The 52,848-nt window shown below is 71.3% G+C and carries 50 protein-coding genes and 3 pseudogenes (1 of these 53 cut by a window edge); 23 read left to right on the top strand and 30 right to left on the bottom strand.

The window, feature by feature from the left end; genetic code table 11:
- The 5 genes in view from BMZ82_RS16170 to BMZ82_RS16190 are tightly spaced (at most 53 nt apart) and all read left to right on the top strand, a layout consistent with a single transcriptional unit that may run on beyond the window.
- A protein-coding gene (locus BMZ82_RS16170; protein WP_093776217.1) for a sensor histidine kinase crosses the window boundary here: on the top strand, positions 1-580 show its 3' end. 2,027 nt of this gene lie to the left of the window's left edge; 580 of the gene's 2,607 nt are visible here — the last part of the coding sequence; its start codon lies off the left edge, out of view; its stop codon occupies positions 578-580.
- Positions 577-1,032, top strand: a complete 456-nt coding sequence (locus BMZ82_RS16175) for a roadblock/LC7 domain-containing protein (RefSeq protein WP_093776219.1) — start codon at positions 577-579, stop codon at positions 1,030-1,032. The genes BMZ82_RS16170 and BMZ82_RS16175 overlap by 4 nt, the downstream gene beginning before the upstream one ends.
- A 53-nt stretch (positions 1,033-1,085) precedes the next feature.
- Positions 1,086-1,418 (top strand): DUF742 domain-containing protein, encoded by a 333-nt coding sequence (locus BMZ82_RS16180; protein ID WP_093776309.1) that lies wholly within the window; start codon positions 1,086-1,088, stop codon positions 1,416-1,418.
- Positions 1,405-1,986, top strand: coding sequence for a GTP-binding protein (locus BMZ82_RS16185; RefSeq protein WP_256251938.1), 582 nt, complete (start codon positions 1,405-1,407; stop codon positions 1,984-1,986). Before BMZ82_RS16180 ends, BMZ82_RS16185 begins: the two co-directional genes overlap by 14 nt.
- Before the next feature lie 19 nt (positions 1,987-2,005).
- Entirely contained in the window at positions 2,006-2,401 is a 396-nt protein-coding gene (locus tag BMZ82_RS16190) for a TOBE domain-containing protein (RefSeq protein WP_093776221.1), read from the top strand.
- A gap of 47 nt (positions 2,402-2,448) precedes the next feature.
- Here the strand turns inward: BMZ82_RS16190 and BMZ82_RS16195 are convergent.
- Positions 2,449-2,766: pseudogene (locus BMZ82_RS16195) on the bottom strand (NAD(P)-dependent oxidoreductase); the annotation flags it as partial.
- 249 nt (positions 2,767-3,015) lie between these two features.
- Positions 3,016-3,498: a molybdopterin-dependent oxidoreductase gene (locus BMZ82_RS16200; protein WP_093776223.1), complete on the bottom strand. Its 483-nt coding sequence runs from the start codon at positions 3,496-3,498 to the stop codon at positions 3,016-3,018.
- 138 nt (positions 3,499-3,636) lie between these two features.
- Here BMZ82_RS16200 and BMZ82_RS16205 point away from each other — a divergent pair, with 138 nt between their 5' ends.
- The 4 genes from BMZ82_RS16205 to BMZ82_RS16220 are packed head-to-tail and all read left to right on the top strand — an operon-like array spanning position 3,637 to position 6,998.
- The gene (locus tag BMZ82_RS16205; protein WP_177244516.1) at positions 3,637-4,104 is read left to right on the top strand and encodes a TOBE domain-containing protein; all 468 of its coding nucleotides are present in this window, start codon (positions 3,637-3,639) and stop codon (positions 4,102-4,104) included.
- Positions 4,105-4,147: 43 nt separating this feature from the next.
- The gene (modA, locus tag BMZ82_RS16210) at positions 4,148-4,999 is read left to right on the top strand and encodes a molybdate ABC transporter substrate-binding protein (protein WP_093776225.1); all 852 of its coding nucleotides are present in this window, start codon (positions 4,148-4,150) and stop codon (positions 4,997-4,999) included.
- Positions 4,996-5,865: a molybdate ABC transporter permease subunit gene (gene modB, locus BMZ82_RS16215; RefSeq protein WP_093776226.1), complete on the top strand. Its 870-nt coding sequence runs from the start codon at positions 4,996-4,998 to the stop codon at positions 5,863-5,865. The genes modA and modB overlap by 4 nt, the downstream gene beginning before the upstream one ends.
- Positions 5,862-6,998, top strand: a complete 1,137-nt coding sequence (locus BMZ82_RS16220; protein ID WP_093776227.1) for an ABC transporter ATP-binding protein — start codon at positions 5,862-5,864, stop codon at positions 6,996-6,998. The genes modB and BMZ82_RS16220 overlap by 4 nt, the downstream gene beginning before the upstream one ends.
- Before the next feature lie 9 nt (positions 6,999-7,007).
- Here the strand turns inward: BMZ82_RS16220 and BMZ82_RS16225 are convergent, their stop codons facing one another.
- From BMZ82_RS16225 to BMZ82_RS16235, 3 genes and pseudogenes are all read right to left on the bottom strand, one after another.
- Positions 7,008-7,682 carry a potassium-transporting ATPase subunit C gene (locus tag BMZ82_RS16225; protein WP_177244517.1) on the bottom strand — a complete coding sequence of 225 codons (675 nt, stop codon included), beginning with the start codon at positions 7,680-7,682 and terminating at the stop codon, positions 7,008-7,010.
- A gap of 246 nt (positions 7,683-7,928) precedes the next feature.
- Positions 7,929-8,297: pseudogene (locus BMZ82_RS16230) on the bottom strand (potassium-transporting ATPase subunit KdpA); the annotation flags it as partial.
- A gap of 201 nt (positions 8,298-8,498) precedes the next feature.
- Positions 8,499-8,933, bottom strand: a complete 435-nt coding sequence (locus tag BMZ82_RS16235; RefSeq protein ID WP_093776313.1) for a DUF6299 family protein — start codon at positions 8,931-8,933, stop codon at positions 8,499-8,501.
- A gap of 188 nt (positions 8,934-9,121) precedes the next feature.
- Between BMZ82_RS16235 and BMZ82_RS16240 the strand changes: the two genes are divergently transcribed.
- Together BMZ82_RS16240 and BMZ82_RS16245 are read left to right on the top strand one after the other, a co-directional pair.
- On the top strand, positions 9,122-9,943 hold the full coding sequence (locus tag BMZ82_RS16240) for a PaaX family transcriptional regulator (RefSeq protein WP_093776230.1): 822 nt from the start codon (positions 9,122-9,124) through the stop codon (positions 9,941-9,943).
- 257 nt (positions 9,944-10,200) lie between these two features.
- Positions 10,201-10,662, top strand: coding sequence for an ATP-binding protein (locus tag BMZ82_RS16245; RefSeq protein ID WP_093776315.1), 462 nt, complete (start codon positions 10,201-10,203; stop codon positions 10,660-10,662).
- Between the two features lie 101 nt (positions 10,663-10,763).
- On the opposite strand, the gene argF is transcribed toward BMZ82_RS16245, so the two are convergent.
- Entirely contained in the window at positions 10,764-11,771 is a 1,008-nt protein-coding gene (gene argF, locus BMZ82_RS16250) for an ornithine carbamoyltransferase (RefSeq protein ID WP_093776231.1), read from the bottom strand.
- Positions 11,772-11,881: 110 nt separating this feature from the next.
- Positions 11,882-13,105, bottom strand: a complete 1,224-nt coding sequence (locus tag BMZ82_RS16255; protein ID WP_093776233.1) for an arginine deiminase — start codon at positions 13,103-13,105, stop codon at positions 11,882-11,884.
- 170 nt (positions 13,106-13,275) lie between these two features.
- On the opposite strand from BMZ82_RS16255, the gene BMZ82_RS16260 reads away from it, so the two are divergent.
- Complete coding sequence (locus BMZ82_RS16260) at positions 13,276-14,412, top strand: SPFH domain-containing protein (RefSeq protein WP_093776235.1); 1,137 nt, start codon at positions 13,276-13,278, stop codon at positions 14,410-14,412.
- Positions 14,409-15,317, top strand: coding sequence for a diacylglycerol kinase catalytic domain-containing protein (locus BMZ82_RS16265; RefSeq protein ID WP_093776237.1), 909 nt, complete (start codon positions 14,409-14,411; stop codon positions 15,315-15,317). Before BMZ82_RS16260 ends, BMZ82_RS16265 begins: the two co-directional genes overlap by 4 nt.
- A gap of 20 nt (positions 15,318-15,337) precedes the next feature.
- Here BMZ82_RS16265 and BMZ82_RS16270 read toward each other — a convergent pair whose 3' ends face one another.
- From BMZ82_RS16270 to BMZ82_RS16280, 3 genes are all read right to left on the bottom strand, one after another.
- Positions 15,338-17,902, bottom strand: a complete 2,565-nt coding sequence (locus tag BMZ82_RS16270) for a polynucleotide kinase-phosphatase (protein ID WP_093776239.1) — start codon at positions 17,900-17,902, stop codon at positions 15,338-15,340.
- Entirely contained in the window at positions 17,899-19,398 is a 1,500-nt protein-coding gene (locus BMZ82_RS16275; protein WP_093776241.1) for a 3' terminal RNA ribose 2'-O-methyltransferase Hen1, read from the bottom strand. Before BMZ82_RS16275 ends, BMZ82_RS16270 begins: the two co-directional genes overlap by 4 nt.
- Before the next feature lie 135 nt (positions 19,399-19,533).
- Positions 19,534-20,457 carry an LLM class F420-dependent oxidoreductase gene (locus BMZ82_RS16280; RefSeq protein ID WP_093776243.1) on the bottom strand — a complete coding sequence of 308 codons (924 nt, stop codon included), beginning with the start codon at positions 20,455-20,457 and terminating at the stop codon, positions 19,534-19,536.
- 246 nt (positions 20,458-20,703) lie between these two features.
- On the opposite strand from BMZ82_RS16280, the gene BMZ82_RS16285 reads away from it, so the two are divergent.
- Positions 20,704-20,925: a hypothetical protein gene (locus BMZ82_RS16285; protein ID WP_093776245.1), complete on the top strand. Its 222-nt coding sequence runs from the start codon at positions 20,704-20,706 to the stop codon at positions 20,923-20,925.
- 23 nt (positions 20,926-20,948) lie between these two features.
- On the opposite strand, the gene bglX is transcribed toward BMZ82_RS16285, so the two are convergent.
- From bglX to BMZ82_RS16310, 5 genes are all read right to left on the bottom strand, one after another.
- Positions 20,949-23,243, bottom strand: a complete 2,295-nt coding sequence (gene bglX, locus BMZ82_RS16290) for a beta-glucosidase BglX (protein WP_093776247.1) — start codon at positions 23,241-23,243, stop codon at positions 20,949-20,951.
- Positions 23,244-23,621: 378 nt separating this feature from the next.
- Positions 23,622-24,101 carry a DUF6099 family protein gene (locus tag BMZ82_RS16295; protein ID WP_093776249.1) on the bottom strand — a complete coding sequence of 160 codons (480 nt, stop codon included), beginning with the start codon at positions 24,099-24,101 and terminating at the stop codon, positions 23,622-23,624.
- Between the two features lie 195 nt (positions 24,102-24,296).
- On the bottom strand, positions 24,297-24,626 hold the full coding sequence (locus BMZ82_RS16300; protein WP_093776251.1) for a nucleotide pyrophosphohydrolase: 330 nt from the start codon (positions 24,624-24,626) through the stop codon (positions 24,297-24,299).
- The gene (locus BMZ82_RS16305; RefSeq protein WP_177244522.1) at positions 24,623-25,744 is read right to left on the bottom strand and encodes an AAA family ATPase; all 1,122 of its coding nucleotides are present in this window, start codon (positions 25,742-25,744) and stop codon (positions 24,623-24,625) included. Before BMZ82_RS16305 ends, BMZ82_RS16300 begins: the two co-directional genes overlap by 4 nt.
- A 652-nt stretch (positions 25,745-26,396) precedes the next feature.
- The gene (locus BMZ82_RS16310; protein ID WP_177244518.1) at positions 26,397-26,786 is read right to left on the bottom strand and encodes a cell division protein SepF; all 390 of its coding nucleotides are present in this window, start codon (positions 26,784-26,786) and stop codon (positions 26,397-26,399) included.
- Positions 26,787-27,095: 309 nt separating this feature from the next.
- Between BMZ82_RS16310 and BMZ82_RS16315 the strand changes: the two genes are divergently transcribed.
- The 3 genes and pseudogenes from BMZ82_RS16315 (at position 27,096) to BMZ82_RS40700 (ending at position 29,525) form a co-directional block, all read left to right on the top strand.
- Entirely contained in the window at positions 27,096-28,754 is a 1,659-nt protein-coding gene (locus BMZ82_RS16315; protein WP_093776319.1) for a hypothetical protein, read from the top strand.
- Positions 28,755-28,886: 132 nt separating this feature from the next.
- Positions 28,887-29,361 (top strand): annotated as a pseudogene (locus tag BMZ82_RS16320) (RNA polymerase sigma factor); the annotation flags it as partial.
- Positions 29,358-29,525: a hypothetical protein gene (locus BMZ82_RS40700; RefSeq protein ID WP_177244519.1), complete on the top strand. Its 168-nt coding sequence runs from the start codon at positions 29,358-29,360 to the stop codon at positions 29,523-29,525. The pseudogene BMZ82_RS16320 and the gene BMZ82_RS40700, both read left to right, overlap by 4 nt.
- Positions 29,526-29,610: 85 nt before the next feature.
- On the opposite strand, the gene BMZ82_RS16325 is transcribed toward BMZ82_RS40700, so the two are convergent.
- Complete coding sequence (locus BMZ82_RS16325) at positions 29,611-30,258, bottom strand: TetR/AcrR family transcriptional regulator (RefSeq protein ID WP_093776255.1); 648 nt, start codon at positions 30,256-30,258, stop codon at positions 29,611-29,613.
- Positions 30,259-30,797: 539 nt separating this feature from the next.
- Positions 30,798-32,237, bottom strand: a complete 1,440-nt coding sequence (locus BMZ82_RS16330; RefSeq protein WP_093776321.1) for an amino acid permease — start codon at positions 32,235-32,237, stop codon at positions 30,798-30,800.
- Between the two features lie 276 nt (positions 32,238-32,513).
- Here BMZ82_RS16330 and BMZ82_RS16335 point away from each other — a divergent pair, with 276 nt between their 5' ends.
- Together BMZ82_RS16335 and BMZ82_RS16340 are read left to right on the top strand one after the other, a co-directional pair.
- Positions 32,514-33,248, top strand: coding sequence for a FadR/GntR family transcriptional regulator (locus tag BMZ82_RS16335; RefSeq protein ID WP_093776257.1), 735 nt, complete (start codon positions 32,514-32,516; stop codon positions 33,246-33,248).
- Between the two features lie 82 nt (positions 33,249-33,330).
- On the top strand, positions 33,331-34,803 hold the full coding sequence (locus BMZ82_RS16340; RefSeq protein WP_093776259.1) for an APC family permease: 1,473 nt from the start codon (positions 33,331-33,333) through the stop codon (positions 34,801-34,803).
- A 136-nt stretch (positions 34,804-34,939) separates the two neighbouring features.
- On the opposite strand, the gene BMZ82_RS16345 is transcribed toward BMZ82_RS16340, so the two are convergent.
- Together BMZ82_RS16345 and BMZ82_RS16350 are read right to left on the bottom strand one after the other, a co-directional pair.
- Positions 34,940-36,307: a class I SAM-dependent RNA methyltransferase gene (locus BMZ82_RS16345; RefSeq protein WP_093776261.1), complete on the bottom strand. Its 1,368-nt coding sequence runs from the start codon at positions 36,305-36,307 to the stop codon at positions 34,940-34,942.
- Positions 36,308-36,459: 152 nt separating this feature from the next.
- A complete protein-coding gene (locus BMZ82_RS16350; RefSeq protein WP_256251939.1) occupies positions 36,460-38,724 on the bottom strand; it encodes an amino acid permease in 2,265 nt (754 codons plus the stop codon).
- Between the two features lie 547 nt (positions 38,725-39,271).
- Here BMZ82_RS16350 and BMZ82_RS16355 point away from each other — a divergent pair.
- Positions 39,272-39,940: a potassium channel family protein gene (locus BMZ82_RS16355; RefSeq protein WP_093776263.1), complete on the top strand. Its 669-nt coding sequence runs from the start codon at positions 39,272-39,274 to the stop codon at positions 39,938-39,940.
- Positions 39,940-40,617: a potassium channel family protein gene (locus BMZ82_RS16360; RefSeq protein ID WP_093776265.1), complete on the top strand. Its 678-nt coding sequence runs from the start codon at positions 39,940-39,942 to the stop codon at positions 40,615-40,617. The genes BMZ82_RS16355 and BMZ82_RS16360 overlap by 1 nt, the downstream gene beginning before the upstream one ends.
- A 270-nt stretch (positions 40,618-40,887) precedes the next feature.
- Here the strand turns inward: BMZ82_RS16360 and BMZ82_RS16365 are convergent, their stop codons facing one another.
- The 7 genes from BMZ82_RS16365 to BMZ82_RS16395 all read right to left on the bottom strand — a co-directional run bounded on the left by BMZ82_RS16365 (position 40,888) and on the right by BMZ82_RS16395 (position 47,772).
- The gene (locus tag BMZ82_RS16365) at positions 40,888-41,646 is read right to left on the bottom strand and encodes a DUF3159 domain-containing protein (RefSeq protein ID WP_093776267.1); all 759 of its coding nucleotides are present in this window, start codon (positions 41,644-41,646) and stop codon (positions 40,888-40,890) included.
- 3 nt (positions 41,647-41,649) lie between these two features.
- Positions 41,650-42,048 (bottom strand): OB-fold nucleic acid binding domain-containing protein, encoded by a 399-nt coding sequence (locus BMZ82_RS16370; protein ID WP_093776269.1) that lies wholly within the window; start codon positions 42,046-42,048, stop codon positions 41,650-41,652.
- 124 nt (positions 42,049-42,172) lie between these two features.
- The gene (locus BMZ82_RS16375) at positions 42,173-42,889 is read right to left on the bottom strand and encodes a response regulator (RefSeq protein ID WP_093776271.1); all 717 of its coding nucleotides are present in this window, start codon (positions 42,887-42,889) and stop codon (positions 42,173-42,175) included.
- Complete coding sequence (locus BMZ82_RS16380; RefSeq protein ID WP_093776273.1) at positions 42,883-45,492, bottom strand: sensor histidine kinase; 2,610 nt, start codon at positions 45,490-45,492, stop codon at positions 42,883-42,885. Before BMZ82_RS16380 ends, BMZ82_RS16375 begins: the two co-directional genes overlap by 7 nt.
- A 369-nt stretch (positions 45,493-45,861) precedes the next feature.
- On the bottom strand, positions 45,862-46,638 hold the full coding sequence (locus BMZ82_RS16385; RefSeq protein ID WP_093776275.1) for a DUF3710 domain-containing protein: 777 nt from the start codon (positions 46,636-46,638) through the stop codon (positions 45,862-45,864).
- A 1-nt stretch (position 46,639) separates the two neighbouring features.
- Positions 46,640-47,191 (bottom strand): dUTP diphosphatase, encoded by a 552-nt coding sequence (dut, locus tag BMZ82_RS16390; protein WP_093776277.1) that lies wholly within the window; start codon positions 47,189-47,191, stop codon positions 46,640-46,642.
- Positions 47,188-47,772 carry a PaaI family thioesterase gene (locus BMZ82_RS16395; RefSeq protein WP_093776279.1) on the bottom strand — a complete coding sequence of 195 codons (585 nt, stop codon included), beginning with the start codon at positions 47,770-47,772 and terminating at the stop codon, positions 47,188-47,190. Before BMZ82_RS16395 ends, dut begins: the two co-directional genes overlap by 4 nt.
- A 58-nt stretch (positions 47,773-47,830) precedes the next feature.
- Between BMZ82_RS16395 and BMZ82_RS16400 the strand changes: the two genes are divergently transcribed.
- The gene (locus tag BMZ82_RS16400) at positions 47,831-48,295 is read left to right on the top strand and encodes a DUF3093 domain-containing protein (RefSeq protein ID WP_093776281.1); all 465 of its coding nucleotides are present in this window, start codon (positions 47,831-47,833) and stop codon (positions 48,293-48,295) included.
- A 19-nt stretch (positions 48,296-48,314) separates the two neighbouring features.
- On the opposite strand, the gene BMZ82_RS16405 is transcribed toward BMZ82_RS16400, so the two are convergent.
- The 4 genes from BMZ82_RS16405 to BMZ82_RS16420 all read right to left on the bottom strand — a co-directional run bounded on the left by BMZ82_RS16405 (position 48,315) and on the right by BMZ82_RS16420 (position 51,947).
- A complete protein-coding gene (locus tag BMZ82_RS16405) occupies positions 48,315-49,325 on the bottom strand; it encodes a hypothetical protein (RefSeq protein WP_256251940.1) in 1,011 nt (336 codons plus the stop codon).
- A gap of 13 nt (positions 49,326-49,338) precedes the next feature.
- Positions 49,339-49,635: a DUF4193 domain-containing protein gene (locus BMZ82_RS16410; protein ID WP_003993510.1), complete on the bottom strand. Its 297-nt coding sequence runs from the start codon at positions 49,633-49,635 to the stop codon at positions 49,339-49,341.
- A 398-nt stretch (positions 49,636-50,033) separates the two neighbouring features.
- Complete coding sequence (locus BMZ82_RS16415) at positions 50,034-51,287, bottom strand: sensor histidine kinase (RefSeq protein ID WP_093776283.1); 1,254 nt, start codon at positions 51,285-51,287, stop codon at positions 50,034-50,036.
- A gap of 6 nt (positions 51,288-51,293) precedes the next feature.
- Positions 51,294-51,947: a response regulator transcription factor gene (locus BMZ82_RS16420; RefSeq protein WP_003993508.1), complete on the bottom strand. Its 654-nt coding sequence runs from the start codon at positions 51,945-51,947 to the stop codon at positions 51,294-51,296.
- Between the two features lie 415 nt (positions 51,948-52,362).
- Between BMZ82_RS16420 and BMZ82_RS40705 the strand changes: the two genes are divergently transcribed.
- Positions 52,363-52,536: a hypothetical protein gene (locus BMZ82_RS40705; protein ID WP_177244520.1), complete on the top strand. Its 174-nt coding sequence runs from the start codon at positions 52,363-52,365 to the stop codon at positions 52,534-52,536.
- The last annotated feature ends 312 nt before the right edge of the window (positions 52,537-52,848 follow it).

Genomic DNA, 52,848 nt, shown 5'->3' on the forward strand with positions numbered 1-52,848 from the left:
CCTCGTCGGAACGGCCGGGGAGCCGGACGCCCAGCCCGCTCCCCGCGCCGCTGCGTCCGTCGCTTCCCCGTACTCGCCGCAGGCCTCGCCGCAGGCCTCGCCGCAGGCCTCGCCGCAGGCCTCGCCGCAGGCCTCGCCGCAGGCCACGGTCCACTCCATGCCCCCGTTCGTTCCCCGGCAGGCTTCGGACGACGACGAGTGGTCGGTGGCGGAGCGCCCCTCCGTGTTCACGCCCCTGCGCCGCCCGGTCACCGCATCGGTCACGCCCCCGGCGGCCGTCTTGCCCGCGCAACCCGTGCAGCCAGGCCGGCCGGGAGGGCCCGGCCTGCCGCCCGTTCCGTCGCCGCACGGCGCTCCGCCCCTTCCGCAGCGCGTCCCGCAGACGAGCCTGGTCGAGGAGTTGCGCCAGGACCCGGCGTCCGGCGGCGCCGCCGCGGTGGAGCCGGACCCGGAACCGCTGCCGCAGGCGGAGCAGGTCGCCCGGACGATGTCCGCCTTCCAGCGCGGCACCGCGCACGCCCGTGACTTCGGGGTACGCCCCGCCCCCGACCACGATCCCTCGACGAAGGCCCCCCGATGACCGTTCACCCGCACCGCGCCCCCGCCACCGCCACCGCCAACAGCCTCGACTTCCTGCTGACCGGCCTCGTACAGCAGGTGACCGGTGTGCGGTTCGCCGTCGTGGTGTCCGAGGACGGGCTGGTCGTCAGCAAGTCCGCGGCCTTCCCGAGGCCCGAGGCCGAGCGGCTGGCCGCGACCGTGTCGGGGCTGATGAGCCTGGGCCGGGGCGTCTGCGCCGACTTCGACGGCGGGGGTGTCGTCCAGTCGCTGCTGGAGATGCGGCGGGGCTTCCTCATCCTCACGTCGGCCGGCGCGGGCGCGCACCTCGCCGTGCTGACCGAGTCGCAGGCGGACGTCGGCGTGGTGGCGTTCGAGATGAACATGCTGGTGAAGAAGGTCGGGGAGCATCTCAGCGCGGCTCCCCGCGCCGAGCTCTCGCCGCCGCCCGGCCTGCGCGGTTTCCAGCAGTGAGCGACGGCCCCCAGGAGTCGTGGGCGCAGCCCGAGGGGGCCGCGCACTGGCGCATGGTCCGGGCGTTCACCCTGACCGGCGGCCGTACCCAGCCCAGCCGGGACGTCTTCACGCTCATCACGCTGGTGAGCACGGTCGACCTGCCGCTGCCGCCCGTCGGCCGGCGCCTTCAGCCGGAGCACCTGCGGATCCTGCGGATGTGCGCGCAGCCGCTGGCCGTCGCCGAGATCTCCGCCTATCTGGACCTGCCGGTCTCCGTGACGACCATCCTGCTGTCGGACCTGCTGGAGCAGGGCAGGATCCTCGCCCGCCCGCCCATCCACGTGGCCGCAAGCCCGCAGATCGCCCTGTTGCAGAAAGTGAGGAACGGCCTTGCCCGGCTCTGACAACGCCCCCGAGGCTGTGAAGATCCTGATCTCCGGCGGTTTCGGGGTCGGCAAGACGACCATGGTCGCCGCCATCAGCGAGATCACTCCGCTGCGCACGGAGGAACGGCTGACCGCCGCGGGGGTCGGGGTGGACGACGTGATCGGCGTGGAGGCCAAGACGACCACGACGGTCGCCCTGGACTTCGGCCGCATCACGCTCACCCCCGACCTGGTGCTCTACCTGTTCGGCGCCCCCGGCCAGCAGCGCTTCTGGTTCATGTGGAACGACCTGGCGGTCGGCGCCCTCGGCGGGATCGTGCTGGTGGACACCTGGCGTCTGGAGTCGAGCTTCGCGGCCATCGACTTCTTCGAGAAACGCGGCATCCCCTTCGTCGTCGCCGTCAACCGCTTCGAGGGCCGGCCGGAGTACGGCATCGAGCAGATCCGCGGCGCTCTCGCGCTCCCCGCGACGTCGCCGCTGCACATGTTCGACGCCCGGGAGCGCGGCGCCTGCCGGGACGTGCTGCTGAGCCTGGTCGACCATGTCCTCGCCCAGGTGTCCGCCCCGCTGCAGATCGCCCCCTGAACCCCATATCTTGGCGGGCATGCAGTCTTACACGATCGGTCAGGCGGCCCGGTTGCTCGGGGTGAGTCCGGACACCGCGCGGCGTTGGGCGGACGCGGGGCGGGTGGTCACCCATCGCGACGAGGGCGGGCGGCGGGTCGTCGACGGGGCGGATCTCGCCGCGTTCTCCGTCGAGCTGGCCAAGGCCGGCAGCGGCGAGGAGGACGTCTCCTACACCTCGGTCCGCAACGCGTTCCCGGGGATCGTCACCGCGATCAAGCTCGGTGACGTGGCGGCGCAGGTGGAGATCCAGGCGGGTCCGCACCGGCTGGTGTCGCTGCTGACCCGGGAGGCCGTGGAGGAACTGGGCCTGGAGGTCGGGATGGAGGCCACCGCCCGGGTGAAGTCGACGAACGTGCACATCGACCGCGTCTGACCGGCCCGCACGGCGACCTCCCGCCCCCTCTACCTCACCTCACCGGGTCACTCGGTGACCGAGTAGGAGTGGGCGCCGGTTCCGGCCGGCGCTCCCCCGTCGACGATCAGGTACGCGTCGCGGATCGGGCGGCCCGCGAACCAGGACTCGAGGATCTCGCGGATGCCGGCCGCGTAGCGGGCCTGCGCGGACAGGGACGAGCCGGAGATGTGCGGGGTCATCCCGTGGTGCGGCATGGTGCGCCACGGGTGGTCGGCGGGGGCCGGCTGCGGATACCGGACGTCGCCCGCGTAGCCCGCCAACCGCCCACTGCGCAGGGCGCGTTCGACGGCGTCCCGGTCGGCGATCCTCGCCCGGGTCGTGTTGGTAGCGGTCGAGGAACCATCCGGCGGTGCGCAGCGCGGGTCGCCGCTCGCGGCCGGGGCGGCCTATACCTCCGCCCAGCCGAGCTGTGCTCCGTTGCCGAGGCGGGCCCGGCCGGCGCCGTGGGCCCGCCCGGCGTCACCAGCGCGGCGGCGTCGCCGAGGGAGCCCGGCCGCCGACAACGCCGTACCGATGGCGGGCGGGCCCTCCTGCGGTGCGGGGCGGGACTCACCGCGGTGGTGCGGGGCGGGTCATGTCCACGCGGGGTAGCCGCCGTCCACGCGGATCGTGTTGATTCCGCTGATGTGCCGGGCGCCGCAATGGTCCTGCGGCAGGACGAGTTGGGGGCCGGCGCGGTCGAGCGGGGTGTCGTCGATGGTGACGGCGAGGAGCACGGGAGCGTGGCCGAAGTCGGGGTCGACCTCCGCCCATGACAGCAGCGTGTGATGGCCGTCCGCACCGGTCACGGCGATGAGGAAGCGGAGGCGGTCCTTGCGGCGGGCGGGGTCGAAGCCGGGCTCGGCTGCCGACAGCACGTCGTGCAGGAGCGGTCCGGTGAAGCGGTGCCGCCTGACGCCGCTGGTGTCGCATCTGAAGCTGACCTCCGCCCGCTGCTGGGGCCAGGCCAGCAGGTCGGCCACGGTCAGCCGGGACGGCCGGGCCAGGTCTCCGGCGAGCACGACTTCCGCCATCGGGACGATGGCCGCAGCGGCGGTTGCGAGGGACTGACTCACGGGCTATCACCTCCCTCAGGGAGGTACCCGGACGGGCCGACTGCACAAACGCATATACCAGCCACCACTATCGATAGCCCGGCTCATGCGATGTTACAAGGTACTTACACCTTGCATTTGCGGCAGTATGCTCAGTACATGCACACCTACCGGATCGGTGAAGCGGCCGCCTTACTCGGCGTCAGCGCGGACACCGTGCGGCGACTGGTCGACGGCGGGAGACTGCCCGCCGACCGTGACGATTCGGGACGCCGGCTCATCCCCGGCGCAGCGCTGGCGGCCTACGCCCGGCAGACGCACCGTACGGAACGGGAGAACCCCGGTTCCTCGGCCCGCAACCGCTTCGCCGGCATCGTCACCGAGGTACGCCTCGGGGATGTCTCGGCGCAGGTGGAGATCCAGGCCGGGCCGTTCCGGGTGGTGTCCCTGGTGAGCCGGGAGTCGGCCGAGGAACTGGAGCTGGAGCCCGGTGTGCCGGCGATCGCGGTGATCAAGTCGACCAACGTCGTCGTCGAACGACCCGAACGACCCGTAAGACCCGAACGACCCGTAGGACCCGTAGGACCCGTAGGACCCGTAGGACCCGTAGGACCCGTAAGGCCCTAGAAGGGTCTCTCGGGAAGAGTCCCTGAGAAGGAGTAGATCCGTGATGACCCGTTCCGTGCGCCGGACCCGCCGCACCCGCAAGATGCTGCAGGTGACCGGTGTGAGCGCCGCCGCACTGCTGGCCCTGAGCGCCTGCTCCTCGTCGGCCACGTCGGCCACGTCGGCCACGTCGGACTCCTCGGCCTCCTCCGGCTCCTCCGCGTCCGCCTCCCCCAAGCTGTCCGGCACGGTCACCGTGTTCGCGGCGGCCTCGCTGAAGGAGAGCTTCACGGCGCTGGGCGAGGAGTTCGAGAAGGCGCACCCGGGCACGAAGGTCACCTTCAGCTTCGGCGGCAGCGACAGCCTCGCCGCGAGCATCACCGGCGGCGCTCCGGCGGACGTGTTCGCCTCCGCCAGCCCCAAGACGATGAAGATCGTCACGGACGCGGGGGACGCCACGGGGACGCCCGCCACCTTCGTCCGCAACCAGCTCGAGATCGCGACCCTGCCGGGCAACCCCGACAAGGTCGCCTCCCTGAAGGACCTGACGAAGTCCGGCCTCAAGGTGGTGCTGTGCGACAAGACGGTGCCGTGCGGCGCGGCCGCCCAGAAGGCGCTGGACGCCAGCAAGCTGAAGCTCACGCCGGTCTCGTACGAGCAGGACGTCAAGGCCGCCCTGACAAAGGTCGAGCTGAAGGAGGCCGACGCGGCCGTCGTCTACAAGACCGATGTGAAGGCCGCGGGTGACAAGGTGGAGGGCGTGGAGTTCCCCGAGTCGGCCAACGCCGTCAACGACTACCCGATCGTCCGGCTCAAGGACGCGAAGAACACCGCCGCCGCCGAGGCGTTCATCGCGCTGGTGCGGTCCGCCGAGGGCCAGAAGGTCCTGACCGAGGCCGGGTTCCTCCAGCCGTGACCCCGCTCGACGAGTCCGGCGCCGCGTCCGACACCCTGACGGGCGGACCGCGGCGCCGGCGCGGCCGGGCGGCGGCCCCGCGGCGGCGCAGTCCCGTTCCGCTGCCGTTGCTGCTGCCCGCGCTGGCCGGTCTGGCGTTCCTGATCCTGCCGCTCGTCGCGCTGCTCGTGCGCACCCCGTGGTCCACCCTGCCGGACCAGTTGACCAGCGCGGCGGTGTGGCAGGCGCTGCGGCTGTCCCTGCTGTGCGCGACGGCGGCCACCGCGGTGAGCCTGCTGCTCGGGGTGCCGCTGGCCTGGCTGCTGGCCCGGGTGGAGTTCCGCGGCCGTGGACTGCTGCGCGCGCTGGTCACCCTGCCGCTGGTGCTGCCGCCGGTGGTCGGCGGTGTGGCGCTGCTGATGGCGCTCGGCCGCAACGGCGTCGTCGGGAAGTGGCTGGACGCCTGGTTCGGGATCACCCTGCCCTTCACCACCGCCGGGGTCGTGGTCGCCGAGGCGTTCGTCGCCATGCCGTTCCTCGTGATCAGCGTCGAGGGCACGCTGCGGGCCGCCGACCCGCGCTACGAGGAGGCCGCCACGACGCTGGGCGCGTCCCGGTTCACCGCGTTCCGCCGGGTCACCCTGCCGCTGATCGCGCCCGGGGTCGCCGCGGGCGCGGTCCTCGCCTGGGCGCGGGCGCTGGGCGAGTTCGGCGCGACGATCACCTTCGCGGGCAACTTCCCCGGCCGCACCCAGACCATGCCACTCGCCGTGTACCTGGCCCTGCAGAGCGACCCGGAGGCGGCGATCGCCCTCAGCCTGGTCCTGCTGGCCGTCTCGATCGCGGTCCTCGCGGGCCTGCGCGACCGCTGGATGACCGCCTCATGACCGACAACGAGAAGACCGCCCGGACCGCACCCGACACCGGCAGTGGTGCCGGCGGTGGTGCCGGCGGTGGTGCCGGCAGTGGTACCGACGGTGATGAAGGGCTCGACGCCCGTCTCGTGGTCGACCGGGGCCGCTTCCGCCTCGACGTCACGCTGACGGCCGCGCCCGGTGACGTGGTCGCCCTGCTCGGCCCGAACGGCGCGGGCAAGACCACCGCCCTGCGCGCGCTGGCCGGTCTCGTCCCCCTCACGGAGGGGCACCTGCGGCTCGACGGCGACGCGCTGGAGCGTACGCCGCCCGAGTCCCGCCCGGTCGGTGTCGTCTTCCAGGACTATCTGCTCTTCCCCCACCTGAGCGCCCTGGACAACGTGGCCTTCGGCCCGCGCTGCCACGGCGCGGGGAAGGCGGCGGCCCGAGCGCAGGCCGCCGAGTGGCTGGCGCGGATGGGCCTCACCGAGCACGCGGCGGCGAAGCCGCGCCGTCTCTCCGGCGGCCAGGCCCAGCGCGTCGCGCTCGCCCGCGCCCTGGCCACCCACCCCCGGCTGCTGCTCCTCGACGAGCCCCTCGCCGCCCTCGACGCCCGCACCCGCCTCGACGTCCGCGCCCAACTCCGGCGTCATCTCGCCGACTTCGAGGCCGTCGCCGTACTCGTCACGCACGATCCGCTGGACGCCATGGTCCTGGCCGACCGGCTGGTCGTCGTCGAGGACGGGCACGTGGTGCAGGAGGGCACCCCGGGCGACATCGCGCGCCACCCGCGCACCGACTACATCGCCCACCTCGTCGGCCTCAACCTCTACCAGGGACGCGCCGACGGCCACACCGTACGACTCGACACCGGACCCGCGATCACCACCACCGAGATCCTCACCGGTCCGGTCTTCGTCACCTTCCCGCCGAGCGCGGTGACTCTGTACCGCGACCGGCCCACCGGCACCAGCGCCCGCAACCTCTGGCACTGCGAGGTGGCCGGCCTGGAGACCCACGGCGACCGCATCCGCGCCGACCTCACCGGTGAACTCCCCCTCGCCGCAGACCTCACGACGGTCGCCGCCGCCGAACTGGGCCTGCACCCGGGCGCCCCGGTCTGGGCCACGGTCAAGGCGGCCCAGACCCACGCCTACCCGGCCTGACGGGCCGGATCACGCCGCGCTCTTCGCCACAAGTCCCTTGAGCGCGATGTTGAGTTGGAGGACGTTGACGCGGGGTTCGCCGATGAAGCCGAGGGTGCGGCCGTCGGTGTGGGCGTCGACCAGTTCCCGCACCCGGGCGACGGACAGGCCGTTGCGCTGGGCGATCCGGTGGACCTGGAGGTCCGCGTACTGCGGGGAGATGTCCGGGTCCAGACCGGAACCGGAGGACGTCACCGCGTCGGCGGGCACGTCGGACGGCTTGACCGTGTAGCCGCCGACCGAGTTGTCCTTGATGACGGCCTTCTTGGCGGCGGTCACCCAGTCGATCAGGTCCTTGTTGTCACCGGACCGGTTCGTCGCGCCCGACAGGATCAACTTGTACTGCGTGTTCACGCCGTTGGTGCCCAGCCCGTTCTGCGGGCGTCCCTGGAACCACTTCAGGTCGGGCTCCGGAGTCTCCTGCCCCTTCTTCAACGGCAGGTTGTACGACTGCCCGATCAGGGAAGGGCCGACGACCCTGCCGTCCGCCCTGACCTCCGAGCCGTTCGCCTGGCCGGGGAAGACCGCTTGTGCGATGCCGGTGACGGCGAGCGGGTAGAGAATGCCCGTCACCACGGTCAGCACCAGCAGCGCGCGCAGGCCCGCCCCCAGCAACCGGGCCGTGTTCGTTACCGAGTTGTTCATGGGGATCAGCACGCTTTCGAAGAGTTACAGCCCGGGGATGAGGGAGATGAGCAGGTCGATGAGTTTGATGCCGATGAAGGGGGCGATCAGGCCGCCGATGCCGTAGATCCCGAGGTTGCGGCGCAGCATCCGGTCGGCGCTCATCGGCCGGTAGCGCACCCCCCGCAGGGCGAGCGGCACCAGCGCGATGATGATCAGCGCGTTTGAAGATGACGGCGGACAGGATCGCGGAGTCCGGCGAGGACAGCGCGCGAACCCCCGCACCACCGCGACGGCGATGCCGACGGCCGCCGACACGAAGTTCTGCACCGCGAACCCGGCCGTCTGCACGACATGGCCCACGGCCTGCTCGCCGTAGTAGGACTGCCAGTTGGTGTTCGTCACGAGCGACACGGCGGTGTTGAACGCCTGGTCCGGATCGATCGCGGAGAAGCCGAGCGAACCGGGCAGATGCCCTTGCAGCCGCTGGAGCAGATAGAGGAACAGGACGCTCACGGCCGAGAAGGCCAGCACCCCGCGCAGATACGCGGGCCAGCGCATCTCCGTGTTGGGGTCGGCTCCGATGCCCTTGTAGATCCACTTCTCGACACGCCAGTGCCTGTCGGAGGAGTAGAACCAGAAGAAGAGGTTCGAAATCGTTCGGACGGTCCGAGCAAAGCGCTTCTCCGGCGAGATCCGGCCACCGTTGACGGGTCCCATACGGCAGCCCGCACGCCCTTGACGCAACCCATACGTGAGGGGAGGGGAACGACTGCTTCCCCTCCCCTCACGCCCTCTTCTCACCCCTTCTTCACGAGCCCGGCCAGGGCCCGCCGCTCAGCCTTCCGTCAGGGTGATGTCCCGCTCCTGCGCCGCGTGGAAGTGGGGCAGGGGCAGGCCGCCCGCGGGGCGCAGCTCCATCAGCGTGGCCTCGACGTGGGCCGCGCCGGGGTCGAGGTCGTTCGGGGTGGCCTTGCCGGTGTTCACCCAGGCGTGCTCGGCCCCGTCGCACACGGCACGGGTGCCGCCGATGCCGTGCTTGACGTCGTGGGACTTCTGGCCGACGGAGGAGCTGACGAGGACGGGACCCGTGTTGCCGACGCAGCGGTAGGTGCCCGAGAGCGTCACGGTGCCGTCGTCGGCGATACGGCCCACCGGGTCGACGGTGACGGACTCCGACGGGACGGCGGCGGCGGTGGCGGTGACCGCGGGGGCGGCCAGCAGAAGCAGGGCGGCACCGGCGGCCATGGACAGAGCAGGGCGCAAAGACATGGTCGCGGTCGTGGACATGGACGTGGACATGGAAGAACCTCCTGTTGTGGGGGCTCCACTGGTACCGGGTGGGCGCGCCCGCGGCGGTGATCGTCACTCCTTCGGCGGCGAGTCCGCGCCCCGCGTCGACGAACCGTCCCGGAGTCCGTTGCACCGATGGTGACCAGCAGCGATACCGAAGAACTAAGATGATCAACGTGTCCGACCAGCCCGCACCCCGGTCTCTCATCGTCACGCTCTACGGCGCGTACGGCCGCTTCGCGCCGGGCCCGGTGCCCGTCGCCGAGCTGATCCGGCTGCTCGCCGCGGCCGGCGTCGACGCGCCCTCCGTACGCTCCTCGGTGTCCCGGCTGAAGCGGCGCGGACTGCTGCTGCCCGCCCGTACGGCGCAGGGCGCGGCCGGGTACGAACTCTCCGACGAGGCACGGCAGTTGCTCGACGACGGCGACCGGCGCATCTACGCCACGGCGCCCCCCGCGGACGAGGGCTGGGTGCTGGCGGTGTTCTCGGTCCCGGAGTCGGAGCGGCAGAAGCGGCACGTGCTGCGGTCGCGGCTCGCGGGTCTGGGCTTCGGTACGGCGACTCCGGGCGTGTGGATCGCCCCGGCGCGGCTGTACGACGAGACCCGGCACACTCTCCGGCGGCTGCACCTCGACCCGTACGTCGACCTCTTCCGCGGCGAGCACCTCGGCTTCGCGCCGACCGCCGAGGCCGTCGCCCGCTGGTGGGACCTGGCGGCGATCGCCAAGGAGCACGAGACGTTCCTCGACCGCCACGCGCACGTCCTGCACGCCTGGCAGCAGCGGCCGGACACCCCGCCGGAGGAGGCCTACCGCGACTACCTCCTGGCCCTGGACTCCTGGCGCCACCTGCCCTACACCGACCCCGGCCTGCCCGCCCGCCTGCTGCCGCAGGACTGGCCGGGAACCCGCTCGGCGGCGGTGTTCCACGAGCTGCACGAGCGGCTGCGCGACGCGGGGGCGGAGTTCGCCGGGGTCCGCGTTCCCTGAGGTCGGCGGGTCTACAGGTGGGCGGGTCGGCGGCAGGTCGGCGCACGACATGGTCCCGTCACACACGTCACCGGTCGTCAATAAGCCGGTAACAACGGGATCAGGTGCGCGAGGGGGACCGTTGGTCCGGGTAAGCGGCCGGTAGCGGGATCGAGAGTCCCGTACGGCGACCACCGGGCGTCTGTGCCGGAGGCCGCCGCTACCATTCATAAAGTTGAAAGCAGGACCGACCGATGCCGATCACGGGGACCTGCGCCATGAACGGACTCGCCTTGCACGAACGCCCCTCCGACGCCGCCTCCTCCTGGCGTATCGCACTGCCGCACTCCGCCGCGGCCGTGCCGGTGGCCCGCGCGCTGGTCCGTACGGCGCTGGCGGAGCTGGAGCACGCGGCGGACAGCGACACCGCGGAGCTGCTCACCGCCGAGCTGGTGGCGAACGCCGTGGAGCACACCACCGGGGACGACCCGATAGAGCTGGTGGTGGAGCTGCGGCCGACCGGCTGCCAGGTCGAGGTGCACGACCCCGACCCGGTGCCGCCCGGCGACCTCACCCGCCCGTGCGGCGAGACGCCCGACCCCTGGCAGGAGCACGGCCGCGGACTGCTGCTGATCCGCGCCCTCAGCTCGTCCTGCGGACACCGGCCCACGGACCGCGGCAAGGCGGTGTGGTTCAGGCTGGCCGCCGTCCCACCGCAGTGGCGCCCGCGTCACGTGTGACGTGTGACGTGTGACGTTCGGCACGCCACCGAACAGACGGGTCAGGGTCAGGGTCAGGGTCAGGGTCAGGGTCAGGGTCAGGGTCAGGGTCAGGGTCAGGGTCAGGCCAGGGTCGCCACGAGTACGGCCTTGATGGTGTGCAGGCGGTTCTCCGCCTCGTCGAAGACGACCGAGTACTCCGACTCGAAGACCTCGTCGGTGACTTCGAGGGAGTCGAGGCCGTGGCTGTCGTATATGTCCTGGCCGACCTTCGTGCCCAGGTCGTGGAAGGCCGGCAGGCAGTGCAGGAACCGGACGTCCGGGTTGCCGGTCGCGCGCAGGACGTCCATCGTGACGGCGTACGGGGCGAGGGCGGTGATCCGCTCGTCCCAGACCGCCTTCGGCTCGCCCATGGAGACCCACACGTCGGTGGCGACGAAGTCGGCGCCGGCCACGCCCTCGGCGACGTCCTCGGTGAGCAGGACCCGGGCGCCCGAGACCTCGGCCAGCTCACGGGCCCGGGTGACGACCTCGTCGGCGGGCCAGTACGCCTTGGGCGCGACGATCCGGACGTCCATCCCGAGCAGCGCCCCGGTGACCAGGTAGGAGTTGCCCATGTTGAAGCGGGCGTCGCCGAGGTAGGCGAAGGCGATCCCGGTCAGCGGCTTGGCGCTGTGCTCGGTCATGGTGAGCACGTCGGCCAGCATCTGGGTGGGGTGCCAGTCGTCGGTGAGCCCGTTGTAGACGGGGACCCCGGCGTACGCGGCGAGCTCCTCGACCTTCTGCTGGCTGGCGCCGCGGTACTCGATGCCGTCGTACATCCGCCCCAGCACGCGCGCGGTGTCCTTCACGGACTCCTTGTGGCCGATCTGCGAACCCGCCGGGTCGAGATACGTGGTCGAGGCGCCCTGGTCGGCGGCGGCGACCTCGAACGCGCAGCGGGTGCGCGTCGAGGTCTTCTCGAAGATCAGCGCGATGTTCTTGCCGTGCAGATGCCGCGTCTCGGTCCCGGCCTTCTTGGCGGCCTTCAGCTCGGCGGCCAGCTCGATCAGGCCGCGCAGCTCCTGCGCCGTGAAGTCCAGCTCCTTGAGGAAGTGGCGCCCGGCGAGGGCGGTCGGGACAGTCGCCATGGGGGCGCTCCAGAGGTACGAGAACAGGACAAGATGATGCGGGACCATGGAAGTCTATACGACGATCAGCATTTCTATACAGCCCCCTGGAACACCCCGCACGGCCGGCGCTATACGGCCGCCCGTTCGACCGGGCAGCTCATGCAGCGCGGGCCGCCCCTCCCCCGGCCCAGCTCGCTGCCCGGGATCTCGATCACCTCGATGCCCTGTTTGCGCAGGTGGGTGTTTGTGGTGACGTTGCGCTCATAGGCGACGACGACACCGGGCTCCACGGCGAGGACGTTGCAGCCGTCGTCCCACTGCTCGCGTTCGGCGGCGTGCACGTCCTGGGTGGCGGTGAGCACGCGGATCTCGCTGAGGCCGAGTGCGGCGGCGATCGCGCGGTGCATGTGCTCCGGGGGGTGGTCGGTGACCTTGAGCTCCTTCTCGCCGACGCCCGGTTCGATGGTGTACGACCGGAGCATGCCGAGGCCCGCGTACTGGGTGAAGACGTCGCCGTCGACCATCGTCATCACGGTGTCGAGGTGCATGAACGCGCGCCGCTTCGGCATGTCGAGGGCCACGATGGTCTCGGCGGACCCCGCGGCGAACAGCTTGTGCGCGAGCATCTCGACGGCCTGCGGGGTGGTGCGCTCGCTCATGCCGATCAGTACGGCGCCGTTGCCGATGACGAGGACGTCACCGCCCTCGATGGTGGACGGATAGTCGGCCTGCCCCTCGGACCAGACGTGGAACGTCTCGCCGCGGAAGAGCGGATGGTGCCGGTAGATCGCCTCGAAGTGGACGGTCTCGCGCTGCCGGGCCGGCCAGCGCATGGAGTTGATGGCGACGCCGTCGTAGATCCAGGCGGAGGTGTCGCGGGTGAAGAGGTGGTTGGGGAGCGGGTCGAGGAGGAAGTCGTCGAGGTCCATGACGTGGAAGCGCACGGACGTCGGCTCGGGATGCGCCTGCAGGAACTCCCGCTTGGTCATGCCGCCGACGAGCGCCTCCGCCAGTTCCGGGGCGGGGAGGGTCTCGAAGGCGGCGCGGAGGTGGTCGGTGGCGAGCACCCCGTACTCCTTCTCGTCGAAGACGCGGTCCAGGACGAGCCCTCTGGCCGCCGGGAGCGCCAGCGCCTCGGTGAGCAGGTCGCCGAAGAGGTGGACGGCGACGCCCCGGTCGCGCAGCACGTCGGCGAACCCGTCGTGCTCGGCGCGCGCCCGGCGCACCCAGAGCACGTCGTCGAAGAGCAGCGCATCCTTGTTGCTGGGGGTGAGCCTCTTGAGCTCGAGATCCGGCCGGTGCAGGATGACGCGGCGCAGCCGCCCGGTCTCGGAGTCGACATGGAATCCCATGTCTCCATCCTGACCATCGGGGACCGACTTCACCCGCCGCCCGACCGTTTCCGCGACCGTTTCTGCGACCGTTTCTGCGACCCCTTCCGCGCCTGCTCTTGTTTTCGTCCTCTTGACGACAACCACCCCACCCGATTATCGTCTCGCTGACGACAACGGAGGGATCACTCATGGCCGACATCACCCGGCGGCTGGGCTGGCGTCATCTGCGCGGCGCACCGACGGCACACGTCCGCCACCACCGCTCGGGCAAGCTGGTGCACGACGGGCCGGGGCTCAGTTTCTGGTTCCGCTCGCTGAGCGCCGCGCTCTCCGAAGTGCCGGTGGACGACCGGGAGTTGGCGATGACCTTCCACGCCCGTACGGTCGACTTCCAGGACGTGGCGGTGCAGGCGACGGTGACCTACCGGATCAGCGACCCGGCCGTGGCCGCCGCCCGCCTCGACTTCTCCGTCGACCCGGACACCGGGGTGTGGCGCAGCGCGCCCCTGGAACAGCTCGGCACCCTGCTGACGGAGACCGCGCAGCAGCACGCCCTGGACGTCCTCGCGCGTACGTCGCTGTCGTCGGCGCTGGTGGACGGAGTGACGGCGGTGCGGGAGCGGGTCGCGGCGGGACTGGCGGCGGAGCCGCGGCTGCCGGCCACCGGCATCGAGATCGTGGCCGTCCGGGTCGTCGCGCTGCGCCCGGAGCCGGAGGTGGAGCGGGCGCTGCGGACCCCGGCGCGCGAGCAGATCCAGCAGGAGGCCGACCGGGCGACGTACGAACGGCGCGCGGTGGCCGTCGAGCGGGAGCGCGCCATCGCCGAGAACGAACTCGCCAGCCAGATCGAACTGGCCCGCCGCGAGGAGCAGTTGGTCGAGCAGCGCGGTACGAACGCCCGCCGGGAGGCCGAGGAGAACGCGGCCGCGGACAAGGTACGCGCGGAGGCGGAGGCAACGCGGACGGTACGGCTCGCGGATGCGGAGGCCGCCCGCTCGGTGAAACTGGCGGAGGCCGAGGCGCAGCGCTCGGAGCGGCTGACCCTGGCGGAGGCGTCGCGCACGGTCCGGCTCGCGGAGGCGGAGGCCGCCCGGGTGGTCCAACTGGCCCGTGCCGAGGCGGAGTCGGCGCGTGAGGTCGGCGAGGCGCGGGCGCAGGCGCAGGCGGCGTGGCTGCGGGTGCACGGGGATGTCGACGTGGCGACCCTGCACGCTCTCACCGGGACGCGGCTCGCGGAGAACCTGCCGCACATCGACAGCGTGACGATCTCGCCGGACGTCCTGACCGGACTCCTGTCGCGGCTCGGCGCGGGGGACCGGGAGTGAGTCTCGCCCCGCGGGCCGTGCTGGTCCACCGCACCACGGAGTACGAGGAGTTGGTGGCCCGGCACGGCACGCACGGCCAGGCCGCCTTCTTCCTCTCCTCGCGGGGCCGCGACATCGAGGAGATCGCCGAACGCCACCGCCGCACCCGGCGGGCACTGGCCGAGGTGACGGCGGCGATTCCCCTGACCTGGCGTCAGACCCGGGTGGAACGAACCGACTTGGACCGCTTCCTCTTCGCACCCGAGGACGTGGTGGTCGTGGTCGGCCAGGACGGACTGGTGGCGAACGCCGCCAAGTACCTGGCCGGACAACCGGTGGTGGGCATCGACACGGACCCCGGCCGCAACCCGGGCGTCCTGGTCCGCCACCGCCCGGCCGACGCCCGCACGCTCCTGCCCTCCGTGCTCGCGCCCGGCACCGGCACGACCGACCTGACCATGGTCGAGGCGGTCGCCGACGACACCCAGCGGCTGCTGGCCCTCAACGAGATCTACCTCGGCGCTCCGGGCCACCAGACCGCCCGCTACCGCCTGGGCCTCGACGACGACGGGGGTGCCGTCGAGGCCCAGGCTTCTTCCGGGGTGCTGGTGGGCACGGGCACGGGGGCGACCGGCTGGATCCGCTCGGTCTGGCAGGAACGGTCCGCCGGCGACACCGGTCTGCGGCTCCCGGCCCCGACGGAGGACCGCCTGGTGTGGTTCGTACGCGAGGCCTGGCCGTCCCCCGCCACCGGCACCTCCCTGGTCGCCGGCGAACTCACCCCCGACGCCCGCCTCACCCTCACCGTCGAATCAGAACGCCTCATCGCCTTCGGCGACGGCATCGAGACCGACGCGGTGGAGCTGACATGGGGGCAGCGGGTGCGGGTGGGGCGAGCGGGAACGGCACTGCGGCTCGTGGGGTGAGCCGCAGGCCGTCGGCCCGCTCACAGACGCGGGTCCACCGGCTCCGACTCCAGGGCCAGTACCCCGAACACCGCCTCGTGGACGCGCCACAGCGGCTCGCCCTCGGCGAGGCGGTCCAGGGACTCCAGGCCGAGCACGTACTCGCGGATCGCCAGCGACCGCTTGTGGTTGAGGAAACGGCCGCGCAGGCGGGCGAGGTTGTCGGGGCGGGTGTAGTCCGGGCCGTAGATGATCCGGAGGTACTCGCGGCCCCGGCACTTGATGCCGGGCTGGACCAGACGGCCTTCCCCGTCGCGGGCCAGCGCGCCGAGCGGCTTGACGACCATGCCCTCGCCGCCCCGGCCCGTCAGCTCCAGCCACCAGTCGACGCCGGCCCGCACCGACTCGGGGTCGGCCGGGTCGACGTACAGCCGACCGGTGCTCTGCAGCAGGCCCGTGCTGTCGTGCTCCACCAGCCGGTCCAGGAACGACAGTTGCTCGTCGTGCGGCAGCGCCGCGAGGCTGCGGCCCTGGACCGCGAGGAGCTGGAACGGGGCCAGCCGGACGCCGTCCAGGCCGTCCGTGGTCCAGCAGTAGCGGCGGTACGCCGTCGTGAACGCGGCCGCGTCCTCGGCGCGTTCACGCTGCCGGGAGAGCAGGTCCGTGACGTCGACCCCGCGCGCCGCCGCGCCCTCCAGTGCGGCCAGCGCGCCCGGGAAGACCGCGCCGGACGCCGCGCCCACGGCCGCGTACTGCGAGCGCAGCAGGCCGGTTGCCTTCAGCGACCACGGCAGCAGTTCGGCGTCCAACAGGAGCCAGTCCGTGTCCAGTTCGGACCACAGGCCCGCCTCGTCCACCGCCGCCCGCACCCGGCCGAGGATCTCCTCCGTCACCGTCTGTTCGTCGAAGAACGGGCGGCCCGTACGGGTGTAGAGGGACCCGGTGGGGCCGTCCACGTCGAACCGCCTGCGCGCCGTCTCCGCATCGCGGCACACCAGCGCCACCGCCCTGGAGCCCATGTGCTTCTCCTCGCACACGACCCGTGCGACGCCGTCGCGCGCGTACTGCGCGAACGCCTCCGCCGGGTGCTCGAGGTAGCCCTCGATGTGCGAGGTGGCCGTGGGGGCCATCGTCGGCGGGAGGTAGGGCAGCAGGCGCGGGTCGACCGCGAAGCGGCTCATCACCTCCAGGGCCGCCGCCGCGTTCTCCTCACGGATCGAGACGCGGCTCTGGCCGTCGTACCGGGTCTCGACGATCCGTCGGCCGTGGACGTCCGCCAGCGCCAGCGGCCGGCCGTCCTGCCCGCCCGGCGCTTCCGACGCCAGCGGCCGCGCCGGCTCGTACCAGACCTGCTCCGCCGGTACGTCGACCAGCTCGCGTTCCGGCCAGCGCAGCGCGGTCAGCTTGCCGCCGAAGACCGCGCCGGTGTCCAGGCAGATGGTGTTGTTCAGCCAGGTGGCGTCCGGGACGGGCGTGTGGCCGTAGACGACGGCCGCCCGGCCCCGGTAGTCCTCCGCCCACGGGTAGCGCACCGGCAGCCCGAACTCGTCGGTCTCGCCGGTGGTCTCACCGTAGAGCGCGTGCGAGCGGACCCGGCCGGAGGTGCGGCCGTGGTACTTCTCCGGCAGCCCCGCGTGGCAGACCACCAGCCGGCCCCCGTCGAGGACGTAGTGGCTGACCAGCCCGTCGATGAACTCCCGTACCTCGGCACGGAATTCCTCGCTCTCCGCGCCCATCTGCTCGATGGTCTCGGCCAGGCCGTGGGTGTGCTGGACCTTGCGGCCCTTCAGGTGACGGCCGTACTTGTTCTCGTGGTTGCCGGGTACGCACAGAGCGTTGCCCGACTTCACCATCGCCATCACACGGCGCAGGACGCCCGGGCTGTCCGGGCCCCGGTCGACCAGGTCGCCGACGAAGACGGCCTGCCGGCCCTCCGGGTGGACGCCGTCGGCGTACCCCAACTTGCCCAGCAGGGCGTCCAGTTCGAGAGCGCAGCCGTGGATGTCGCCGATGATGTCGAAGGGGCCGGTGAGGTGGGTCAGGTCGTTGAAGCGCTTCTCGGTGACGACCGAGGCGTTCTCGACCTCCTCGACCCCCCGCAGCACGTGCACCTTGCGGAAACCCTCCCGCTCCAAGTGCCTTAGGGAGCGGCGCAGTTCACGGGTGTGGCGCTGGATGACCCGGCGGGGCATGTCGGCGCGGTCCACGCGGGCCGCGTTGCGTTCGGCGCACACCTCCTCCGGGACGTCCAGCACGATGGCGATGGGCAGGACGTCGTACTGCTTGGCCAGGTCGATCAGTTGGCGGCGGGAGTCCGACTGCACGCTGGTCGCGTCGACGACGGTACGGCGGCCTGCCGCGAGCCGCTTGCCCGCGATGTAGTGCAGGACGTCGAAGGCGTCGCGGGTCGCGCTCTGGTCGTTCTCGTCGTCGGAGACCAGGCCGCGGCAGAAGTCGGAGGAGATGACCTCGGTGGGCTTGAAGTTGCGGCGGGCGAAGGTGGACTTGCCCGAGCCGGACGCGCCGATCAGCACCACGAGGGAGAGATCGGTGACGGGCAGGACGCGTCCCTGCCGGTCCGCGGCAGAACTCTGATTCTCCGTCATGCCGCCTTCGCCTCCTTCTCGTTCACGTTCTTCTCGTTCGCGTTCTTCTCGTTCGGGTTCTTCATGCTGAAAATCGCCATCTGGGTGGGTGGGCCGACCTCCGGGTCGTCCGGGCCCACGGGGACGAACTCGACGTCGTAGCCGTGCCGTTCGGCGACCGTGGTCGCCCAGGTGCGGAACTCCTCGCGGGTCCACTCGAAGCGGTGGTCGCCGTGCCGGACATGGCCGGCCGGGAGGGACTCCCAGCGGACGTTGTACTCGACGTTCGGGGTGGTCACCAGGACCGTGCGCGGGCGGGCCGCGCCGAACACCGCGTACTCCAGGGCGGGCAGCCTCGGCAGGTCGAGGTGTTCGATGACCTCGCTGAGCACGGCGGCGTCGTACCCCTTGAGGCGGGTGTCGGTGTAGGCGAGCGAGCCCTGGAGGAGCTGGACGCGCGAGGCCTGCCGCTCGCCCATGCGGTCCAGCTTCAGCCGCCGGGAGGCGATGGTGAGCGCGCGCATCGACACGTCGACGCCGACGATCTCGGTGAACCGCGGGTCCTTCAGCAGCGCCTGCACCAACTGGCCCTGCCCGCAGCCGAGATCGAGCACCCGGGCGGCCCCGGACGCCGTCAGCGCCGAGACGATTCGCTCGCGGCGCAGCACGGCCAGCGGGGTCGGCCGCTCCTCCGTCTCGACCTCGGCCGCGACGGCGTTGTCGATCTCCTCGACCTCGCTGTCGTCGGCCTCGGCGAGCCGCACCAGCTCCAGCCGCTCCATCGCCTCCCGGGTCAGCGACCAACGGCGGGACAGGTAACGGCTGGTGATCAGCTTCTGCTGGGGGTGGCCGGACAGCCAGCCCTCACCGGCGCGCAGCAGCTTGTCGACCTCGTCGGGAGAGACCCAGTAGTGCTTGGCGTCGTCGAGGACCGGCAGCAGGACGTACAGGTGACGCAGGGCCTCGGCGACGGTGAGCGTCTCCGACTCCAGGACGAGGCGCACGTACCGCGAGTCGCCCCAGTCCGGGAACTCCCGGTCGAGGGGCACCGGTTCGGCGTCGACCGTCCAGCCGAGCGGCTCGAAGAGACCCCGGACGAGGTCGGGGCCGCCACGGGCCGGCAGCGCGGGCACCTCGACCCGCAACGGCCGTGCCTGCGCCGGGAGTTCGGGCCGCGCGGCGCACACCCCGCGCATCGCGCTGGAGAACACGCCGCTCAGCGCGACCGCGAGCAGCGAAGAGGCCGCGTACGGGCGGTCGTTGACGTACTGGGCGAGGGCCGCGTCGGGAGCGCCGCCGCGCCCCTTGCCCTTGCCGCGCCGCACCAGCGCGACGGCGTCCACCTCCAGCAGCAGCGCCGCCGTGCAGCGCTCGGCGGCGGCCTCGGGATAGAGGACATGGGCCGTGCCGTAGGAGGTGGAGAACGCCTGCGATTTGTCCGGGTGCTTGTGCAGCAGGAAGCCCAGGTCGGTGGCGGGGCGCTCGGGGGTGCCGGTGGTGCTGATCGTCAGGAACACGGTGGGTGCCTCGGAACGGTTCGGATGGGGTGCGAAAGCGCTGGTCGTGCGCTCACGCGCCCCTCCAACGTACCGAGAACGGTCCGCCGACACCCGACAATTTCCGCCCCGCGCCGCGCGCGCCGACGCGTGCTCCTACGACAGTTGCGCCTGCACCTCGGCGGAGATCAGTTCCAGGTGGTCCAGGTCGTGCAGGTCGAGGAGCTGGAGGTACATCCGCCGGGAGCCGACCTCGGCGTAGCGGCCGATCTTGTCGACGACCTCGGCCGGGGAACCGGCCAGCCCGTTGGCCTTGAGCTCCTCGACCTCGCGGCCGATCGCGGCGGCGCGCCGGGCGAGCTCCTGGTCGTCCTTGCCGACGCAGACGACGAGGGCGTTGGAGAGGGTGATCGCGTCGGCGTCGCGGCCGATCTCCGCCGCGGCGTCCCGCACCCGGCCGAACTGCCGCTCGCTGTCCTCGACCGAGCCGAACGGCATGTTGAACTCGTCGGCGAACCGGGCGGCCAGCCGCGGCGTGCGGGTCGCGCCGGTGCCGCCGATCAGCACCGGGATCTTCGACTGCGCGGGCTTGGGCAGCGCGGGTGAGTCCGTGAGGTCGTAGTACGTGCCGTGGAAGTCGAAGGTCTTGCCGAGTTCGGTGGCCCACAGGCCCGTGACGATCTCGAGCTGCTCCTCCAGCCGGCCGATCTTCTCCTTCGGGAAGGGGATGCCGTACGCCGTGTGCTCCGCCTCGAACCAGCCCGCGCCCAGGCCGAGTTCGACACGCCCGCCGGACATCTGGTCCACCTGCGCGACCTGGATGGCGAGGACGCCGGGCAGCCGGAAGGTGCCGGCGGTCATCAGCGTGCCGAGGCGGATGCGCTTGGTCTCGCGGGCGAGTCCGGCGAGGGTGATCCAGGCGTCCGTGGGGCCCGGGAGGCCGCTCCCGTCACCCATCTTCAGATAGTGGTCAGACCGGAAAAATGCCTCGAAACCGAGGTCCTCGGTGGCCTTGGCCACGGTGAGAAGGGTGTCGTAGGTCGCCCCCTGCTGGGGCTCGGTGAAGATGCGAAGATCCATGCCTCCATCCTGCACTCCGGCCGCCCCGTCAACCCCACCGGCCTGCCCGCCCCCGCCCCTCCCCGGTCGGGTGAAAAACGCCCGTGCCGTGCGTGGGGGGTTGCCTGGGCCAGTGACCCGCCCCCGTGGTGATCGTTGGCGTGGGCGGAGCCGGACCGCCGGCACCCACGCCCGGCTGGTCAGCGCCGGGGCGTCACCCGCATCGGCCCTCCTCGCAGGGGGCCGGCCAGGGCCGAGGAGGCCGTCATGTCCGAAGAGACCGTGCCGCAGCAGGGCGGGTCCACCGCCGCAGCCCCGCCGAAGGGGTTGCTGCAGCAGATGGAGGAACTGATGGCGGCGCTGAACGCGGATCTGTCCGACCTGGAGATCAAGTCGGGTTTCTCAGCCAAGGCGTCCACGTCGTCCACGCCGTCTACGGCATCCGCGGCTGATCAGCCCAGGTCGGACGGATACACGAGGGAAAGCTGAGCATGATGGCGGCCGGTGCCCGGTCAGTCGATCGTCAGCGTCGCCTTGCCCGTCGCGAGTGAGCTGTTGCCCACGTAGATGTCGACGGCCCCTGCCTCGAGCTCGAACTGTCCGCTGGTGTCGTGGGTCCAGAAGCCGAGGTCCTCGGCACCGAGGCGGAAGCGGACGGTGATGCTCCGGCCCGGGGCCAGGCTCACCCTGCGGAAGCCGCGCAGTCGGCGTACCGGCTGGACGATGCTCGCCACCGGATCGTGGAGGTAGAGCTGGACGACCTCGTCGCCCGCCCGCGCGCCGGTGTTGCGCACGCTGACCGTCACCTCGACTGTGTCGCCCTTGCGCAGGGCACGGGAAGAGATCCGTCGGCTGCTCAGGGCGGGGTCGCTGATCGTGAACGTGGTGTAGCTGAGGCCGTGCCCGAAGGGGAACCGGGGTCCGTCGGGCAGGTCCAGGTACTTGGAGGTGTACTTGTTGTCGGCGTCGTAGGGGCGGCCGGTGTTCTCGTGGTTGTAGTAGATCGGGACCTGTCCGACGCTGCGGGGGAAGGTCACCGGGAGCTTGCCGCCAGGATTGACAGTGCCGAACAACACGTCCGCGACGGCGTTGCCCGCCTCCATGCCGGGGTGCCATGCCTCCAGGACGGCGGGGGCGGAGTCCAGCCAGCCGCCGATGGTGAGGGGACGCCCGTTGACCAGGACGACGACGAACGGCTTGCCCGTGTCCGCGATCGCGGTGATCAGGTCTTCCTGTGCCCCGGGCAGGGTGATGTCGCTGCGCGAGCTGGCCTCGCCGCTCAGGGCCGGGGGCTCGCCGACCACGACGACGGTGACGTCGGCCGCCCGGGCCGCCGCTGCCGCGTCCTTGATTCCCGAGGTGTCCGTGCCGTCCGCGCTCACCCCCGTGACGGAGGTGACCTCGGCCTGCGGGGCTGCCGCCTTGATGCCCGCCAGCAGGGTGACCGCGGGGAACTTCCCCGCCCCCGGACCGGACCAAGTCCCTTGCAGGTCCGTGGAGTCGGCGAACGGACCGACCACGGCGATGGAGCCGACCCCCGGGTGCAGGGGCAGCGCGCCCTGGTCGTTCTTCAACAGCACCATGGAACGCGCGGCGGTCGCCCGCGCCGCGGCACGGGCCTGCTTCGTCGGCTCCGTGACCGTTGCCGCCTCGTCGACGTAGGGGTGGTCGAAGAGCCCGAGCCGGAACTTCAGGCGCAGGATGCGGGAGACCGCGTCGTCCAGCCGACGGGCCGTGATCCGGCCGCTCTTGAGCAACTGTCTGCCGTGGTCGGCGAGGTTGGTGCTGACCATCTCCATGTCCACCCCGGCGTTCAGGGCGAGTCGGCCGGCGTCGGCCCCGTCGGCGGCGAAGCCGTGGACGATCAGTTCCTGAACGCCCGTGTAGTCGCTGACGACGAACCCGTCGAAGCCCCACTCGCCCTTGAGGATGTCGGTCAGCGTGTGCCGGTTGCCGTGGGCGGGGACGCCGCTGACGGTGTTGAAGGAGGCCATGACGGTGGCCACCCCCGCGTCCAGGGCCGCCTTGAAGGGCGGGAGGTAGTGGTTGCGCAGGTGGGCCTCGGAGGTGTCCACGGTGTTGTAGTCACGGCCGCCTTCCGCGCCTCCGTAGGCGACGAAGTGCTTGGCGCAGGCCGCGAGCCGGTCGCCGGCGTCCAGGTGGGTGCCGTCGCCCTGGTAACCGCGGGTCTTCGCCGCGGCGAAGGCCGCCGCGAGGTAGGGGTCTTCGCCGCTGCCCTCCGCGATACGGCCCCAGCGCGGCTCGTGGGTGACGTCCATCATCGGGGAGAACGTCCAGCGCACCCCGTTGGAGCGCGCCTCCGCCGCCGAGACCTCGGCGTCCTTGCCGGCCACCGCCGGGTCGAAGCTGGACGCCTGGGCGAGCGGGATGGGGAAGGTGGTCCAGAAGCCGTGGATGACGTCCAGGCCGAACAGCAGGGGGATGCCCAACCGCGATTCCTCGACGGCGAGGCGCTGAAGATCGTTGGTGTGCTTCGCCCCGTAGATGTTGAGCACGGACCCGAGCCGGCCCGTACGGGCTGCCTTCTCCGCCTGTTCCGTCTGCCCGCCGCCGGGGCCGGTGTCGCCCGTCCAGGACATCTGCTGCAACTGCCCCAGCTTCTCCTCGACGGTCATCCGGCCCAACAGGGCCTTGATCTTCGTCTCGTACGGACCGGCCGCGCGCTGTGCGTCCGCGACCGAACCGTGCTCCGCGGCCTGCGCGGCCTGCGCGGTCCCCGTGGCGGCTGCGGCGGCGACCGAACCGCCGAGTGCCGAGATGACCGTACGCCTGCGTACCACACCCATGCCTTCATCCTTTGAATAGGAGGGGCGAATCCTGGGCCTGCTGCCGTCAATAGTTGCAGCAGGTTACGGAGTCGTTGCGTCCACGTCAACAACATCGCCCGCGCGCTGCACATGTGAGGGCGCGTCAGGGAGCGGGAGGCGGGCATCGACCACCAGCCCGTGCATGGGCCATACAGGACTTCGACATCGACGTCGGCATCGACATCGGCCGTCGGCGTCGGCATCGACACCGCAGACCGCAGACCGCAGACCGCAGACCGCAGACCGCCACGGCTTTCCCGCGTTCCAAGCGTGCGCCGAGCGAGGACGAGGGCATGAGGGCCGAAGACATGGGGCCGAGCCCGCTCCGCCCACTGGCGGCCAGGGCCCGGCGGCTGCTCATCTCTCCGGCAAAGCGCCCTCCCGCTCCTCCCGCTCCTCTCTCGCCGCCAGCTTGCGCAGCATTTCCAGGACGCGGTCCCTGGATTCGTCCGCCGCGTCGATGGCCTCCATGCACTGCCAGTACGTGCCCTGGTCGTCCGCCGAGCTCGCCAGGCCGACCAGGGCGATGCCGACCTCGCCGAGCAGACCGCCCAGGTCGAGCAGGGCCCGGCGGGCGTCGTCCAGCGCGGTGAGCCGGGCGGCCAGCATATCGCCGGGGTCGAGGTCCGGCGCGCCCAGCACACCGCACCCCCGGCCCGCCAACTCGGTCAACCCGAGGGCCTCGCCGCGCAGTTCGGGCGGGCCCGAGACGGCTAAGCGACTGCCGATCGCCTGCGCCAGGGCCTGCGCCTGCCACACCTCCCTGAGGATCTCCGCTCCACCACCGCTGCCTGCGAGCGCGCGCCTGCTCGTCAGGATGAGCCGCACCGCGTCCATGCGCTGCCCCCGTCTGTCCCGACGTGCTGCCCGCACGTCCGCCCGAACACCCGTATCCACTCCACTACCCAGAGTGAGGGTCTGTGGGACGAAAAGCCAGAGGAAGACCGAAATCTGTGGACAACAAATCGGTTTCGGTCAGCATGTTGACTGCGGAGAGTGAAAACGGATCGCGAGGCTCACGTCCGGGGGTCGCTACGGCGCGGGAAACCGGTGCTCGTTGCGGTCGATCTTCGCGTCCAGGGCCGTCAGCGGGTCGATGCCGAGCACCTCGCACAGTTGCAGCAGATACGCGAGGACGTCGGCGACCTCGTCCGTCACCTTGTGGGCGGTGTCGGGGTCGTCCATCACGCGCGCCGACTCCTCCGGCGTCAACCACTGGAAGATCTCGACCAGTTCGGACGCCTCCACGCTGAGTGCGGCGACGAGGTTCTTGGGGGTGTGGAAGGGCTGCCAGTTCCGCGCGGCCGCGAACTCGGCCAGCCTGCGCTGCAACTTCGCCACGTCGAGGTGTTGTTCTGTCACGGACCCAGGTGTACCACCGTCACTCCGTCCGTCCTGGCGGCCCAGGACCCGTCGCTGACCGCGCCGACGCAGCGGATGTGCCCGCGCTCGGCCATCCGCACCGCCAGCCGCAGCAGTTCGGCGCGCTGCCGGACGTCGAGGCCACGGTCGAGGCCGTCCGCGAGGAGGGTGAGGGTCTGCATCGCGGCGGGCACCTCGCCCGCCGGGTCCACGTCGAGGACGCCCGGCCCGGTGAGCAGCACCAGCGCGAGGGCGACGAAGCGCAGTTCGCCGTAGCCGAGCCGGGCGAGTTCCGTGCGGGTGCCGTCGGCGCGGTCGAGGACGGCGCGGACCGTGCCGTCGTCCAGTGGTTCGGCGCGCAGGTCCACGACGGGGCGTCCGGCGGATCCGGCGGACAGCGCGGCGACCAGTTGCGCGTGCCGCCGTCCGCACTGCTCGCGGGTGCGCCAGAGCACGTCGGCGAGGTTGTCGCAGCCGGCGAGGAGGCGTCCGGAGCCGGTGGGGACGGGGGAGCCCATCCAGTCGGGCTGCGGATCGCAGGCGAAGACGGACCGCAGGGCGACCACCATCTGTTCGGCGGCGGCGAGCACCTGCCGCTGCCCGTCGGTCTTGCCGGCCACCCGCAACGGCAGCAGCGCGGTGCCGAGCCGGTCGTCGGGCAGCGGGGCGCGCGTGAGCGGCGCGGGGCCACCGGTGTGCCAGGCGGCCTGCACCGTACGCCGCCCGGGATCACGCAGGGCCGTCTCCAGCAGTACGACGCCCCCGGCGCTCAACCGCTCGCCCACGATGCGCAGTTCGGGTTCGGCCTGGACGGCGACGTCGAGCAGGACCGGTCCGCCGGGGCCGTCCGCCGTGCACCCGATACGGAACCCGCGGCGACGCTGGGCATCGGGCCGCGCGCCCTGCGGCACGCAGGCGACGGGATCGGCGAACACCTCCGCCAGCCGGGCCCCGCCCCCGAGCCGCGCCAGCGCGTCGTACGCCCGCAGCGCATTGCTCTTGCCACTCCCACTGTCCCCGACGAACAAAGTGACGGCCCCCAACGTGAACCGTGCCCGCCGATGCCCCGCGAAGGCGGAGAGCCGCAACTCGGTGACACAGGGCCGGATGTAGCGCACCGGGGCGGAGGGGACACGTGACTCATTGAGGGACGCCCCCTGTTCGGGCCCCTGCACGGGAGCCCCTTGCGCCGGAGGCCCCTGCACGGGCGTCGCCTGCGGGGGCACGGTAGGAGGGGCGTCCCCGGAGGACGCCCGGTCGGACGCTGTGTGAGGTAAGGGTGCGGAGGAGGCAAACGGCGAGGACATATCCGGACGGTAGGGCTCCGCCGCCAGGCGAACCGTTCCGCCCCGACAAGCTTCCTACGATCGGGCGACTACGAGGAGCGTGAACGACACTCACGGGGCGGCCTCGATGGGTGCCCTCACGGGCGGGAACGAGTGCGACGAGCGGGGCGCGGGGAGGGTGCCGCCGGGCGGCGGGAGCGCGGGAGGGGAGCGCGGAGAGGGAGCCCGGAGGGGCGCGGGGCGCGAACCGGGCGCACGGGACTGGCCGAACGCGCAAGGGCAAGCCGGACGTGTGACGCGCGCGGCACGCTGGGCGCGCGGGGCCGCGGCGACGAGCGGGACGAGCGTGCCGAGCGCACCAGAGTGACGAGCGCCCAAGGACGACATGCGAGTGAGGCGGGACGAGCCGGGCACCGCCCAAGCAGCACGCCCCCCAGGCTGGGTGGCGCGCCCCCGCCCAGCAGCGCACTCCACCCTCCCCACCTCAGACCCCCGGCACCCCCCTCCCCTCCATGATCCCGCTCACCTCGGTGCCCGGTGGGGTGAGGAGGAAGACGTTGCGGTCGACCCGGTGCATGCCGCTGGCCAGGCCGAAGACCACTCCCGTGGAGAAGTCCAGGACGCGCTTGGCGGTCTCGGTCTCCGCGCCCGTGAGGTCGAGCAGCACCGGGATGCCCGACATCAGCGTCTCGGCGACCTCGCGGGCGTCCGCGAAGACGTTGACCCGCAGCACCACGAAACGGCGCCGGGTCTCCGTCTCCGAGTCGGGGAGCGAGCGGTGGTCCACCGCCGACGGCCACGCATCCCGGCCGCGCAACGGAACGACTTGAGCGAGCCCTTCCCACTGTTCATCGGTGACGTCGTAACGGTTCACCGGTACCCCCCGAACTGACTCGCTTTCAATGCCTGCACCAGCCAATTCTTACGCCAAGTCACCCGTTCGGCCCAACAACGACACGGACCGCCACGGCCCGAAATGGCGCACCGCCTCCGCTCACCCCCGCGACACCGGAACCTTCACCTCCAGGCACACCCCGTTCACCAGCCCTGATTACGTTGTGGAACCGTGTACTTGGCAGACACCCCGCTGGTGACACCCGGCCGAACACCACACCCGGCGGACTCCTCCACATCCGCCACATCCAACGGGTCCGCCCCGCCTGCCCCGCAATGGCATCGCGTCCTGACCCTGCTCGCCACCGTCAGCCTCTTCATCGGCACCCGCACGATCTGGACGCAGGCGGCGAGCCACCGACTCCTCGTCGCCGCGGCCATCTCGCTGTGCTACGCGTCGATCCTGGTCTGCGGGGTGCTCGCCCTGACGGTGCGGCGCAGCCGTTCGCTGGCCCGCGTCGACCTCACCGTACTGCTCACCGCCGTGACCCTCGTGCTGTGCGCGTGGGTGATGAACCCGCACGGCAACGACGAGGCGGCCCTCACCGCCCAGGCCGCCCGGGCGCTCGTCGACGGCGACCCCGTCTACGGACAGCCCTGGCCCTGGCTCTTCGGCCACGGCATCGCACTCACCCCCACGATGCACGGCGGCTACGACTACACGTACGGCTATCCCCCGCTCGCCCCGCTCCTGACCGCGCCGTTGCTGTGGCTCGGCCACGACGGTGCCCCGGCGACCGCCCTGGCGACCGGCGCGCTCGTGGTCGGCGCGGTGCTGCTGTGGCGGTTGCTGCCGACGCCGTGGCGGCCGACGGCGACCATGGTGTGCCTCGGGTTCTCCTTCCTGCCGATGTGCGGGCGGCAGGGCTACCCGGCGATCCTGGCGCTGGCGCTGCTGATCCCGGTGGTGGTGCGCTGGCCGCGGATCGGCCGGGGCGGGCGGCTCGGCGGGGCCGGCATCGCGCGGGCGGCGTGTCTGGGCGCGGCGTGCGCGGCGCAGCAACTGCCGTGGTTCGTCACGCCGTTCCTGCTGGCAGGCCTCTACGCGGTGCGGCGCGGCGAACTGGGTCCGCGAGCGGCGGCGGGCGTGCTGCTGCGGGTCGCCGGGGTCGCCACCGCCGTATGGCTGCTGATCAACGCGTACTTCATCGTGACCGAGCCCCGGACCTGGCTCGACGGGATCGTGCTGCCGCTCACCCAGGACGCGGTGATCCACGGGCAGGGCCTGGTGGACGTCTCCTTGTACTTCACCGACGGCAGCGACCGGCTCGACTGGTACGGCCATGCGAGCAAGCTGCTCGCGGCGGGCCTGCTGGCGCTGTTCGTGCTGTTCGTGCGGCGGCTCGGTCCGGCGGCGACCGTGCTGCCCTGGTGCGCCTTCTTCCTGGCGACGCGGTCCCAGGACGGCTACTACCTGTCGATGACACCGCTGTGGCTGGCGTCCGCGGTCACCGCGCCCCCGGCGGAGTTCGCCGGCGCGTGGCAGCCACGCCCGCGCCCACTGGCGGGAGTTCACCGGCGTCCGGCCCGGATCGCCGCGGCGGTGCTGGTCGTCGTCCCGGCGCTGGCGAGCGCGACGACGGCGGCGACGGGAACGCCGCCGCTGGACATGCGCGTCACGTCGGTCCGCCGCACCGCGCCGACGCCGACGCGTACCCCAACCGCCGTGTCACTGTTGACACTTCAGGTCGAGAACACCGGCGACGACGCCCTCGTACCCCACTTCACGCTCACCACCGGCCAGGGCATGGCCCCGTACTGGACGATCGCGCGGGGCCCCCGCACCCTCCCCGCCCACACCACAGCCGTCTACGAACTCCGGCCGCCCTCAGGCAAGTTCCACCTCCCGCGCGCCAACGTCCGGATCCGACTGCGGGCCTTCACGGGGACGCCGCAGACGCTGTCGAGCACGGACGTGAGCAACACCCTGCGCACAGCGCTGCGCTGACGATACGTCAGGTCCTCGTGGTCGATCCTGTGCGTGCCGGCGGAGCAGTCCCGGGAAGGCGCTGGAAGGCCGGGAATGCCTCCGTACGCCCCGGGCGTGAACCCCTTCGAGGGCTGCGGGTAATGAAAGGCCGAGCTCTTCGGCGAGCTCTACCAGCGGCACGCGGCCGTGATCCACCGGTACGCGGCCCGCCGGCTGGGCGTGGCGGCGGGGGACATCACCGCCGACACCTTCCTGAGCGCGTTCCGCACCCGCGGGCGCTACGACCTCGAACGGCCCGACGCCCGCCCCTGGTTGTACGGCATTGCCGCCCCCCTCACCGGCAAGCACCGCCGCACCGAGGTCCGGGCACTGAGGGCACTCGCCCGCACCGGCCTCGACCCGGTCGCCGCGTCCTGGACCGACCGCAGCGACAGCCGGGTCACCGCCCACGCGGTCCAAAAACCCTGGCCGGAGCGCCGCCCGGCTGTCGCGCGGCGACCGGGACGTCCCGGTCGGCACCGTCCGCTCGCGCCTCAACCGCGCCCGCAGGAAGGTCCGCCACGCTCTCGGCGGAGTCGACCCCACCCTCGTACACGAGGTCACGGAGATGATCAGCTATGGATGAGAGCGGGCGGCACCTTCCGCGACCACGCCCACGAGCGCAACGCCACCCAGGTCCTGCTCGACCCCGAGACCTACGCCTACCGAGGCATCCGCTGGGTGGCCTGCCTGGGCTACTACGCGGGCGGCAAGGCCTCCGGGGGCCCTTCGCCCCCAAAGGCTCAGTGATCGCCACGGCGACCCGCGTCTCGGCCGAGATCGTCGACAGGGTGGGCCAACGCAACTGACGCCACCGCCACGGCTCCCGCCTGCCTCAGCCTCCGCCGGCACCCGCTGCCGCCGCCGCCGACCGGCCGTCGTCGACGACGGCCCGAGCCCGCCCCTCCGGCACGCCCGCCGCGACGAGCGTGGCGACGGCCGTACGCGTCCCGTCGTCCTCCAGCGCCCCGCTGTTGACCTGCTCCAGCAGCGCGATGTGCATCCCCTCCAGCCCGGCGCTCAGCACGGCGGCCGGCAACTGCGTGTGGAACACGCCGTCCCGCTGCCCGCGCGCCAGGATGGCCGTGACCTCGTCGCGAGCGGGGGCGAGGATCTCGGCCACCCGCTCGATGCCCAGGTCACGCTGGGCCAGCGCGAGCAGCAGCCGGTAGCGGTCGCCGACCGGCCAGATCGAGTACACGAAGTGCGCGAGCGCCCGCTCGGCCGGCACCTCGGGCCCCGCCGCGACCGCCAGCACCCCCCGCAACGCCTCGGACGCCTCATCGGCAAGCGCCTCCAACAGCGCGGCCCGCCCGGGAAAATGCCCGAAGAGCGTACGCCGTACGACCCCGGAGGCCCGCGCGATCTCCTCCAGGGTGACGTCCGGATTCCGGCCCAGCTCCTGACGCGCCGTGGCCAGGATCCGCGCCCGATTGGACCGCGAATTACGCCGCTGCGGCTCACGGGCCACGGAGTGCGTCACGGAAAACCTCGATGGTTCGATACGGACGAAGGGTCGCCCATTCTTACGGATCACCGCGACGGAGGCGACCCGGCGGGCGGTGTTCCCCATGTCTTCCGGTAACGGGAGAAGTTCCGGCGGCGTCGGCCTGCCTCACGGTGGCACCGCCGGAACGCTGTCCCCCTAGGTCACCCGCGGAGCGCCACGCATATGCGGAGCAGTGCTTCGCCCTCGCCCCCACCGGCTCCAGAATCGCCCGCACTCCACGTGACGCGTCGTCGGCATCGTGTCAGCGTCAACGAGCATGAGAGAACCCGCAGTTCAGGAGCGTTGCTGGCGCGCCGAACGGGACCTTCAGGGGCCCGGAGCGTCACATGCGCGTCACCGCCGCGGCCTGCGGTGGCTCGCCCGCCGCCGATCCCGGTGGGTTCTCGCGCGGCCGCTCGGCGCGATCGACGGGAACCGCCCCGCGCAGAAGCGACGCCGCGGTGGCGGCATGGCCGGGGAGGCTCATGCCACCACCGCGGGGGAGGCGGGGCGGAAGCGGGCGCTCCTTCCTCCTAGGACGCCGTGACGCGGTCAGGCGTGGGCGTCCCGTTCCGGGCGGCCCGGCGCTGGCGGATCACGGCGAAGACCACCACGCCCAGGGCCACCAGGGTGGAGAGGACGACCTGGTCGCGGCCGCCGCCGTCGGCCGTGTCGGTGAGCATGTAGCCCAGGACGAAGGTGATGAGGGCGATGGTGGCCCAGGTCAGGTAGGGGTAGAGCCACATCCGGACGACCAGCTTCTCCGGGGACTCCCGCTGGATGATCTTGCGCATCCGCAGCTGGGAGAAGCAGATCACCAGCCAGACGAACAGGGCGATCGCGCCGGAGGCGTTGAGCAGGAACTGGAAGACGGTGTCCGGCCACAGGTAGTTGAAGGCGACCGCGACGAAGCCGAAGACCACCGAGGCCAGGATGGCCGAGCGCGGGACGCCACGGTCCGTGGTCCGGCCGAACGCGGCCGGGGCGTCGCTGCGGCGGCCGAGCGAGAAGGCCATGCGCGAGGCCGTGTACAGACCGGAGTTGAGACAGGACAGCACCGAGGTCAGCACGATGGCGTTCATGATCTGGGCGGCGTGCGGGATGCCGACGGAGCTGAGGGCGGCGACGTACGAGCCGTCCTTGAGGATGGCCGGGTCGTCCCAGCGCACCAGCGAGACCACGACCAGGATCGAGCCCAGGTAGAACACCGCGATCCGCCAGATCACGCTGTTGGTGGCCTTGGTGACGGCGGCCCGCGGGTTCGCGGTCTCGCCCGCCGCCAGCGTGACGATCTCACTGCCCATGAAGGAGAAGACGACCATCAGCACGCCGGTGAGGATCGCTCCGGGTCCGTTCGGCAGGAAGCCGCCGTGCGCGGTGAGGTTGGAGAAGCCGGACGCCGGGTGGTCCGAGCCGGGCAGCAGGCCGAAGACGGCGAGGCCGCCGACCACGATGAACGCGGCGATCGCGACGACCTTGATGCCGGCGAACCAGAACTCGAACTCGCCGTAGGAGCTGACCGAGGCCAGGTTGGTGGCGGTGAGGACGACCATGACGATCAGCGCCCAGCCCCACTGCGGGACCGCCGGTATCCAGCCGGCCAGGATCTTGGCCCCGGCGGTCGCCTCGACGGCGAGCACCACGACCCAGAAGAACCAGTACAGCCAGCCGATGGTGAAGCCGGCCCACCGCCCCAGCGCGCGGTCGGCGTAGGCGGAGAACGAGCCGGAGGTGGGGTTGGCCGCGGCCATCTCACCGAGCATGCGCATCACGAGGACGACCAGGACGCCGACGAGGGCGTACGAGATCAGGATGCCGGGACCGGCGGTGGCGATGCCGGAGCCGGAGCCGACGAACAGGCCGGCGCCGATGACACCGCCGATCGCGATCATCGACAGATGGCGGCTCTTCAGTCCGGCCTGCAGGCCGGACTCGGGCTCCGTGGGAGGGCTCTTGGGGACGGTTGTGGTCATCTCGACATCCATGGAGGGAGTGCGGACCAGGGCCCCTGGAAATTAGTTCAGTGCGATCTAAAAGAACAAGACTTGTTTAACTGTTCACCTTGCTCTATTTTTCGTGCAGCGCGCACGGCGTCTTCCGTCCCCCGTGGCTGCCACCGTGTCGTGCCCGTGTTCCGGTCCCCTGGGGAGCCCCCATGCACCACACCGCGGCATGGTCGCGAGAACCCTCCGTGCGGATGCCGTCGCCGTGGGCCCTGCCCGCGCTCGACAGGCCGTTAGGGTGGCGTCGTGGTGAATGCAGCGGGCAAGTTCGGTCCCTACAACCAGCCGGTGCCCGCGCGGTCCGCGCCGGTCGGCGGGGCATGGGACACCCGCGTCCTGGCCGGCCGGGGCCCCACGGGAGCGGAGCTCGTCCGGTCCAGGATCGCTCTGCGGGTGCGTCTGAGGTCCGTGCTGCCGGGAGACCGGCTGCCGGACGCGGGCGTCCTCGCCGAGGAACTGGGGATCAGTGAGATCACCGTGCGCCGCGCGCTGGAGGCCATGTGCCAGGACGGCCTGCTCGACCGCCGTCGGGGCCGGGCGGGCGGAACGTTCGTCGCCGCCGACTGGGACGCGGTCGTCGCCGTGCTGCACGACGCCGACGAGGCGGCCGCGTTGGAATCCTTCCATCTGCTGCTCGAATGCGGTCTCGTGGCGCACAGCACGGGCGAGGTCCCGCACGGACGACTCGACGGACTGCGGGCACTGGTCGAGGAGATGGACCTGGTCGAGGATCCGGCCCGGCTGCTGGAGCTGGAGACCCGCTTCCACCTCGGCTTCGCGGAGGCCCTCGGCGGCGCCGGGATCCGTGAGTTCGCCGCCGACCTGCTCGGCCGGCAGTGCCTGCTGGGGCCCGCGCCGGACCCCGCGGTCGTACGGGCCCGCAACCGCTGCCACTCCGACCTGCTCGACGAGCTCACCCGCGGCGCGATGGACCCGGCGGTACACGCGGTGAAGGCACACCGGCACGCCGGCCGGCACTGATCCCTTCGCTTACCTACCTTCCCTCCCATCCCTCCCTTCCCTCCCTTCCCTGTGTCGCCACCCCACAGAAGGAGCTGTCGCCATGCCGGACCCCGGAGCTGTCGGCCCGTCGTCGACGTCGGGCCCCGCCGTCGGCGCGCCCCAGCGGCTGCGCGGCGGCGTCCTCGGCATGGCGGACATCGCCGCCGCCACGATGGCCAACGTCGGCCCGGCGATGAGCTTCTTCTTCGGCTTCGCCTTCCTGGCCACCACCGCGGGGGTGGCGTCCCCGCTGACCATCGTGGCGGCAGGGGTGGCGGTCGCGCTGCTCGGCAACACGCTGGCCGAGTTCTCCCGGGCGCACCCCTCGGCGGGCAGCTTCACCACGTTCGTCGGCCGGACGTTCGGGCCGGTCAGCGCGGTGACCACGGCCCTGCTGGCCGGACTCGGCTACATCATCGCGATGGCCTCGGTGATCGCGATCTCGGGCGGCTTCGTGCAGATCACCCTGCACCACTACACGGGCGTGGACCTGCCGTGGATCATCTGGACGCTGCTGCTGACCGGGGTGTCGGTGGTGCTGATGCTGCGCGGGATCGTGGTCTCCACCAAGTGGGCCGGCTACTTCTTCGGTGTGGAGATGCTGGTACTCGTCGTGGTGTCGGTCGCGACGCTCGCCGAGCACCGCGGCGACCTCTCCGCCGCCCCGTTCCTGCCTTCCCACCTCACCCACGGCCTCAGCGGGCTGGCGGCCGGCTTCCCACTGGCGGTGTACCTGTTCATCGGCTGGGAGAACTCGGCGGCACTGGCGGAGGAGACGGAGAACCCACGGCGCAACGTCGGCCGCGCCGTGTTCTCCTCCATCGCGATCATGACGGTGAGCTACATCCTCTTCTCCTACGCCACGGTGACCGGTTTCGGCTACGACGTGGAGCGGCTCGGCGCCTCCCGGATCCCCTTCATCGACGTCGCCCACCACACGCTCGGCGCGCTGGCGCTCCTCGCCTACATCGGCGGCCTGACCTCCACCCTGGGCGTACTGATCGCGGGCATCAACTCCCAGGCCCGCCTGGTGTTCAACGCGGGGCGCGAGGGACTGCTGCCGTCCTTCTTCGGCTACGTCCACCCCACCCGCCGTACGCCGAACAACGCGATCGTCACCTTCGCCGCCACCGCGTTGCTGATCATCGGAGGCTGGGGCCTGGGCCATCTGCTCGGGTCCGACGGCGGTTCGATGAACCCCGTGGTCTTCTTCACGGAGTCCTCGAGCCTGGGCGCCATCCTGATCCTGCTGGTCTACCTCGCGTCCAACATCGCCCTGCCGCTGTACTACCGCAGATACCGCCCGCAGGAGTTCCGGACCGTCCGGCACCTCGTGCTGCCCGCGATCGGTACCCTCGCCATCCTGGTTCCGCTCTACTACCTCGCCAAGCCCGGCCAGCCCGCCCCGTACAACTGGTTCCCGTACGCGGCCCTGGCCACCCTGGTCGCGGCCGTCGGCTACGCGATCCTCCTGGTCCGCCGTGACCCCGGCCTCGCCGAGCGGGTGGGCTCGGTCGTCGCCGACGCGGAGTGAGCCGACGGGGGACTACCTGGTCTCCGGCACCGCGCGAAACCGCAGTTCACAACGCCCACGGCAAGCAGCCGACCTGCTCGACCCGATGGCTGACCGGAAACAGATCAAACCGTCCAGCCATCGACGAAACCGCAGGTCAGGCACTCTTCCCCACCGGCTCCAGAATCGCCACGCACTCCACGTGATGCGTCATCGGAAACAGATCGAACGCCCGGAGCGTCCGCACCCGGTAGCCGCCGTCGCGGAAGTACCCCAGGTCCCTGGCCAGGGCGGCCGGGTCGCAGGCGACGTAGGCGATCTTTCGGGCGCCCAGTGACGAGAGATGCTCGACGGTCTTCTTGCCGGCGCCCGCGCGGGGCGGGTCGAGGACGACGAGGTCGACCTCGGTGATGCCGGTGCGCGGGAGCACCGCCTCGACCTTGCCCTGTTCGATCCGTACCCGGTCGAAGCCGGCGAGGTTGTGCCGGGCGTCCTCCACCGCGCGCTTGCCGGACTCGATGCCCAGCACCGCGCCCTTGTCGCCGAGGCGGTCGGCGAGGGCGCCCGCGAAGAGGCCGACGCCGCAGTACAGGTCGAGCGCCATGTCGCCCTTGCGCGGCAGCAGGCCCTGCATGACGGCCTTGACCAGGGTGTCGGCGGCCTGCGGGTGGACCTGCCAGAAGCCGCCGCTGCCGACGCGGTAGGTGCGGCCGTCGGCCCGCTCGCGTACGAACGCGCGGCCGTGGACGCGGTGGATGCCGCCGTCGTGCTCCTCGACCCGCATCACGGAGACGGGTTTGTCGAGCTCGACGAGGGGAAGGCGGGCGCCGGGCCGCGGCTCCAGGATCACCATGCGGTCCTGGGAACCGGTCGCCGCGATCGCGTCCACCGACGCCATGCCGGACCAGTCGCGCTCCTCGATGCCCAGTTCGCTGACGCCGGGCGCGGCGATCATGCAGTGCTCGATGGGCTCGACCTCGTGGGAGCGGTGGCGGCGCAGTCCGGCGTTGCCGTCGGCGTCCACCGCGTACTGCACGCGCGTCCGCCACTGCGGCACCTCGCCGGGCGGCAGCTTGTCGCCCTCGGCCGGCATCACGGTGCCGTCCCAGCCGGCCTCCTCGGGGGTGAGGCCCGCGAGCCGCTGGAGCTGCTCGGCGATCACCTCGCCCTTGAGTCGGCGCTGGGCGCCCGGCTTGGCGTGCTGCCAGTCGCAGCCGCCGCAGCGGCCCGGGCCGGCGTACGGGCACGGGGCCTCGACCCGGTCCTTGGACGCCTCCAGTACCCGCACCGCGTCCGCGCGCAGGAACCGGGCGCCCTCCTCGCCGTCGGTCACCCGGGCCACGACCCGCTCGCCGGGCAGCGCGTGCCGGACGAACAGGACCTGGCCCGCGTCGGTACGGGCGATGCAGTGCCCGCCGTGGGCGACGGGCCCGATCTCGACCTCGTACTCCTCGCCGACGAGGGACACCGCCGGCACCGCTTGCTCCGCCGGCTCCGCCTGCGTCTTCTTCGGTTCTGCCTGCATGGCGGGGTGACTCCACAACGTCGAACGAGGAACGGCCGGACAACAGCCCACCAGTCTACGTGGCTGTCGTCCGGCCGCTCACCACGAGCCGGGGCGCTGGAGACGCGGAAGCCGTGGAAGGTGCGGGGTGCGCGGGATGCGCGGAAGGCGGATCAGTTCTTGGCGTCCGACTCCGACGAACCCGTGCCGGACTTGCCCGTCCCCGCCGCACCCGCCTCCGACGAACCCGCACCTGACGTGCCCGCCGCCGACTTACCCGCGCCAGACGAACCCGCCCCGGACTTACCCGCGCCGGACTTGCCCGCGCCAGACGTGCCCGCCGTCGACGTGCCCTCCCCCGGCGAACCCGCCCCCGGCGTCTGCCCGCCGGCCGTCCCCGACGGCTCCTTCGGGTGGCCCTCCTGGAGCGGGCCACGCCGCACCGCGCCCGGGGCGTTCCATTCCTGCCGTTTGCGGGCGCGGTTCTTCGCCGCCTCGGAGGACTGGAGCTGGTACGGCACGGACGTGACCATGACGCCCGGTGTGAACAGCAGTCGGCCCTTCAGCCGCAGCGCGCTCTGGTTGTGCAGCAGGTGCTCGTACCAGTGGCCGACCACGTACTCGGGGATGATCACCGACACCGCGTCGCGCGGCGACTCCCGGCGCAGGCTCTTGACGTACTCGATGACCGGCCGCGTGATCTCGCGGTACGGCGAGTCCAGCACCTTCAGCGGTACGTCGATCCCGCGCCGTTCCCACTCCTCGCGCAGCACGTTCGTCTCGGCCGGGTCGACGTTGACGGTGAGCGCCTCCAGGGTGTCGGAGCGCATCAGCTTGGCGTAGGCGAGGGCGCGCAGCGCCGGGCGGTGGATCTTGGAGATCAGCAGCACCGAGTGGACGCGCGAGGGCCGGACACTGTCGTCGCTCGGCCCCTCGGGTGCGACGAGCTCCGCCGCCACGCCGTCGTAGTGGCGGCGGATCGCGGTCATCGTCGCGTAGAAGATCACCATGCCGAGCAGGGCGACCCAGGCGCCGTGGGTGAACTTGGTGACCAGGACGACGACCAGGACCAGGCCGGTGAAGAAGGCGCCGAAGGTGTTGATCGCGCGGGAGCGGACCATGTGGCGGCGCTTGGCCGGGTCGGTCTCGGTCGCCAGGTGCCGGTTCCAGTGCCGGACCATGCCGGTCTGGCTCAGCGTGAACGACACGAACACGCCGACGATGTAGAGCTGGATCAGGCGCGTCGAGTCGGCCCCGTAGATGACCACCAGCAGCATGGCCGCGCCGGCCAGCAGCACGATGCCGTTGGAGAACGCGAGGCGGTCGCCGCGGGTGTGCAGTTGGCGGGGCAGGTAGCGGTCCTGGGCGAGGATCGAGCCGAGCACCGGGAAGCCGTTGTAGGCGGTGTTCGCCGCCAGGAACAGCACCAGGGCGGTGGCCGCGGCGAGCACGACGAAGAAGAAGCTGCCCTTGCCGAAGACGGCCTCGGCGACCTGGGTGATCACCGGGTTCTGGACGTAGTCCGCGCCGACCCCGACGCCGTTCTGGAGCAGGTCGACGGCCGGGTTCTCGGCCATCCGCACCTTGGTCACCAGGGCCAGCGCGATGATCCCGCAGAACATGGTGACGGCCAGCAGGCCCATCGCCAGCAGCGTGCTCGCCGCGTTCTTCGACTTGGGCTTGCGGAAGGCCGGGACGCCGTTGGAGATCGCCTCGACACCGGTGAGCGCGGCGCAGCCGGAGGAGAAGGCGCGCAGCATCAGGAAGACAAGGGCGAAACCGGCCAGGCCCTGGTGCTCGGCCTTGATCGTGTACTCGGCCGTCGGCGCCCGCATCTGGTCGTCGAGCACCAGTCCGCGGAACGCCCCCCACGCGATCATGACGAAGACGCCCGCGACGAACACGTACGTCGGGATCGCGAAGAGCTTGCCGGACTCCTTGACCCCGCGCAGGTTCATCAGCGTCAGCAGCACGATCACGGCGACCGCGCAGGCCACCTTGTGCTCGACGACGAACGGGACCGCGGAGCCGAGGTTCTCGATGCCGGACGAGATGGAGACGGCGACCGTCAGGACGTAGTCGACGAGCAGCGCGCTCGCGACCGTCAGCCCGGCCTTGGGGCCGAGGTTGGTGGTGGCCACCTCGTAGTCGCCACCGCCACTGGGGTAGGCGTGGACGTTCTGCCGGTAGGAGGCGACCACCGTGAACATCAGCACGACGACCGCGAGGGCGATCCACGGACTGAAGTGGTAGGCCGACACGCCCGCGATGGACAGGACCAGCAGCACCTCCCCGGGGGCGTAGGCCACGGAGGACAGCGGGTCGGAAGCGAAGACGGGTAGGGCGATGCGCTTCGGCAGGAGCGTTTCCCCAAGCCGATCACTGCGCAGTGCGCGCCCGATCAGAATGCGTTTGGGCACGTCGGTCAGTTTGGACACAACAGAGGATCGTAAGCCTTCGAACACGGGACCGCCCACCCTCCCCCCACCCTCCCCGCACGCTCCCCCGGGCTCGGTCGGCGGAGGGGCCGTCGCGTCTGCCTCACGGGTGAAATTCGGCCGGGCCCGCGCTGCGGATTCCACAGCCGCGCCAATCGACATGCCTATATGACAATCCCTGCCCGCTGCCGCCCACTCGGAGGGTCCATGCACACGACCGCGGAGCTCATCGGCGCCATCGGCACCCTCGTCGGCCTCGCAATCCTTACCTTCCTCAGTCTCTGGAGCATCAGCCGTCGCTGACGCGCACAGCGGGCGGGCATCGGGGCCGGACCAGCCCGGACAGGGCCTGGACATGGCCTGGACAGGGCGCGGACCGGGCACGCACCGGGCAGGCACCCTGCACGGGGGTGCCCGGCGGGGACCGCGCGTGTGTAGCTTGGGCGACGGTCTGAGACCCTGTTCAAGGCCGACCCCCAACGGCCAGGCCAGAAAACTCATTGACTTCTTGACATCTTTTTGACTTCTTGACCTCGGAAGGACGGTCGTGCACATCGTCATCATGGGCTGCGGCAGAGTGGGTTCCGCTCTCGCCCAGACCCTGGAGCAACAGGGGCACACGGTCGCCGTGATCGACCAGGACCCCACCGCCTTCCGACGACTGGGCTCCGGTTTCGGCGGCCGTCGTGTCACGGGGGTCGGCTTCGACCAGGACACCCTGCGCGAGGCCGGTATCGAGGAGGCGGGCGCCTTCGCCGCCGTCTCCAGCGGCGACAACTCCAACATCATCGCCGCCCGCGTGGCCCGCGAGATGTTCGGCATCGAGAACGTCGCCGCCCGCATCTACGACCCCCGCCGCGCCGAGGTCTACCAGCGCCTGGGCATCCCGACCGTCGCCACCGTCCGCTGGACGGCCGACCAGATGCTGCGCCGGCTGCTCCCCTCGGGGGCCGAGCCGCTGTGGCGCGACCCCACCGGGGGCGTCCAGCTCGCCGAGGTGCACGCCGCCCCGTCCTGGGTCGGCCACAAGATCAGCAAGCTGCAGGAGGAGACGGGCGTCCGCGTGGCGTTCCTGACCCGCCTCGGCGAAGCGATCCTGCCCACCTCGCAGACGGTGTTGCAGGAAGGTGACCTGGTGCATGTGATGCTGCGCACCGACGAGGTCGAGAAGGTCGAGGCGTCGTTCGCCGAGGGCCCCAGGGAAGGCGGTCACTGATGAGGGTCGCCATTGCCGGAGCCGGAGCCGTCGGCCGCTCGATCGCGGGCGAACTGCTGGAGAACGGCCACGAGATCCTGCTGATCGACAAGGCGCCGACCGCCATCTCGGTCGAGCGCGTCCCCCAGGCGGAATGGCTGCTGGCCGACGCCTGCGAGATCACGTCGCTGGACGAGGCGGCGCTCCAGCGCTGCAACGTCGTCATCGCCGCGACCGGCGACGACAAGGTCAACCTGGTCGTGTCACTACTGGCGAAGACGGAGTACGGCGTTCCGCGCGTCGTGGCCCGCGTCAACAACCCCAAGAACGAGTGGCTCTTCAACGAGTCCTGGGGCGTCGACGTGGCCGTCTCCACCCCGCGGCTGATGTCCGCCCTGGTCGAGGAGGCGGTGAGCGTCGGCGACCTGGTCCGCCTGCTCCGCTTCAGCCACGGCGACGCCAACCTGGTCGAACTGACCCTCCCCGAGGAATCAGCCCTGGCCGGCACCCAGGTCGGCGACGTGGAATGGCCCGAGGACACCTCCCTGGTCACCATCATCCGCGGCACCCGCGTCCTCACCCCGTCCCGCGAGGACTCCCTCGAACCGGGCGACGAACTCCTCTTCGTCGCCGCCCAGGCAAGAGAAGAACAACTCGAGGACCTGCTGTCGGTACGCAAGAACGACCCCGGCAACTGACCTCCGGGACGGCAACGACAAAAAACGACCAAGGGGCGCCCTGAGATTTCAGGGCGCCCCTTGGTCGGATTTTGGGCGGATGGGCGGTTTTCCGGCGCCGGTCGTGCCCTCCAGCCGACCAGCGCCTTCCAGCCCGTCCGGGCCCTTCAGCCCGTCAATGCCTTTCAGCCCGTCCGGCGTTTGAGGACGAGGCCCCTTAAGGGCCGAAGCGGGGGTCTGAGGGCGGCAGCCCCCAGAGGGACGGTCACCGAGACCCCGGCAACTACCCCACTACCCCTCCCGACGGTGCCGCGCCCCACCCTCCGAAACCCCGGCAGCAGCCTCCGCCTCCGCCTTCTCCTCCGCCTCCATCTCCGCGAACACATCAATCGGCGCGGGCGCCTTCGCGAGGAACACCCACGTCAGCCACACGGCCAGCAGGAACGGCGGAATCTTCAACGCCACCAGCACCCACCCGAGCTGCGCGGTGTTCGCCCACAGGTACAGCGGGAAGAGGATCGCGCACTTGGCGAGAAGGATCAGCCCCCATGCCCAACTGGCCTTGGCATACGCCTTCTTGCGGCCGGGATTGCGGGTGCGCCAGGAGAGGTTCTCCTTGAACACCGGCCCGAGGATGAGCCCGATCAGCGGCACCCCGCACAACGTCGTGATGATGTACGCCAGCGCCAGCCCCAGCGTGTAGAGCATGCCCGGCAGATAGAAGTCCTTGGCGTTGCCGGTCATCATCGCGAAGACGACGCCGAAGGCGACGCCGAAGACCCCGCTGAACGCGTGCTTGACCGTGTCCTTCATCACCAGCCGGACCACGACCAGGACCAGCGACACCGCGAGCGCGGCGATCGCGGACATGTGCAGGTCCTTGTTGATCGTGAAGATCGTGACGAAGAGCAGGCCTGGCACCACCGTCTCGACCATGCCCCGCACGCCGCCGAACGCCTCGAACAAGGCAGCCTCGGTCACCGCCCGGGCGTCGGCCGCGGCGGTGTCTTCCGCAGTCGTGTCTTCGGTCGGCTTGTCGAGCGACGTCACCGGCTACTCCCTACCCAGGGGTCTCAGTTCGTACTTGGGGTTGAACAGCACCCGGCGGCCCCGGCTCATGGAGACCCGGCCCGATGCGATGAGTCTGCGCCCCGGTTCTATCCCCACGATGGAACGCCTGCCCAGCCACACCACGTCCAGCGCGGCGCTGCCGTCGAACAGCTCGGCCTCCAGGGCCGGGACTCCGGCACGCGGCCGCAGAGTGACCGTGCGCAAGGTACCAGTAACCGTCACTATCTGGCGGTCCTGGCAGTCTCCGATCCGGGTGCAACCGGCCGTCTCGGCGTCCTCGCGCAGCTCCTCGGACTCCAGGTCCTCCTGCGACGAGGAGAGCCGGCCGAGCATGCGCCGGAACCGGCCCGTCGACTTTTCGGAACGAGGAACAGCACTCATATCTGAAGCGTACCGGGGCGCACCGACAGAGCCGTACCCGCCGCCGTACCCGCCCTCCCACCTGCCGTGTCGCCGCCGCACCGCTCCTGTGCCGCCGCCGTGCCGCTGCCCTGCCGCCGCCGTGTCAGCGCTCGAACCGGTACCCCATCCCGGGCTCCGTGACGAAGTGCGCGGGATGCGAGGGGTCGGCCTCGAGCTTCCGTCTCAGTTGCGCCATGTACACCCGCAGGTAGTTCGTCTCCGTCCCGTACGACGGCCCCCACACCTCCTGCAGCAGTTGCTTCTGGCTGACCAGCCGCCCGGAGTTGCGCACCAGCACCTCCAGCAGATGCCACTCCGTGGGCGTCAGCCGTACGTCCTTCCCGGCCCGCTGGACCTTCTTCGCGGCGAGGTCGACGGTGAAGCCGTCGGTCTCCACCAGCACCTCGTCCTCGCCGCCGCCGGCCGGTTCGGCGCGGCGGACCGCGGCCCGCAGCCGGGCCAGCAGCTCGTCCATGCCGAAGGGCTTGGTGACGTAGTCGTCGGCGCCGGCGTCGAGCGCCTCGACCTTCTCGTCCGAGGAGTGCCGGGCGGACAGCACCAGGATCGGCACCCTGGTCCAGCCGCGCAGCCCCTTGATCACCTCGACGCCGTCCATGTCCGGCAGCCCCAGGTCGAGGACGATCACGTCCGGGTGCCGGGAGGCGGCGAGGCGCAGTGCGGTGGCGCCGTCGTGGGCGGCGTCGACCTCGTACTTGCGGGCCTTGAGGTTGATCACGAGGGCACGCACGATCTGCGGCTCGTCGTCGATCACGAGCACCCTCGTGGGAGCCTGGGGTGTCTCCCCAGCCGGGCTCAGCATGAGGCCTGCCTCTCGGGTTGTACGGGTTGCGCGGGCTGGGCGGGTTGCGGATCAGGCGGTATGGGGCGCGGATCGGGTGGTGCGGGCTGCGACTCGGGACGCGGTCCCGCCGCACGGACGGTGAGGACCATGGTGAGGCCGCCGCCGGGGGTGTCCTCGGCGTTCAGTGTGCCGCCCATCGCCTCGGCGAAGCCGCGGGCGACCGCGAGGCCGAGCCCGACCCCTGCTCCGCGCGGGGCGTCGCCGTAGCGCTGGAAGGGGGCGAATATCCGCTCCTTGGCCTCGTCGGGGACGCCCGGCCCACGGTCCACGACCCGCACCTCGACCCGGTCGGACAGCGCGCTCGCCGAGACCAGCACAGTCTTGCCGGGCGGGCTGTACTTGACCGCGTTCTCCACCAGGTTGGCGACCGACCGCTCCAGCAGCCCGGCGTCCACGGCGACCATGGGCAGCGTCTCCGGGATGTCCAGCTCCACGCTCTCCTGCGGATCCGGGACCCCGCCGAGCGCCATCGGCACCACCTCGTCGAGGTCGATCTCCCGGATGATCGGCGTGACCGTACCGGTCTGGAGGCGGGACATGTCCAGCAGGTTGCCCACCAGGTGGTCGAGCCGGTCCGCACCGTCCTCGATGCCCTCCAGCAACTCCGCCTGGTCCTCCTCGGACCAGGCCACGTCGTCGGACCGCAGCGAGGAGACGGCCGCCTTGATGCCGGCCAGCGGGGTACGCAGGTCATGGCTGACGGCGGCCAGCAGCGCCGTGCGGATGCGGTTGCCCTCGGCCAGCGCACGGGCCCGCTCGGCCTCCTCCTGCAGCCGCCGCCGGTCCAGCACGACGACCGCCTGGGCGGCGAACGCGGCCAGCACCCGCCTGTCCTCCGCGGGCAGCACCCGCCCGGTGAGCGCCAGCGCCAGATGGTCGCCGACCGGCACGTCCACGTCCGCGTCCTCGGGCCGTTCGACCGGACGCCCGAACCCGACGTGCCCCGCGCGGGTCCACGGCGCTCTGCCCTCCGCCCGCTCCAGCAGCGCCGCCGACTCCATCCCGAAGGTCTCGCGCACCCGCTCGAGGAGCGCCTCCAGGCTGGTCTCGCCCCGCAGCACGTTGCCCGCCAGGTAGGACAGGATCTCCGACTCGGCCCGCAGCCGGGCCGCCTGGTGCGTACGCCGGGCCGCCAGGTCCACCACCGACGCGACCGAGATCCCCACCCCGACGAAGATCACGATGGCGACGATGTTCCTCGGGTCGGCGATCGTCCATCTGTGCAGGGGCGGTGTGTAGAAGTAGTTCAGCAGGAGCGAGCCCACGGCCGCCGAGGCCAGGGCGGGCAGCAGCCCGCCGAGCAGCGCCGCCGCCACGGTCACGGCCAGGAACAGCAGCATGTCGTTGGCGAGGCCGAGGTGCACGGTGTTCAGCAGCACTGCCAGCAGCGCCGGGCCCGCCACCCCGACCAGCCAGCCCCAGAGGATCCGGGCCCGCCCGAGCCGGGCGCCCCGGGCCACCGGCAGCCCGCGTCCCTTGGCGACCTCGTCGTGGGTGACGATGTGCACGTCGAGGTCGGACCCCGACTCGCGGGCGACCGTCGCGCCGACTCCGGGGCCGAAGACGTACTGCCATGTCTTGCGGCGAGAGGAGCCGAGCACGATCTGTGTCGCGTTGACCCCGCGGGCGAAGTCGAGCAGCGCGGCCGGGATGTCGTCGCCGACCACGTGGTGGAAGGTGCCGCCCAGGTCCTCCGCGAGGGTGCGCTGGACCGCCAGTTCCTTGGGGGAGGCCGAGGTCAGCCCGTCGCTGCGGGCGATGTACACGGCCAGCACCTCTCCGCCGGCGCCCTTCTCCGCGAGCCGGGCCGCCCGCCGGATCAGGGTGCGCCCCTCCGGGCCGCCGGTCAGCCCGACCACGATCCGCTCGCGCGAACCCCAGATCGCCGACACCCGGTGCTCGCTGCGGTACTGCTTCAGGTACTCGTCGACCCGGTCGGCCACCCACAGCAGGGCCAGCTCCCGCAGGGCGGTGAGGTTGCCGGGCCGGAAGTAGTTGGACAGGGCCGCGTCGACCTTGTCCGGCTGGTAGATGTTGCCGTGCGCCATCCGCCGCCGCAGCGCCTGGGGTGACATGTCCACCAGCTCGATCTGGTCGGCCCGCCGGACGAACTCGTCCGGCACCGTCTCCTGCTGCCGTACCCCGGTGATCGACTCCACGACGTCGCCGAGGGACTCCAGGTGCTGGATGTTGACCGTCGAGACCACGTCGATGCCGGCGGCGAGCAGCTCCGCCACGTCCTGCCAGCGCTTGGCGTTGCGCGAACCCGGGACGTTGGTGTGGGCGAGTTCGTCCACCAGGGCGACCTGCGGGGCGCGGGCGAGGACCGCGTCCACGTCCATCTCGGTGAAGGCACCGCCCCGGTACTCCAGGTCACGGCGCGGGAGCTGCTCCAGGCCGTGCAGCATCACCTCGGTGCGCTGCCGCCCGTGGTGCTCGACGAATGCCACCACGCAGTCCGTGCCGCGCTCCACCCGCCGGTGCGCCTCGGACAGCATCGCGTACGTCTTGCCCACGCCCGGTGCCGCGCCGAGGTAGATCCGAAGCTTTCCGCGTGCCATGGCCTCATTGTCTTCCAGTAACTACTGCGTACGCAGCGTCGACCTTACGGCCAACAGTTCCGACAAAAGGGACGAGCTGAAAGGCGAGGGACGCCTTTGACGCAACCCTGACGCGGTGAGACGAACACCGGCGGCCCTCACCCCTTCATCGGACGAGCCCCCCGAATCGGTTCACACCCACCGGCCTTCGATCTCATCGATCTCATCGATGTCATCGATGTCATCGGATCCGTCGGGGGCCGGGGCCCGCCCGCCTGCGGGAAACGCGAAGGGGCCGCACCCCTCATCGGGATGCGGCCCCTTCGGCCGTACGATCTGCCGTCCGTCGATCTACCGTCTACGGTCCGCCGTCTGCCGACTGCCGTGCGGCTAGCGGACCTCGGTGATCTCCGGTCCGCGCTGCAACTGGCCCATGCCGCCGGAGAAGCGGGAGCTGTCGTCCTGCTGCTGGACGCCCTCGGGCACCATCTGCGCGTCGTTCGGCAGCTTCAGGACGATCGGGTCGCGAGGCGCCATCGGGCCCTCGCCGCGCACCACGACCGTGTCCCGGAAGATCTGCTCCAGCAGCCCGGCCGCCTGCGGCTGCACCGCGCCCTGGCCAGAGATCACTCCGCGCAGGAACCAGCGGGGGCCGTCCACGCCGACGAACCGCACGACGTGGAAACCGCCCGTGCCGTCCGGCAACTGCACCGGCACCTGAGCTCGCAGTTCCCAGCCCAGCGGGCCTTCGACCTCGTCGACGATGCCACCCTGCTGGGTGATGCCGGAGCCGATCTCCTCGCGCACCTCACCCCAGATGCCCTCGCGCTTGGGAGCGGCGAAGGCCTGCAACTGGACGGCGCTGTCGCGCAGCACGACGGTCGCCGCGACGATCGCGTCACCGGCGACCTCGACCCGCAGTTCCATGCCGTCGACCCCGGGCACGAAGATCCCGCCGAGGTCCACGCGGCCCTCTGCGGGGTCGCGCACCTCGGAGTCGTCCCAGGGCCCGTCGGGCCGCGGCTCGGGCTCGAGCCGTACCCGCTCGCGCGGGCCCTCGTCCTCGGCCGCTACGTCGTCCGCCTCAGTGTCGACACTGTCGACGACCTGCTCGGCCTCGCCGGCCGCGTCCTCGGCGGCACCCTTCTTCTTGCGACGTCCGAACACGTCACTGTCCTTCCCGGTCGGATACGACCGAAGCGTATCGATTCCCACCCGTCGCGCCGCCCTCGGCGGTCTGACCGCTTGTACCGCTTGCGCCGCCCACGGCGGCATGCCCGCCGGTGGACCCGAAGCCCCCTGCGGCCCGCGCCGAGTCGGGAAGCTCCGCGACCTCCTGGAAGCGGACCCTCTCGACCTGCTGGACGACCAGTTGGGCAATCCGGTCGAAGCGCTCGAACCGCACGGACTCGCGCGGGTCGAGATTCACCACGATCACCTTGATCTCTCCACGGTACCCGGCATCCACCGTCCCCGGGGCATTCACGAGGGCGATGCCGCACCGGGCGGCAAGCCCCGAACGCGGGTGCACGAAGGCCGCGTACCCCTCGGGCAGGGCGATGGAAACACCCGTGGGGAGCACGGCCCGCTCCCCCGGCGCCAGTTCACGGCTCTCCGTGGTGCGCAGATCGGCTCCCGCGTCCCCCGGGTGCTCGTACGTCGGAAGCGGTACGTCGGGGTCGACGCGCCGGATCAGGACGTTCAGGGAGTCGCGGCTCACGGGTTCACCTCGAAGGCGCGGACGCGCCTGACCTGGTCCGGGTCGCTCATGGCGGCCCGGATCTCCGCCTCGCGGCCGTGGTTCACGAAGTGCTCGACCGCGACCTCGATGAAAAGCGCGTCGGCCCGGACGGCGACGGGCCCGTCGGGGCCGCCGATCCGCCCGGTGGCGCTGGAGTAGATCTTGCGGCCGGCCACCGCCGTCACCTCGGCGTCCAGGTGCAGCGTGGTCCCGACGGGCACGGGCCGTACGAAGTCGGTGGCGAGCCGTCCGGTCACGGCGACGGTCCGCAGCAGCCAGTTCAGCGAGCCGAGCGTCTCGTCGAGGGCGGAGGCCAGGACTCCGCCGTGCGCGAGACCGGGCGCGCCCTGATGGGCGGCGTGCACGGTGAACTCGGCGGTGACCGTCACGCCCTCGCCGGCCCGCGCCTCCAGGTGCAGCCCGTGGGTCTGCTCACCGCCGCACCCGAAACAGTGTTCGTAGTGGGCGCCGAGAAGCTCGCCGGGCGCGGGAGCATCGGGGTGCCGGACGGGCTTCACGGCATTGGCCGGAGGCTCAAGAGCTGCGGAAGTACCACTCACAGCCGCAGACCTTACCCGCCCGCCCGGCGCCCATCCTCACCGTGCCAAGCTTGGCTTCATGCAGCTCTCCGCCACCCCCTACGACGAACGTCTCACCGCCCCCCGCTCCTGGTGGTTCATCTCGTTCCTGGTGGGCGTCTCCTGCGCCCTGATCCTGCTGCCCTTCGGCACCCTGCCGCTGCTCGTCGGCCTGGCCGGCGGCACCGCGGTCGCGGCGGTCATGGCCAGTTCCTACGGCTCCCTGCGCATCCGCGTCGTGGGCGACTCGCTGATCGCGGGCGAGGCGAAGATCCCGGTCACGGCCCTGGGCGAGGCGGAGATCCTGGACGCGGAGGAGGCGCGCGCCTGGCGCACGTACAAGGCCGACGCCCGGGCCTTCCTGCTGCTGCGCTCCTACATCCCCACGGCGCTGCGGGTGGAGGTCACCGACCCCGACGACCCGACGCCGTACCTGTACCTGTCGACGCGGGAGCCGGAGCGCCTCGCCCAGGCCCTCAGGACAGCACGCGAGACGGCCGCATAGTCGGCGACCTCGGCAGACCTCAGCGCCCGAGTTCCCCTGGGTTCTCGGGCGTCTCGGGCTTCTCAGGGTTTTCGGGGGTCTCGGACCCCTCGGGGTTCAGGGGGTTCCTGGTGATCTCCTCCAGGGCGAGTGGATCCGCCGGCTTCTCCAGGGGCGGCAGTTGCGGCAGCGCGTCCCACGGCACCTGCATCTTCCGCAGGTCGGCCCGGACCTTCCCGGCCAGTTTCCTGGTGTCCCGCCAGTTCATGGCCGCGCCGACGGCGGCGCCCACCATGAAGGGCACGAGGTTCGGCAGATCCCGGACCATGCGCTTCATGATCTGCTGGCGCAGCTCGCGCTTCATCTGGCCGCCGAGCGCCGAGTTGATCGAGGACGGTTTGCGGACGTCGACCCCGCGTTCGCCCGACCATGAGCGCAGATAGGCGGTGCTGCGGTCCTTGAGGCCGCCCACCGGCCGCACGCCGTAGACCTCGTGGAGTTCGGCGATCAGCTTCAGCTCGATCGCGGCGACCCCGGTGATCTCCGCGGCCAGCTCGGCCGGCATCGCGGGCGGTACGGGAAGCATCGCGGCCGCGCCGATGCCCGCTCCGACGGTGGACGTGGCGTTCGCCGCGCCCGACACGAGCTTGTCCGCGAGCTGCTCGGGCCCGAGGCCCGGGAACTGTCTGCGGAGCGTCTGGAGGTCCCGTACGGGGATCCTCGGGGCGATCTCGATGATCCGGTCGGCAAGGTGCGCCAGCCCCGCCCTGGCCCGGCTCCCGCCCTTGCGGACGCCTTGCCTGGCCAGTTCCGTGGCCCTGGCCCCGATGACCGCCGCCCGCCGCTTGGCGACGGGGGCGGCGTTCCGCGTCGGCGCCGGGAGGTCGCCCCGGTCAGTCGCGGGTTCGAGCGAGGCCGATCCTTCAGGGACCGCTCCCTTTCCGGATGAGCCTCGCCCGTCGTCACGCACGCCGTGAGGGCCCCGGGAGGGCCCTTTGTCCGTTCCCCGCAGGGGGAAGCGGCGCTTCCTGGGTGGGGTCGAGCCAGTCACGGCCGACCCCTCCTCAGTCGCAGTCGCGGCAGATCGGCTGGCCGTTCTTCTCCCGGGCCAACTGGCTGCGGTGGTGCACCAGGAAGCAGCTCATGCAGGTGAATTCGTCCTGCTGCTTCGGCAGCACCCGGACGGCCAGCTCCTCGTTCGAGAGGTCTGCGCCGGGCAGCTCGAGGCCTTCTGCGGCCTCGAACTCGTCAACGTCCACGGCCGAGGCCGACTTGTCGTTCCGCCGTGCCTTCAGCTCTTCAAGGCTGTCGGAATCGACGTCGTCGTCGGTCTTGCGTGGGGTGTCGTAATCGGTAGCCATTTCGCCTCTCCCCCTCTGGGTGTCTCTGCGGTGTCTCCAGCGCACGTAACGCGTGAGAGGCCGGACTTGTGCCCGCCTCGAGGCGGAGATTTTGCCTCACATCAAGGTCTGTTACTCAATCGACACCCAACCGGACTCCTCACGAGTGATCGGCTTGGATGGCGATCGGGACCGTACACGGTCCGAATGCCGCACTTCAAAGGCGTCTCACCGTGTACTTCCCGTGATCAAGACCCCCGAAAACCCGGATTTTCCGGGCTTTGGGACAGCAATCATGATCACGGAGAGTAGATGGCCGGAAATTCGCCCTTGTGATCGATCACACACGACCAGGCTCGGTCGAGGCCCAGAAAATTCAGCGCAAAGCGAACATCCTCGCGTGTGTCGGCGACATGATCTCAGACGGGCAAGGTGACCCGCATCACGAGCCCACCCCCCTCGCGCGGCTGCGCCGCGATATGGCCGCCGTGCGCCCGGGCCACGGAGCGCACGATGGACAGGCCGAGCCCGACCCCCTTGTCGCTACCCGTCCGCTCTGTACGCAACCGGCGGAAGGGCTCGAACAGGTTGTCGATCTCGTACGCCGGCACGACGGGCCCGGTGTTCGACACGACCAGAACCGCCTGGCCGTGCTGGACGTCGGTGGTCACCTCGACCCAACCGTCTTCCGGCACGTTGTACCGTACGGCGTTCTGTACGAGGTTGAGGGCGATCCGCTCCAGCAGGACGCCGTTGCCCTGGACGACGGCGGGTTTCTGCTCTCCGCGGATCACCACGCCCTTGGCCGCCGCCTCCCCGTGCACCTGGTCGACGGCCTGCTCGGCGACCTCCGCGAGGTCGACCGGCTTGCGCTCGACGATCTGGTTGTCGCTGCGGGCGAGCAGCAGCAGACCCTCGACGAGCTGCTCGCTGCGCTCATTGGTGGCCAGCAGCGTCTTGCCGAGCTGTTGCAGCTCCATCGGCGCGCCCGGGTCGGAGAGGTGCACTTCGAGCAGCGTGCGGTTGATCGCCAGCGGTGTCCTCAGCTCGTGCGAGGCGTTGCCGACGAAGCGCTGCTGGGCCGTGAAGGCGCGCTGGAGGCGCTCCAGCATCTCGTCGAAGGTGTCGGCGAGCTCCTTCAGCTCGTCGTCCGGGCCGTCCAGCTCGATCCGGCGGGACAGGTCCGAGCCCGCCACCGCGCGCGCGGTGCGAGTGATCCGGCCCAGCGGCGACAGCACACGGCCGGCCATCGCGTAGCCGAAGGCGAAGGCGATGATCGCGAGGCCGAGGAGCGCGAGCAGGGAGCGGCTGAGGAGGTTGTCCAGGGCGTGCTGGCGCTGGAGGTCGATACAGGTGCTGATCGCCGAGTTGAACTGGGTGAGCGTCAGGCCGGTGGCGTTGTTGACCGCCGGGCAGTCGGCGCTGGCGACCTTGACGTCGTCGCTCGCGCTCACGATCTTGAACGGCGGCTGGTTGCCCGTGCTGATGGCCTGTGCGGCGAGCAGGTAGATGATCGACAGCAGCAGGATGCCGGCGATCAGGAACATGCCGCCGTACAGCAGCGTGAGGCGTATGCGGATGGTCGGACGCAGCCACGGCAGCGCGGGCTGCGGCCTCCTGGGGTCCCAGGTGGGCTTCGGGGGTGTCTGGGGAGGCGGGGGTGTCGATGCCACGGCGAATCAGATCCGGTAGCCGGAACCGGGGACGGTGACGATCACCGGAGGTTCGCCCAGCTTGCGGCGCAGCGTCATGACCGTCACGCGCACCACGTTGGTGAACGGGTCGGTGTTCTCGTCCCAGGCCTTCTCCAGGAGCTGTTCCGCGGAGACGACGGCGCCCTCGCTGCGCATCAGGACCTCCAGGACGGCGAACTCCTTGGGCGCGAGCTGGACCTCCTTGCCGTCGCGGAAGACCTCGCGGCGGTTGGGATCGAGCTTGATGCCGGCCCGCTCCAGGACCGGCGGCAGCGGCACGCTGGTGCGCCGGCCGAGGGCACGCACGCGTGCGATCAGCTCGCTGAAGGCGAAGGGCTTGGGGAGGTAGTCGTCGGCGCCGATCTCCAGGCCCTCGACCCGGTCGCTGACGTCGCCGGACGCCGTGAGCATCAGCACGCGCGTGGGCATGCCGAGTTCGACGATCTTGCGGCAGACGTCGTCGCCGTGCACGAGGGGGAGGTCGCGGTCGAGGACGACCACGTCGTAGTCGTTGACGCCGATGCGCTCCAGGGCGGCCGCACCGTCGTACACGACGTCGACGGCCATGGCCTCCCGGCGCAGTCCGGTGGCCACCGCATCGGCGAGTAGCTGCTCGTCCTCGACGACGAGTACGCGCACGTCGCTTGTCCTTCCTCTGTCCACCCGCGTAGCGCTCCGTGAGCGCACGTGGGCAGGGGTCCTGGTGAGTGTGGCCTCCATCCTGCCCTTTTCGGCCATAAGTCGGCGGTAAGGCGGGTGCGCGGCAGATGAAGGACCGGTGTGAAGGCCGGGAATGCGAGATTTTCTCGTCGGGTTGAGGTTTCCGTGGAAGAGAGCGGGGGGAGGACGGCTTTACACCCCGCGATCACGCTCTGCATGTGCCACAGCACCATGTGGTACGCCGCGTTCCGCTTGCCGCAGAGTGGGCGTGGGTGTCCGGCACCGTCGCCGCCCGGCAGGCAGCGCTGGGCACCTGTTCGCAGACGTGATCGCCCCTTCCCAACCGGCACACCCCCGTGCCACCGACCCACGACCCAGGACGAGGGGGCGCAGCATGGACGCATTCACCGCAGGACTTCTGCAGCGCATAAGGGCGACCGAGTCCGATCTGACCCGGGCTCGCGACGAGGGCGACGACTTCCTCGCCGAGGTGGAGCAGGCCGAGCTCGACGACCTTCGCCGCCTTGCCGCCGAGCACGGTGTCGAGGTCGGCGCGACAAGCGTCTGAGCAGTTCCTGAGCAGTTCCCGCGCACGACGGAGGGCCCCGGCGAATCCTTGGGTTCTGACGGTCCTCGCAACACCCGCGATCTGTGGGAGTTGCGAGGACCGTGGCCGTTGGACGCGATGATGTTTCGGGGTTGAGGGAGCGTTTCCTTGCGCGGCTGGATGCTGTGGGGAACGTGACCGTGGTGGCGCGCGAGCTGGGGGTGAACCGGAACACTGCCTTCGGCTGGGCTCGGAAGGCCGGACGGAGCTCGGTGCGCGTGTCGCGGCGGCATCCCGGGCGCGACGAGTACGAGCGGCTTCGGGCCGCCGGTG

It is taken from the genome of Streptomyces sp. yr375 (assembly GCF_900110755.1).
In the GTDB taxonomy this organism is placed as follows: domain Bacteria; phylum Actinomycetota; class Actinomycetes; order Streptomycetales; family Streptomycetaceae; genus Streptomyces.

Coding starts and splice junctions, on each gene's coding strand:
- BMZ82_RS16175 (WP_093776219.1), top strand. CDS start 577: ATGACCGTTCACCCGCACCGCGCCCCCGCCACCGCCACCGCCAACAGC.
- BMZ82_RS16180 (WP_093776309.1), top strand. CDS start 1,086: ATGGTCCGGGCGTTCACCCTGACCGGCGGCCGTACCCAGCCCAGCCGG.
- BMZ82_RS16190 (WP_093776221.1), top strand. CDS start 2,006: ATGCAGTCTTACACGATCGGTCAGGCGGCCCGGTTGCTCGGGGTGAGT.
- BMZ82_RS16205 (WP_177244516.1), top strand. CDS start 3,637: ATGCACACCTACCGGATCGGTGAAGCGGCCGCCTTACTCGGCGTCAGC.
- modA (WP_093776225.1), top strand. CDS start 4,148: ATGACCCGTTCCGTGCGCCGGACCCGCCGCACCCGCAAGATGCTGCAG.
- BMZ82_RS16220 (WP_093776227.1), top strand. CDS start 5,862: ATGACCGACAACGAGAAGACCGCCCGGACCGCACCCGACACCGGCAGT.
- BMZ82_RS16225 (WP_177244517.1), bottom strand. CDS start 7,682: ATGAACAACTCGGTAACGAACACGGCCCGGTTGCTGGGGGCGGGCCTG.
- BMZ82_RS16235 (WP_093776313.1), bottom strand. CDS start 8,933: ATGTCTTTGCGCCCTGCTCTGTCCATGGCCGCCGGTGCCGCCCTGCTT.
- BMZ82_RS16240 (WP_093776230.1), top strand. CDS start 9,122: ATGATCAACGTGTCCGACCAGCCCGCACCCCGGTCTCTCATCGTCACG.
- BMZ82_RS16245 (WP_093776315.1), top strand. CDS start 10,201: ATGAACGGACTCGCCTTGCACGAACGCCCCTCCGACGCCGCCTCCTCC.
- argF (WP_093776231.1), bottom strand. CDS start 11,771: ATGGCGACTGTCCCGACCGCCCTCGCCGGGCGCCACTTCCTCAAGGAG.
- BMZ82_RS16255 (WP_093776233.1), bottom strand. CDS start 13,105: ATGGGATTCCATGTCGACTCCGAGACCGGGCGGCTGCGCCGCGTCATC.
- BMZ82_RS16260 (WP_093776235.1), top strand. CDS start 13,276: ATGGCCGACATCACCCGGCGGCTGGGCTGGCGTCATCTGCGCGGCGCA.
- BMZ82_RS16270 (WP_093776239.1), bottom strand. CDS start 17,902: ATGACGGAGAATCAGAGTTCTGCCGCGGACCGGCAGGGACGCGTCCTG.
- BMZ82_RS16280 (WP_093776243.1), bottom strand. CDS start 20,457: ATGGATCTTCGCATCTTCACCGAGCCCCAGCAGGGGGCGACCTACGAC.
- BMZ82_RS16285 (WP_093776245.1), top strand. CDS start 20,704: ATGTCCGAAGAGACCGTGCCGCAGCAGGGCGGGTCCACCGCCGCAGCC.
- bglX (WP_093776247.1), bottom strand. CDS start 23,243: ATGGGTGTGGTACGCAGGCGTACGGTCATCTCGGCACTCGGCGGTTCG.
- BMZ82_RS16295 (WP_093776249.1), bottom strand. CDS start 24,101: ATGGACGCGGTGCGGCTCATCCTGACGAGCAGGCGCGCGCTCGCAGGC.
- BMZ82_RS40700 (WP_177244519.1), top strand. CDS start 29,358: ATGAGAGCGGGCGGCACCTTCCGCGACCACGCCCACGAGCGCAACGCC.
- BMZ82_RS16330 (WP_093776321.1), bottom strand. CDS start 32,237: ATGACCACAACCGTCCCCAAGAGCCCTCCCACGGAGCCCGAGTCCGGC.
- BMZ82_RS16340 (WP_093776259.1), top strand. CDS start 33,331: ATGCCGGACCCCGGAGCTGTCGGCCCGTCGTCGACGTCGGGCCCCGCC.
- BMZ82_RS16345 (WP_093776261.1), bottom strand. CDS start 36,307: ATGCAGGCAGAACCGAAGAAGACGCAGGCGGAGCCGGCGGAGCAAGCG.
- BMZ82_RS16360 (WP_093776265.1), top strand. CDS start 39,940: ATGAGGGTCGCCATTGCCGGAGCCGGAGCCGTCGGCCGCTCGATCGCG.
- BMZ82_RS16370 (WP_093776269.1), bottom strand. CDS start 42,048: ATGAGTGCTGTTCCTCGTTCCGAAAAGTCGACGGGCCGGTTCCGGCGC.
- BMZ82_RS16375 (WP_093776271.1), bottom strand. CDS start 42,889: ATGCTGAGCCCGGCTGGGGAGACACCCCAGGCTCCCACGAGGGTGCTC.
- BMZ82_RS16380 (WP_093776273.1), bottom strand. CDS start 45,492: ATGGCACGCGGAAAGCTTCGGATCTACCTCGGCGCGGCACCGGGCGTG.
- BMZ82_RS16400 (WP_093776281.1), top strand. CDS start 47,831: ATGCAGCTCTCCGCCACCCCCTACGACGAACGTCTCACCGCCCCCCGC.
- BMZ82_RS16410 (WP_003993510.1), bottom strand. CDS start 49,635: ATGGCTACCGATTACGACACCCCACGCAAGACCGACGACGACGTCGAT.
- BMZ82_RS40705 (WP_177244520.1), top strand. CDS start 52,363: ATGGACGCATTCACCGCAGGACTTCTGCAGCGCATAAGGGCGACCGAG.